A 56991-nucleotide genomic window follows, 5' to 3' on the forward strand; every position below is an offset into this window, starting at 1 on the left:
TTGTCGCAGCCCCGACCCGCGGTCACGAGCGGGGGCTCCTATCTTTTTAGTGCCCTCGGATTGGGTCATAGTGTCTGGCGTATGCCCAACCTGCGGCGCAATGTCAGCAACCAAGCCGAAAACAAAAAAGACCGAAGTCCCGAAGGGCTTCGGCCTTTGTTTTTCTGCAACGTCCAAGCGCAGTTTATCGATTCTCAATACTTCCGATGTTCTTGAGCTCGATAGAGATGAGGCCGTTGGGTTCGTTGACGAACTCGATGTACTCGGAGTTCGAACCCATCTCGGCCGGGAAGCTGATTTCGATACCCGTGTCGGTACGGATCTTATGATTGCGCACCGCCGCGCGTTCGACCTGCTTGCGCTCGACGGGCACACGCTCGGGCACCTTCTCTTCGGTCAGCGCCGCACGCACGCTCTCCTTGATGACCGGCTCGTCCTCAAAGACCTCATCGACGATATCCCAAGGCGGCAGCTCCTCGTCATCCTCGACCTTCTCGGCAACGGCAGCCTTAACCTTAGCGAGCGCTACAGCCGTGTTGGCACCGTGCTCCTCGGCGACTTCCTCGACCACACGTGTCACGGTGTCGATGACCTCCTTGCCCGATACGCCCGTGTCACACTGCAACAAACCATCGGGGATAAGCATGCAGTCCTCGCCGGCGATCTTGCGCTTCTTGTCCACATAGCCGATCTCCATGGTGCTCGCGCGCACGATGGCATAGCTCAGCACCTTTTGCGAGGGGTTCGGCAGAATGGCGTAGTGGCGCGCGATGTCGTTGCGCACCTCCCCCTCCTCGCGGCCCACTTCGTGCATAAAAGCCTGCTTGGAGCCCAGCAGCATCACGGCAAACCAGCGGGCATCCTCATCGTCGTCAAAGTCCGCCACAAGCACGTCGGTGGACTCGGCTTTCTCGGCTTTGGTGAGCTCGGAGGAGATAAACTCCGCAATCTGCTGCGACAGGTCCACGAACTCGCGCTCGCCAAAGAAATAGCCCTTGAGCTCGCCGCCAAACGCAGAGTTCTCGGCAAACGTGGCACGTTTATTGTCGGCCGAGGTGCGTGCGCGGCGCAGATGCGTGGTTACGAAATTGCGCACGGTACGACTCTCGATATCGAGCTCGCGCTGGCTCATGACGTTGACGGCAGAGTCAAAGTCCAGGATATGCAGAATCGCGTGATTGATTTTCATATACGGCATTCCGTTCTAGATCGATTTCGGCACGAACCAGTATAGCGGTCGAGCCCGCCCCAGGCGCATCGAAGATTGGTGCATCGGGGACAGGTTGCTTTGCACCAATGGTTAGCGCAGGAGCTCGGACTGCCAAGCCTCGAGCTGTTCTGCCAAGCTCTTGCCGGCAGCGGGCACGTCGATCTGGGGTCGTTTGGGCAACAGCGCGCATTTAAGGATCGCCACGATAGTCTGCGAGACAAAGCGTCGCGTATCCTTGTCAAAGCCTTGCGCAGCCTGGAGCATCACGGGCAGGCTCTCGCGCAGATTCCCAGCGATATCCGCAAACCGCTCAGCACCCGTAGCCTCAAACACGGAGAACAACGCATCTACAAAACGCTCGCGCTCGCTAGGTGACACTGCAAGCAGCATCTCGCGAATGGAGCCATCAACGTATCGAGCACCGGCGGACAGGCGCTCACAGTATACGAAGTCGCAACCATCAACCACCCAGCTAAAGGGATTGTGCTGCAGCAGGCTGAACTCGGTGCTCTCAACGATGGCATAGTCCTCTTGTGTCTCGAACATCATGCCGAAGATCGACGACCGAGGTAGCGTCTTGTCGATTCGACCGGAAAGATCGGCAAAGGCGTTGCCGCTCAGAAACTCCTCGACGAACCCTGGACCATCATGGGAATACGCCCGTTCGATTCGTTCACGGGCAACATCGGAGCACATCGCCGCACCGTACACCGCAAGGTTTCCACCCTTGGAATGACCTCCGCACAAAAGCGGCCCGTCGATCGCATCCGCCGCCTCGTCCACATAACGCGCCGCGGATTCCTGGGCCGGCACAGGACACCGGAACGCCATGTTAAAGTCCTCTTTCCAGCCCACAATCGTGCTGTCGGTCCCCCGGAAGGAAAGATAGCTAAACCCCGCCGGAAACCGGAACGCCATGGCTGCAAACTGCTCCGTCGCCACCACATCGCTCACGGCACGATAGCCGCAAACGTGCACGCCGCGGTATCTGGGATTTGCTGCCACGGCCTCCAACAAGGCCCTGCTCCCCTCTGGGTCCCACAAGTCGTCAATCATGTCCCGATAGCACTCGGCACGCAGCAGCTCGCGTACGCCTAGGCCCTGCCAGTTCGTCAGCTCCGCCATATCACCCGGCAAACGCAAATAGGACAACCACGCAAAGACCAGGCTGTCCACCGCGCAGAACGGCCGCTCCTCAAACGGATCAAACGCCGTCTGAGCATAGGTCAAAAAATTAGGCGAATCCGACATGGCCCTCCCATCAACTATGGTGTATTGGGGGTGCATTGGGGTCAGGTTACTTTGCACCAAAAGGCGCCCGGGCCGTGTGGACCCGGACGCCTTCATTGTAGCCTTTCGCTCTAGCGAGCTTGATTTAGCAGGAGAAATCGACGCTGTCGATGATGTCCTTGAGGGCCTTGGCGGAGACGGTGAGCTCATGCTGCTCGTCATCGTTCAGCGGCACGGGGACGCGGCAGACAACGCCGTCGCGGCCAACGACGGTCGGCATGGAGATGGCAAGATCGGACAGGCCATACTCGCCCACCATGAGCGAGGAGACAGGCAGAACGGTCTGCTCATCGCGCATAACGGCGGTGCAGATGCGCTTGACGGCCATGGCGACGCCATAGTAGGTGGCGTGCTTCTTCTCGATGATGGTGTAGGCGGAGTTCTTGACGTCCTCAGCGATGCGCTTCTCGGCAGCCTCATGCTCCAGGTGGCCGTGAAGCTCACAGAAGGTGTTCAGCGGAACGCCGGCAACCTGAGCGCTGGACCAAGCGACAAACTCGGAGTCACCGTGCTCGCCCATGACATAGGCCTGGACATCGCGCGGGTCAACCTCGACGTGGGCACCAAGCATCTGCTGCAGGCGGCCGGTGTCGAGCACGGTGCCGGAACCGATGACGTGGCCCTCGGGCAGGCCGGACATCTTGATGGCGGCGTAGGTCAGAACATCGACCGGGTTGGAGACGATTAGCAGAATGCCGTCGAAGCCGGACTTCTTAATCTCGGGAATAATGGACTTGAAGATGCTGACGTTCTTGTTGACCAGGTCCAGGCGGGTCTCACCGGGCTTCTGGGCAGCGCCAGCGGTGACGACGATCATGGCGGCGTCGGCGACATCGGAATAATCGCCGGCGTAGATCTTCATCGGCTCGGCAAACGTCATGCCGTGCGCGATATCCAGGGCCTCACCCTCGGCACGGTTCTTGTCCACGTCGATGAGGACCATCTCGGAGAACAGACCACTCTGCATCAGTGCGAACGCCGAAGACGAACCGACGAAACCGCAGCCGACAATAGCGACCTTCTTCTCGTTAACCATTAGAAACTCCCATCTCTCTCCACAAACAAGCCGCCCGGGAACGACCAGAGCGGCTTGTCGTAATCCCAATACATCCAATCGGGACTTTGATTATGCTCCTATTCGCAGCCAAAAATCGACCGTTTACCGAAATTGTTTGCAGTATTCGTAAAATAACTGCACGAAATCGGTTTCGAGCTATTGACGAGTCGAAATAGCTTTCTAATACAGGCCCGCCTCGCGAATGGCCTCGACAGCCAAAGCGATCTGATCGGGCGGCAGGACCAGTGCCATACGCACGTGTCCCTCGCCCGAAGGGCCAAAGCTCGCGCCCGGCGTCACCACAACGCCGGCCTTCTCCATAAGCTCCTCGCAAAACGCCATGGAATCGGTGCGACCACCGGGAAGCTTGGCCCACACAAACATAGAGCCATGCGCGTTGGGACGCTCCCAGCCCAGGCCCTCAAGACCGTCGCACAGGGCATCGCGGCGCTCCTGGTACTTCAGACGCTGCGCCTCGACCTCATCGCGCGGACCGTTCAGGCAGGCGATGGCAGCCTTCTGAATCGGGAAGAACATACCGAAGTCGATCTGGCCGCGCAGCTTGGCGAAGGCCGAGACCACATCCTCGCGACCGACCAAAAAGCCGATACGCGCACCGGTGACGTTAAACGACTTGGAGAGCGAGAAGAACTCAACGCCCACCTCGAGCGCGCCGGGATACTGCAAGAAGCTGCCGCCCGGCTCGCCGTCGAACACGATGTCGGAGTATGCGTTGTCGTGAACGATGAGCAGGTCGTGCTCGCGGGCGAAAGTGATGATCTCCTCGTAGATCTCGGGCGTGCCCACCGAGCCGACCGGGTTCGCGGGCAGCGACACGATCATATACTTGGCGCGATCGGCCACCTCGGGATCGATGCCCGCCACATAGGGCAGGTAATTGTGCTCGGCAACCAACGGATAGTACTCGAGCTTGGCATCGGCGATCTTGGCACCCGCCTCAAAGACCGGGTAACACGGATCGGGAACCAGAATGGTGTCACCCGGATCGAGCAGGGCCAGGCCCAAATGGCCCACGCCCTCCTGCGTGCCGTTGCACGACTGCACCATAGACGGCGTAATGCCCGAAACGCCAAAGCGGCGCTCATAGTAATCGCACACGGCTTGCTTGAGTTCGGGCAGGTCGCGCAGGGCATACTTCCACATCTCAGGATCTTGGGCTGCCTGCGTGAGCGCCTCGACCACATGGTCGTACGGCTTAAAATCGGGCGTGCCCACGCTCATGTTGTAAATGGTCTTGCCCTGAGCCTTCAGCGCGAGAAGCTTGTTGTTGAGCGAGGCGAAGACCTCCGCGCCAAAGCGGTCGAGACGCTGCGATGCCTGCATGGTGCCACCTTTCGATATGAAAAACGCGGCGCTCCGACAAGAGCGCCGCGCGATACGGGCCATCAGATTGCAAAAGTGTAACGCTTGCAACCCCCGTATTGGTTCAATTTAGCCAACCTTAGTCAACTGGATTGAGCGCGTCGATCTGCGCAAGCCACAGACGCGAGCTAGCGTCACTCGGCATACGCCAATCGCCGCGCGGGCTGAGCGTCACCGAGCCCACCTTGGGACCATCGGGCAGGCAGCTGCGCTTAAACTGCTGGGCAAAGAAGCGACGGTAGAACGTACGTAGCCACGTGTAGACGGTCTTGGCGTCGTAGACGCCCTCGAAGCTCTTGAGCGCCATGCGGTAGATCTTGCCCGGCTCAAAGCCAAAACGCAGCAGGTAGTAGAGGAAGTAGTCGTGCAACTCGTACGGGCCCACCAAATCCTCGGTCTTCTGCGCAATCTCGCCGTCGCCCGTGGGCGGCAGAAGCTCGGGGGACACCGGCGTATCGAGGATATCGAGCAAGACCTCGGCAATGCGCCCGCCAAAGACATCGGCGGCATAGCGTACCAGATGGCGCACAAGCGTCTTGGGCACGCTCGCGTTGACGGCGTACATGCTCATGTGGTCGCCGTTATAGGTAGCCCAGCCGAGCGCCAGCTCCGACAGGTCGCCCGTGCCAATGACAAAACCGCCAGCCTGGTTGGCCAGATCCATCAGAATCTGCGTACGCTCGCGCGCCTGGCTGTTCTCGTAGGTCACGTCCTGCACGGCCGGATCATGCTCAATGTCCTTGAAGTGCTGCTCCACAGCCGCATGGATCGAAACCTCGCGGAAGCTCACGCCTAGGTCGCGAGCGAGCGACTCGGCATTGGACTTGGTGCGGTGCGTCGTGCCAAAGCCGGGCATGGACACGGCCGTGATACCGGTGCGCGGCAGGCCCAAGGCGTCGAACGCACGCACGGTCACGAGGAGCGCCAGCGTGGAATCGAGGCCGCCCGAAAGGCCGATGACGGCCGCCTTGGTGCCCGTATGGGCAAGGCGGGTCTTGAGGCCGGCGGTCTGCAGGTCGAGGATAGTCTCGCAACGCTCAGCCAGATCACCGTGGTCGGCCGGCACAAAGGGAGCGCGGGGGAAGACTCGGTCGATGTCGAGCGCATCGCGCAGGACAGGTTCTTCGGCCAGTACGCCCTCAAACGAAAACTCAACGGTCGCGGATTCCGGCGCATCGTCGGTGCGCGTCCACGTCGTCGAGCGACGGCGCTCGGCAACCAGGCGGTCAAGGTCAACGTCGGCGATGGTCATATCGCAGGTAAGCAGTTTGGTCGCGGCGAGCTTGGAGCCGTTTTCGTAGACGAGGTTCTCACCCGCAAAGACCATGTCGGTCGTGGACTCGCCCTCGCTCGCGTCCGCGTAGGCATAGGCGCAGTACAGGCGCGCGCTCTGATTGGAGATAAGGCTGCGGCGGTAATCTGCCTTACCGATAATCTCGTCCGAGGCCGACGGGTTGAGAATCACCGTCGCACCGGCAAGCGCCATCTCGGTCGAAGGGGGCGCCGGCACCCACAGGTCCTCGCAGACTTCAACGCCCAGCACCATATCCTCGGCACCCTCATCACAGCAGCGGTAGACAAGCCCCGAACCCAGCGGAACCGGACCCTGACCGGCAAATTCAACCCACACGGGATCCGCAGGCGACGGAGCAAACCAGCGACGCTCATAGAACTCGCCATAGTTGGGCAGATACTTCTTGGCCGTGAGGCCCAAAAGCTCGCCCGCGCAGCACACGGCGGCACAGTTGTAGATATTCTCGGCAACCGCAACGGGAAGACCGATGGTAAAGACGATCGGCAGCTCACGGGTTTCATCGAGGATATGCACCAGAGCAGCCTCGCAGGCATGCAGCAGTGTGCGATTATGGAACAGATCGGCCGCGGTATAGCCAGTCAGATTAAGCTCGGGCAACACCAACGCGCGAACGCCACGCCCGGCAGCATCGCGAACAGCCGCCAGCGCAACCTCGGCATTGCCCTCGACATCGGCCACGCGAATCTGCGGCGACGCCGCCGCCACACGCAAAAAGCCATCAGACTGAGAAAGGTGAAGATTCATAAGAATGCTCCCGTGCGTAGACGCCATTCACAACAATTAGCAAGTCCTATTGTAGTTCAACCGCCGGGTGGAACCGCATCCCACCAACTTGGTGAGCAATTGATGAGTTGATGGTATCTGTTAAATGTCACGTACGATTCACATCTGGTGGGTACCCTGATGGCTGCACGAAACGAAGCAGATTTACACCGGGAGGACCCCGTATGACAACCAAGTACACCGACGCGCCGCGCACGCGCGTCATGACGCCGGCATCGCTCAACAACGGCGTACACGAGAACCATTCCATTGGACAGACCATGGCCATCGCGCCCAAAAAGGGCCTGTTCGACGACATTTCCATTCCCCAGATCATCGCCGGCGCCGCAGCTGCCGCCACGAGCGTGGCGCTTGCTTCAAAGATCGGCATTGCCGGCTCGGTGATTGGTGCCGCTGTGAGCTCAGTCATCACTGTTGTGTCCTCGCAGGTCTATCGCCACTTTATCTCCGCCAGCGCCGAAGCAATCAAGGGCACGCATGCCGCTGTCGACTACCCTGCCGGCGCCTACGAGCCCGTTGAGCCCGATGTCGAGGAGCACCTAGGTGGCGCCGCGACCACGCAGGAGATGCGCCAGGTTGCGGGACGCGCGACCACGGCGCGCGTCGCCCCCAACAGCCTGCGCGCCAAGGCGGCGGCAGAGCGCAGCCAGACACAAAAGAAGGTCATCGTCTTCTCGATCGCCATCGCCATCGTCGCGGTCATCGCCTGCGCCGGCGCCATCCTTATCACCACTGCCGGTGAGGGTCTGGGCGAGCGTCCCGAGCCAATCCTGTCGTCGCGCACGACCGAGAGCGATGCAAATGGCAACACTCAGCCGCAGGATCAGCAGGCACAGACGGACGACACGCAAGACAGTCCTACCTCTGCCAATTCGTCCTCGAACACCCAAAACCAATCGCAGGGCACCGATTCCTCTACGGCCAACAGTGGCACGCCGTCCGGCACGACCGACTCAAGCCAAACGACTGACGGTTCACAGCCGAACACGGGAGGCCAGACGAGCGACACCACGTCGGGAACGGGAACGGCAGACAGTAACAACACCAACAGCTCGAGCGGAACCGCTTCCGGCACGGCATCTGACAACTCGAGCCAAGGCACGGCATCGGGCAACTAAGCACGTTTGCCTCTCATAGATAACCGACCTGTACAACGGGCGCGAATCGAAAGCGGTTCGCGCCCGTTTGCCTTGGGCGCCGCCATGGCGAACGCCATGCGATGGTAAGATGCTTTACATGTGTAAAGAGGAGATTTGCCATGAGCAAGACAATAGTTAGGCCCACGCTTTCGCTGGGCAACCACATCTATCTGTATCGCCTGCTGCGCGATGCGATTGGATGTGGCAAGCAAACGTTTATGACGCAGGTCGAGGAGGCGCTCGCCGCTGGCGACATGACCGCTTATGACCTGGGCTTCGAGTCCACGCGCGAGCTGCTCGAGGAGCTCGACGACTGCATTAAGCTGACCGTCTTTAAAGGTGGCCGCCTGTATGCCACGGTCATCGCCAACGAGGCCTGGGATGCTGCGCTTGCCAAGGGCGAGGACAAGCCCAAGACCGCCAAGGGCGCCAAGCAGTCCTACAAAAAGAAAAAGCGCGGTGAGAAGGACCTCAAGGCCGTGCGCCCCAAGCACGTTAAGCGTCCCGAGCCCGAAGCCATGGTTGAAGCCGCGCCGGAACCCGAGCCCGAGACAGAGATCGAAGTTGCTATTGAGGTAACGGCAGAAGCCGAAACCGAAATCGCCGCCACGACCGATTCCGAAGTCATATCCGAGCAGGAAGCCACTGTGGAGCTCAACGAAGCGCCCAAGTCGACAACCGAAGAAGCCGCTGACCAACCCGAGCCGTCTGCGTTCCAAAACAGCGATGTCTTTGGCGACGAGGCCGAGAACGATCAGTCCGACAAGCCCGCAGATCAAGACGCTACCGAGTCGACACCGGAGCCCGAGACGCCGCAGCCCGCCATCTCGCTCACGGTCGTCTATGACCCCGAGAACGCCAACGCCGGCATCACCACCATGGCATCCACGCCCATCGAAGCAAAGTCGAGCGTCGAGAACGAGGACGCGACGCAGGTTGAGGTTGAAACCGCAGCTGCAGACGCGCCCGTCACCGTGGAGCCCGCAGATTCCACGATCAAGCCGGAAGCGACGCCGGAGCCCGCACCCGTCATCGAATCCGTGCCCACCTCTGCTTGCGGCCAAATTCCCGCACCGGCACCGGCTTCGGCACCCGCAGCGGCCCCAACCCCCGCACCCGCAGCACCGACCATCCCCGAGGACTTCCCCATCGATTTCGCAACCGAGGTCTTCTGCCCCGGCCCGCTTCTGCACCAGCTGTCGACCTATCTCCCCTACGGCGCCGATACCCTCGGCATTGTCGGCGAGTACTACTGGATCGCCCGCGAGCGCGGTACCATCGAGGCCGCGCGAAACCGCGCAAGCTTCCCCCTGCGCTACACGCAGGCCGGCGAGCGCCACGAAGTCACCGTGCGCATTCGCCGCAACACCACCGGTGGTCTCGGATCCACCTGGGCCATCGATAAAGTCGAAGAACCCGAGCAGTAACGACAAACGGCTCAAATCCAAATCAGGATTTGAGCCGTTTTTATTTGTTGATGTTGCGTAACCAACAGCGAGCGGGCCGCAAGTGCCCCAGGTTGCCGTGAAAGAGGAGCGACGCGTACTTCGGTACGCGAGCGACGGCTTGAACGGCAAGATGGGGTGCTTGCGACCCGCGCAGCGTCGAGCAGTTACGCGGTTTGGAAAACCGCGTAACGATCTAGTCGCGCGTCAGCTTGCGGTGAATACGATGCGGCTGTGCTGCGTCCTCGCCCAGGCGCTCGATGCGGTTGGCCTGATAGGCCTCGAAGTTGCCCTCGAACCAATACCAGTTGCCCGGGTTCTCGTCGGTGCCCTCCCACGCCAGAATGTGCGTGGCGACACGGTCCAGGAACATACGGTCGTGGCTAATGACCACCGAGCAGCCCGGGAACTCGAGCAGCGCCGCTTCGAGCGAGGACAGCGTCTCGACGTCGAGGTCGTTCGTGGGCTCGTCGAGGAGCAGCAGGTTGCCGCCCTGCTTGAGCGTAAGCGCCAGGTTCAGACGGTTGCGCTCGCCACCGGAGAGTACGCCGGCGCGCTTCTGCTGGTCCTGACCCTTAAAGCCAAAGCTCGCCACATAAGCGCGGCTGGGAACCTCGGTCTCGCCGACCATCATATGGTCCAGGCCATCCGAGACGACCTCCCACAGGTTCTTGTCGGGGTCGATGCCAGAACGGTTCTGATCGACATAGGAGATCTTGACGGTCTCGCCCACCTCGAGCTCGCCCGAAGTCAGCGGCTCCAGACCCACAATCGTCTTGAACAGCGTGGTCTTACCGACACCGTTGGGGCCGATGACGCCCACGATGCCGTTGCGCGGCAGGGTGAACGAAAGGTCATCGATGAGCACGCGGCCATCGAACTCCTTGTGCAGGTGATGGGCCTCGAGCACCTTGTTGCCCAGACGCGGGCCCACAGGGATGCGGATATCGGTCCAGTCGAGCTTCTGGCTTGCGCGGGCCTCGGCCTCCATCTCCTCGTAGCGAGCCAGACGGGCCTTGTTCTTTGCCTGGCGAGCCTTGGGCGAGCTGCGTACCCACTCGAGTTCGGCCTCCATGCGCTTGGCGAGCTTGGCATCGCGGTTACCCTGAGCCTCGATACGGGCGGCCTTGGTCTCCAGATACGTGGAGTAGTTGCCCTTGTAGGGATAGAGGTGACCGCGGTCGACCTCGCAGATCCACTCGGCAACGTTATCCAGGAAGTAGCGATCGTGTGTGACGGCAAGCACCGCGCCCTGGTAGTTGTGCAGGAAGTGCTCGAGCCAAAGGATCGACTCGGCGTCCAGGTGGTTCGTGGGCTCGTCGAGCAGCAGCAGGTCGGGAGCCTCGAGCAGCAGCTTGCACAGGGCCACGCGGCGGCGCTCGCCGCCAGAGAGCACGTTGACCGGCATGTCGGAATCGGGCAGCTGCAGGGCGTCCATGGCCTGGCCGAGCTTGGAATCGATATCCCAGCCGTCGGCGGCGTCAATCTCGTCCTGGAGCTTTCCCATCTCGGCCATGAGGACGTCCATGTCGCAATCCGGGTCGCACATCTCCTCGCCGATCTTATTGAAGCGATCGACCTTGGCGATCATGTCGCCAAATGCCATGCGCACGTTCTCGATGACGGTCTTGTCGTCGTCGAGCGGCGGCTCCTGCTGCAGGATGCCCACGGTGTAGCCGGGGGTGAGCCTGGCATCACCGTTGGAGACCTCCTCGATGCCGGCCATGATCTTGAGCAGGGTCGACTTGCCCATGCCGTTGGGACCCACAACGCCGATCTTGGCACCGGGGTAGAAGCTCAGGGTCACGTCGTCAAGGATTACCTTGTCGCCATGGGCCTTACGAGCCTGATACATCTGGTAGATGAACTCTGCCATTTGCCTGTTTTATCCTTTCTACCTGCTGTTTCTCTATTCTTGATTCGCTTTAGTGGAAACGAAATGAGAAAACCAGCTCTGAAACTTAACGAAAAAAGGGGCATGGTTGCCCATACCCCCTAATACTACCTGGGAAAAGTCCCCCGGAACATACTATGAACTGCGTACGCTAGTTTTCCGCAACCTTAACGAGCGGCTCGCTGCGATTTGCGCCACAGCAGATACGAGTAGACGTAGACGGCTCCGACCAAACCAAACGCCAGAACCGCAATCACCGCGGCGACGACTTCACTCGAAAGCACGCTGCCCGCCACGCCCATCGCAATCAGGCCAACACCCAGCACCATAAAGCAGGCACCGCCAAAGCGCTGCGTACGGCGCCAGTTCTCGGGATCGGCAAGCGCCCAGGGCGTCTTGATACCGAGTGTATAGTTCCGCTTCACACGCGGCAAGTAGTTGCCTACGCCGATGAACAGCAGACCGACAGCACCGGAAATCAGCACGTTGACCGAACCGACCGCCGGCACCACGCCCCAGACCGTAAGCTCTCCCAGCCAGCTTATGGCGCACATGAACAAGGTGAAGGCGATTACGAAGCCCTGGTAGAACTTGCCCGAGGTTCGATATGCCTCACCTTTGGGGTCGATGCGCGGCACCACGCAGAACATTGCGAGAAGCGCCAGAGGCAGCACGCCGAGCGCGGAGGCCATCCAGCTAGGACCCCAACCGTCGACGGCGCCGTTCGCGCCCCAGTGCGTGGGAATCTGCGCAGGCAAGCTCGGCATCACCATGAGGTGCGCTACGACATTGGCGACGCACAGAGCGACCAGCGCAATCCACACGCGCGACGATACCCCCGTGGGGTGAATGCCCTTGTTTTCGTTATTCATCCTTATCACCTTCCGTGTTTGTAAAACCCATAAACCAGCCAATCAAATCCTGCATGACGGTGGTGTTTAAGCTGTATACGATGTTTTGGCCATGGCGCTCGTCGGTCACCAACCCGGCGTTTTTGAGCGTCGCCAAGTGATGGCTCAGCGACGGCTTACTGATATCGAAATGCTCGGCAAGCTCCCCCGCCGTGCAATTGCCCTCGCGCAGCAACTCCAAAATGCGCCGTCGCGTTGGATCGGCAAGCGCCTTAAAACCCTCTCCCGGCATAAGACCTCCTCTCATCATCTCTCATGACGCGCACACTATACTCGATATTTAGATGTTTGTCTAACTATCTAATCTTGTACTCAAAAAAATAGCCGCCTCCGCGTAATGCGAAGACGGCCACTTCTCACGCTACAAACGTGTTTTTGAGTTGGCCAACCCGCTGCAACGGGTGCCATCTGCTTCAATCTTATGCGAACCCCGATCCCATTTCAACAAGCCCAAGGGCTCAAATGGAATCGCGATAACACCTATAATGGCGATAGCTAAAACACGATTCGCTTCCCCATCGGAGGATGTCTATGACCGAAACCGCTGCCGCTCTCGTCGAGACACGCGACACCAAGCTCGAGATCATCATGGGCCGCGAGGCACTCGATAAGCTCGCCGATGCTACGGTGTTGGTGCTCGGCTGCGGAGGCGTGGGCTCCAACTGCTGCGAGGCACTCGCCCGCGGCGGCATTGGTCATTTCGTCATTCTGGACAAGGACATCGTCGCGCCCAGCAATATCAATCGCCAGGCTATCGCCTTTCACAGCACTATCGACAAGCGCAAGGTCGATGTTATGGAAGCCATGATCCACGACATCAATCCCACCGCCACCGTTATCAAACGCACCGAATACCTGCTGAGCGACAACATCGACGAGTTCTTCGCGAGCGTTTTGGAGCAGACGGACGGCAAGCTCGACTACGTCGTCGACGCCATCGACACCATCTCGGCCAAGCTCACCATTGCCAAATATGCTCAGGACCACGACATTCGTTTGGTTAGCTCCATGGGCGGGGCCAACAAGCTCCATCCCGAGTGCCTCCGCTTTGCCGACATTTTCGATACGGTACGTGACCCCATGAGCCGCATCATGCGCAAAGAATGTAAGAAGCGCGGAATCAAGAGTCTGCACGTGCTGTTTAGCTGCGAGGAATCGGTTAAGACCCAACCCCGCGACCCGTCCAACATCCACGAGCGTACCGAGTTGGGTACCGCCAGCTTTATGCCGCCCATCATGGGTCAGATGATTGCCGGCGAGGTTATCCGCCAGATCAGCGGGCGCGGCACCGAGCGCGTACGCGCCGACGGCCAACGCCTGGACTAGCAGAATGTCCTGCGATGGAACCGCAATTCTTTGACACGCATTGTCATCTTGATTTGATGCTCGGCCCCGATGCTGCAGCCAGTGAGTCGGCGGCGTCGGGTCTGGGGCTCTTTGACTGCGGGGTCGACCCACGCGACTTTTCGGCCGCAAACGAGCGCGCCCGTCGCCAACCAAGCATCATCGCCGGCGTTGGGCTTCACCCCTGGTGGCTCGCCGACGGCCGCTGCGGTCCCGCCGAAGTCAACCTGCTTTGCGAGTTTGCTGCCCAAGAGCGCTACATCGGCGAAGTCGGACTTGACTTTTCCGCTCGTTTTGCCTTAAGTGAGCCGCTACAAATACAGGCATTTGACTGGCTCTGCGATACACTCGTGCAGCATCCTCTTACCGGGCGAGTGATATCAATTCACGCCGTTCGTTCAGCAGGAGCCGTACTGGACGTCCTCGAATCGCATGGACTACTCATCCCAAACCCCGACTCCCCCGCTATCATCTTCCACTGGTTTAGCGGTACTTCGGACGAACTCGTCCGCGCGCGTAATGCGGGCTGTTATTTTTCCGTGAACGAGCGGATGCTCGCCACCAAGCGCGGTCGCGAATACGCCCGACAGATCCCACTCGATCGTTTACTGCTCGAGACCGATGCGCCGGCGGAGGCAAACACAGAAACAAGCGCACAGTCGCTCATCAGATCGCTCACAAGGACCTCGATGCGCATTGCCTCACTCAAAAACTGTGACGCTAAGCACATTGAGTCGGCAGTTTTAGCAAATGCGCGCTCTGTATTTGACCTTCGCTAACCCCTGTGGGCAAAAAATGCCAAATATGAGTACTGCTACCGGAATGGATACATTACTTTTAACTTCCCAACCGCCAGAATAATCCTCGATTGTCCGCTAATTAAAGCTTTTACAGTCATTCATCCTGCGTTTTCGCAAATCTTAAACCCCTCCAGACGCTCAAATCACATCTGAAGGGGTTGATTTTGCTGCGACTAAATTAGTCACAGTACTCATATTTGGCATTTTTTGCACACCGAGTCCCGGGGAGGCACCCGCACCTCCCCGGGACCGCTCGGCTATTCGACGATTGGTGCTCCGTGGCCCCAAGAACCTTCCATGCCGCACACGGTCGAGGCAAACCCGGCAGCAAAGTCGAGCGCGCGCTCGATGGCCTCGGCGCCATCCTCACCACGCTTGACGGAATCGAGATAGCACATCAAAAACGAGGTGAGGAACGAGTCGCCCGCCCCCATGGTGTCCTTCATGTCCGTTACCGGTTTAGCCAGCTGGCGGTAATAACGCTCGCCGTCGTAAGCAATGCAGCCCTCGGCGCCCGCCGTAGCCGACACAAAACGCGGACCCAGACCCTTCACCCATGCCAGACGCTCGCGAATCTCGTCCTCGCTCGCGGCATCCGCCGCACTAAAGAAAGCGAAATCGACGTAGGGCGCAATCTGCTCGTAGTACTCGTCGGTGGAGTCGTCCGAAAAGTCAAAAGAGACCGTGACGCCCGCAGCCTTCAACTTGGGCAGCTCGCGCTCGGTAAAGCAGTAGTTGCCCGAATGAACCACATCGAACTGCTTCATGTACGCAAGGTCAAAGCGATCGAGGACATAGCGCGCATCGCCACGGATACCGCCCTCGTTGGAGCCAAGGAAGACACGGTCACCGTCAACGACGGTCACGCGAGCCGCTCCGTTCTCGCCAATCATCTGCTCGCACTTGTCAAGCTCGATACCCTCATCCTCGAGGCTTGCAATGACATGCTCGGCAGCGGCGTCATTGCCAAAAATGCCCATGTATGCAGAGCGTGCGGCACCGCATTTCTTGGCATAAACGGCGAAGTTCACCGCATTGCCGCCGGGATACATGGTGTGGATATGCTCGTAGCGATCGACGACGTTGTCGCCAAATCCGAGCGCGTTAACGTTAAATGCCATGGCCTTTGCCCCTTCTAGTACTCGACGACGCCCATGTAGCGACGGAAATCGGGATCATGGTCAAACACCTTGCCGCGTGCGGCACGCAGCTCGCAGTTCATGGCGTAGAACAGCACCGGGTCCAGATAGGCACGGACGCTCGCCGGCACGGCTTCCATACCGTACTCCTTGGCATCGAGCACCATCAGCGTATCGGTATGCGTCTTAAGGAACGCCAGGGCGCGCTCGTCCATAGCACGGCACTCGCTGGAGCCCATCTGCAGGAAGTAAAAAACGCCATCCTGAGTAGCCTCGAAGGGGCCATGGAAGTACTCGGCAGAGTGGATGTAGCTGCAGTGCTGCCACTGCATCTCCATAAGAGAGCAGATAGCGAAACCGTAGGTCTGGCTAAAGTTGGGACCGCTGCCCAGAATATAGAAGAACTCGTGCTCCTGGCAAAGCTTGGCAAAGCGATCACCCAGCTCGGCATTTACCTTCTCGCGTGCCGGGGGAAGAATCTTATCCATCTCGGCAATACCGGCATACATATCGGCAAGATCGGCGTAGCCCTCCTGCTGATCGAGCAGCTCGGCCGCAAGCGACAGCGAAATGCCAGCGGGGACCTCGGCCTGCGGCACGCCCTCGCCCCACGGGTAGACCCACGTGGTCCACTTGCCGGAGTCAATCTTGGATCCAGCGTTGTCGGTCTGGGCGATCACCGTAGCGCCGGCAGCAAGGGCAATCTCACAGCCCTCGACGACCTCGGGGGTGTTGCCACTGTGGCTGCAAGCAATGACCAGGGATTTCTCACCCAAGCGGCGCGGGCGCATGATATCAAACTCGCGAGCCGTATAGATATACGAAGTGAAGGTGGTTGCCTCGCGCTGCAGAAGCTCATGAGCCGGGATCAAATCGATCATGGAGCCACCGCAAGCAATCCAGTAGACGCTGTCGAACTTGCCCTTCTCGGCAATTGCCTCTTTGATCAGATCGTGTGCGTTCATATCCAGTTCCTTTCTTGTTTGGCCCGCAATCAATGACGTTGGTTGCGTGGCCGATGGTTGTTTTAGTCAATCAGATATTTCTCGAATGCGGCCATGTTCTTGGCATCTGCCGCCGCCGGGTCATCGTAGTAACGACCGTCCGTGATTTCCTGGCCCAGCATGCCGTCGAAACCATGGGCGTTGAGCGTAGCGACGAAGGCGTCCATATCGTGCTTGCCATCGCCCCACACCAGATGGCCATACGGGTCACCGTCGATAAAGTGCATCTCGTGAATTGCCCCATCACCAAAGGCAGCAAACCAGTCCTCGAGCGTCTCGCCTGCAACGCCCATCGCGGTTGTATCAACCATGGGCTGTAAGTACGGACTCGCGACCTCGTCAATCATGCGCTTCGCATCGGAAACCGTCGTCACAAGGTTGCTCTCCTCGGGGCGCAGGCTTTCCATCGTAAGCACCAGACCGTGCTCGCCGGCATACTCCGCCAGAATGGACAAGTGCTCGCGGCTGCGCTTCCAGGCTTCCTCGCGGTCCTCGTCCCAGTCGCCCCAGCCCGAGTTGACGGACATACGGTCGCACCCAAGTACCTCGGCAAGCTCAATGCCGTGCTTAAAGTACGCCAGGCTGCGCTGTTCATGCAGCGGCTTGCGTGCGCAGTACTGCCAAGGATAGACAACATTCTCGGGGCACAGAGTACGATACCTAAGCCCACGGTCTGCAGCCTTTTTCGCCAGGACCTCAGCCTCAAAGTAGCCCGTATGGTCGAGCGTCACATGCGGCTCTGCACACCACAGCTCAATGGACTCAAAGCCCAAACGCTGCTGCACATCAAGGAAGTAATCGAGCGACCACATGATGTAGTGGATATTCATGCCCGCAATCTGCTCGCGGCGCAGCGTCGGTTTGGATTCAGGCATCTTATGCCTCCTTATTTCGATCGAACACGATTTGTCCGTCCGACATCGTCATATCAACCGAAAGATCGCGTGCGTCGCGATAATCGAGGTCGAACACATCCCGATCGAGCACGCAGATATCGGCAAGTTTGCCGACCTCGAGCGTACCCAGCTCGTCTTCGCGCATCAGATCGTACGCGCCCCCGGCAGTCCAAGCGCGCAAGAGCTCGACAAGCGTCAGCGTGTTGACCTCATTCACGGGCAGCCCGTCGTTGAAGTATCCGCCGCACGCGCTGTAGATTGACTCGCCCAGGCTCGGAATCAGCAGCGGCAAATCCGTTCCACAGCACACTGTGCATCCGGAATCTTCCATGCCGCGGCGATTCCAGCTGTGCAAAAGTCGCGTCTCGCCAATTTGTCGACGCATCATCGATAGGCAATCCTCGCGCCGGTCCAGCGTCAGAATCTGCGGATAGACCTCGCAAATTCCACCTAACTTGCCAAACTCGACAAGATCGGTCGGGTCAGAGTTCTCGAGATCGGTAATCGCATGGCGGCGAAGCATCCGTCCATGCTCGTCTCGAGGCAGCGAGGCATAGAGCGCCACGGTGCGGCGAACGGCGCCATCGCCCTGGCAATGCAAGGAATATCGGAAGCCGTCAGCATCAATTGCACGCAGCTCGTTCTCAATCAGATCCCACTCTGGCTCCTCGACGACCGTCTTGCCGGCAGCGCCCGCATCGGCCGTGCCCTCATAGGGGTCTATCATTTCGGCAAGCCCCACCCATACGCCGCGATCGGTCATACGGTTGAAGCCAGAAAAACGAACGAACGGTCCCCGGAAGCGCTCTCGCGCCTCGCGGGCATATGCCAGATTTGCACCGGCACCCACCGGCTGCGACATCATAGAGACGCGAACCGTCAGCTCACCAGATTCCTCACGGCGAGCCATTTCGTCGGCAAAGCCGTAGTAGTCATCAAACGCCATCTCCTTGATGGCGGTAACGCCGCGCTCGTTAAGCATGCTCATGTAGTCCGAATACCCGGCACGCACCTCGGGCAGCGCGAGGAAATCGCTCATCATACGCCAGATCTTCTCGGCATAGCACGCCTGGGGCGTAAAACCGTATCGCGCACTGGCGGCAGCGTTGAGAACGCAGGTCTCCGCTCCCGGTGTAAAGCAGACGACGGGGATGTCTCCAAAACAATCGTCAAGCACAGCTGCCGTATTTGCGTTCTCGGCATCCGATGCCAACGTTTCGGGTAAGTTGTGGCCAAAAGCCGCCGCGCAATTCGGATGATCTTCTTTCCATGCACGCAAGAGCGACACAGCCTCTTTGGCATCGGCGATGCCGGACAGATCAGACCCCAACGTCCGCAGCGCCCAACCTGTATAGAAGGTATGCACATCGATCAGGCCGGGCATGACGGTACGGTCGCCCAGGTCAACTACCTCGTCCGCCTGGGTCAAATACGAAGCTACCTCACACTTGGTGCCAACAGCCTCAATTCGATTGCCACGGACCGCTACGAAACCTTCAAACGGCAGGTCCCCCGTACCGGTAAAGACGCTCTTAGACGTCAGGACCGTCAAACGATCAGACATCACAACCACCTACACCGGAAGCATGCCAGAGATTGCCGTTACGATCAGGCCAAAGACGACCATGAAAATGAAGAACTTCCAAATGGTCTTCCACCATTGGCCAAACGAAATCTTAGCCACGGCAAGGCCGGCGACCGTCATGCCCGCCACGGGACTGATGGTGTTGATGGTCTGATTAGCAAACTGGAGCGCGGTAACGGCAGCCTCGGGATTGAGGCCCATGAGCTCGGTCAGAGGGCCCATAACGGGCATGGTGAGCGCCGCCAGGCCAGAACTCGAGGGAACCAGCAAAGAGAGCAGGCCAAGGACGATATACATAAACGTGGTGTAGACGGCGGCGGGTGCACCGGCAAGCGCAGTAGCGAGCGCCTGGAGGATGGTGTCGATGATCATGCCGCCCTCGGCGATGACCAGAATACCGCGAGCGATACCGATAACGATGGCAGCGTACGCAAAGTCGGCGAGGCCCTTAACGAACTCCTCTGCGATCGTCTGCTGGTCAAGACCGCCCAGGATACCGGCAAGCAAGCCCATGCCAAGGAACACGGCGGAAATCTCATTCATGTACCAGCCCTGGGTAACAAGACCCCAGACGATAATGCCCATACCGCAAGCAAAATCGATAAGCACGAGCTTCTGACGGATAGTGAACTCTTCCTCGATGGAGGCATCGGTCACGGAAAACTCAATACGCTTGAGCTTATCGTCCTCGTACACAATGGACGACTCGGGGTTTTTCTTGACGCGCATGGCGTAGCGCATGGCCCATGCGATACCGACGGCAGTGAAGATGACCCAAGAAACGGCACGCAGCCACAGTTGCGGATTACCCTCGATGCCAATGATGCCTTGGGCGATCAAAACATTAAACGGGTCGATGGTCGAAGCACAATATCCCAAGTTAGGACCAAGGAAGCAGATGATGAATGCCGTCATCGAGTCATACCCGATACCCATCATGATGGGAATGAAGATGGCATAGAACGGCAGGGCTTCCTCAGACATGCCAAACGTAGTGCCGCAAATGGACAGCAACGTCATCGTGATGGGAATGATGAGGATGTCCTTGTTCTTGAGCTTTTTAATCACACGGCTCATGCCGGCGTTCAAAGCGTTGGTCTTGGTGATGATTGCGAACGATCCGCCAATCAATAAGACGAACGCAACGACGTCGGCAGCCTCCTGGATACCCTTGGTGGGCGCTTGCAGGACCGCGAAGATATCCTGACCCAGATTGATGGTCTCGCCGGTCTCGGAATCGGTGTAGTTCTTATCGACCTGTTCATAGGTTCCAGCAACGGCGACTTCACGCTCGCCCGCCGCTGTCGAAATCGTCTTGCGCTGATACTGACCAGAGGGAACGATCCAAGTCAGGACCGCAAAGACAACGATCAGCAAGAACATGATCGTATAGACATGCGGTAATTTGAACTTAAAACGTCTGTTTGTCTTCTTCGCCTTCGTATCTGACATAGATACCTCCAAAGAACTCGAGACTGCATCGCATCTCGCTTCAACGCTTGCACAAGGCAAACGTTCTATGACGTCCCATAGATTACCAGCAGCTTTTCCCGTCATCAAGATAATTTCAAACTGATTGCCGCAACGCGGTTGAACGGTTGCGTTCGCACCGCGAACGGTATGGAAACGCCCGGTGAGATGATCCACCGGGCGCTTCCATTCGCAATGTCCTAGATGTCAAAAACGTAGCGAGAGCCAACGATCCGCTGACGACCGATGATAAACGGCCGCCGTTGCTCATCGAAAAAGAAGGCTTCCATATAAAACAAGGGTTCGCCAACGGGAACCGCCAGCAACCGAGCGACCTCGGGCGATGCGCACGCGATCTCGAGCGTGCACGGGTCGGTAAACGCGGGCATGCGGCCCGTCTGGTTGCGCACGAACTCAAAAATGGATTGGTTAGATAGAGGTGCCGTTGATAGATAGGCGTTGTCCTCGTAAACGTATATGTTGTTCTCGAGCATGACGGGGACGCCATCGGCAGTACGCACACGCTCGACGCAAATCAAGTCAGTTCCAACGGAAACACCAAAGAACTGTGCTTCGGTGGAATCCGCCGGCAGTATCTTTCTCGAAATGACACGCGCCCCCGGTTCCATTCCGTTAACGCAGCATGCGTCTGAAAAACTCTGGACGTCATCCTTCTGGCGAATCTTGCGCTTGAGCTTGGGGGCATTGACAAACGTGCCTTTCCCCTGTCGCTTCGTTAGATAGCCCTGTTGGACGAGCTCCTCAATAGCGCGTCGCACGGTAACGCGGCCAACTTTATAGCTCTCAGCCAATTCGAATTCGTTGGGTATCCGCGCACCTGCCTTGTAGGCACCGGAGTTGATTTCGTTTTTGATGATATCGATAACCTGTTGGTACAGCGGTATCGCTGCTTTACCGTCAGTTAGCCCTTCAGTCGGTGGCATATACCCTCTCCCAGCACAATTAAGTCAAAAGCGGGCTCAAGGGCATTCAACAAGCCCTTGAGCCCGCATTAGCATAAAGTATGCTTGCTGCCGCACCAAGATGTTGGCTATTTACTCATCTGACCCGAAAAACGCGCAACTACCGCGCTCCTAAGAAAGCGTGAGCAGCTCCGGCAGCTGGTCGATAATCTTGTCCGCGGCATCCTGGCTAAAGCCAAAGCGCTCCTCGCGCTTGGCAATGACTGTCAGGCCGGCTCGCTTGCCGGCAGTGATGCCAGGCACCGAATCCTCAACGCAGCAGCAGCGATTCGCGGGCAGCCCCAGCAGGTCCAGCGCATGCAGGTAGATGTCGGGCTCGGGCTTGCTCTCCTTAAACTGCTCGCCGCTCACCACATACTCAAAGGCATCCGACAGCCCGCATGCGTTGAGCACTTCCTCGATGCTATCCATGGGAGACGAGCTGGCAAGCGCCACGCGAACGCCGCGGCGCGGCAGCTCTCGAATCGTATCCACGGCGCCTGGGTTAATCAAAGCCTGATAGTCGCGCGGACGCTCATGCGCCCACTCGTCCCAACGGGCCAACGCTTCCTCGCCAGTGAAATGCCCCTTACCGGCGCGCTCAAACCAATCGACCAACATATGCAGGAAGAACTGATGCGAGGTACCGACCTGCCCATTCAACTCCTCTTGAGTCAGGTTAAGCCCAAGCTCCTTGGCAAACGCGGCAGTCTCGCCCAGGTAGTAATACTCGGTATCGACAATGACGCCGTCCATGTCAAAGATAACGGCGTCGAACGGAAATGCGGACACGGCACCCTCCCTAGCAAAAGGACGCCCGCAAGCAGGCGCCCGAGCCATGCATTAATCGGCGATTCTAACCCAGCAGCTTATCCAGCGCCACCGCAATGCCATCTTCGTTGTTATCGGCGGTCACCATCTGGGCTACAGCCTTAACCTCTTCGACGGCGTTACCCATGGCAACACCGGTGCCGGCCCACTCAATCATGGACTTGTCGTTCTGGCCGTCGCCAAACGATACGACCTCACTGGCATCGATGCCGAGCTTGGGCAGGGCACCCTCGAGTGCGCGGGCCTTGTCGATACCGGGCGCCGTGTACTCAAAGTACCAGTCGGCCGTAAACATGCCCGAAAGCGTCTGCTTAAAGGGCGCATACATCTCCTCGTAATGCGCCTGCAGGTAGGCCGGATCGCCCGCCGTCAGCAGCTTGTCCACGGGATAAGCATCAGCGACCTCATGCAGGCTCTCCACCTCGCGAATCTTAAGATCGCACGCATCGCGCTCGTATTTGACGATGTTTTTCTGCGAGCCGTCAGGCAGCGTGATCATGCAGTGATACGAATCCACGACATGCAAATCGCGACCGAGCGAAATCATAGGGATCACGTCAAAATTACGCAGGTGATCAATCAGACGGTGCAGCTCGTCAGCCGGCATAGCCTGGTCAAAAAGGACCTCATCGGTCTGAGCGTCGACCACATGCGCGCCATTAAAGGCAACCAGCAGACCGTCATGGTTTTGAAGGTCGAGCTCCTGCGCCAAGGCGTGCAGTCCCCATGCGGGACGGCCCGAAGCCAAGATGAGCTTAATGCCCGACTCCTGCGCCGCGAGCAGCTTCTCGCGCGTACGCGGGCTAATCACTTTCTGATCGTTGGTGAGCGTACCGTCGATATCCATCGCGATGGCTTTGATTGCCATATATGCCTCCCTGTCATTGAACAACCTTGTCTGAGCCATCATACAGAACACCCATCGCGACTCCGTTTACAACGGGCAAAAAGTCATATTGTCTCGAACATGAACGGCGTGTGGTCGTGAAGCTTTATCGCTCAGGTCAAATACGTCTGCTAGCGACGCTCATCCGTCGGTGCGCCCTCGACGATCGCGATGCCCGCCGATGCGCCTAACGCGCTGGCGCCGGCCTCGATGAATGCGCAAGCCTCTTCGTAATTATGGATACCGCCCGCCGCCTTGATTGCCACGGCATCGCCGAGCACCTCGTGCATCAGCCGCACGTCCTCGAGCTTAGCACCGCCAAAGCTTCTGCCGGTCGATGTCTTAAGGAATCCCGGCTTGGCCTCCAGCGCGATCTCGCATACACGGCGCTTGGCGGCGTCGTCGCCGTCCAGCTTGCACATCTCGACGATTACCTTGTCAGTGATGCCATGCGCGCGACAAAAATCAGCAATGGTAGTCATCTCGCGCTCGATGGCATCAAAATCGCGGTTCTCGATCGACCCCTGATTCAAAACGTAGTCAATCTCGGTAAAGCCACACGCAGCGTATTCCTCAAACCTCGCAAGCTTCTCCTCAAGCGTCATAGTGCCCTGGGGAAAGTCGATGGCGCCGGCAAGGATGATGTCAGAGCCCTCGAGCATGGCGCGGCCCGTCTCGTACTCCTGAAGGTTCGCGAATACGCAGCGAAAGTTGTACTTTAACGCCTTCTCGACATACTGCTCAAACGTGTCCTCGGGGGCATCGATATAGTCGATGTATTTATTGATGGGTTTGGCAAGTGTCATGCTGGGCCTCCTTGTTCAGGACTGACAACCGATTCGTGGTTTCACGCGAAATACCACGTTCAATGTACGCCCGACATACAAGGACAGCGTCCGCATTCCGACAAGTGGTATGAAATTAGCTGTAAACGTATATTTACAGACAGCGAATGGCACCGCACGCGGATGCCGACAGCAAGACATCCCCCCTCAATACACCCTCATGCCCCTTTACTGTTTGCGGCCAGAAATGATGAGCTGCACAACGTCGTTAGCGGTCGAATTCGACCTCTGACGACGTCACGCGACTCATCGTATCCGACCGACAACAGAAAAGGGGCACGTTCGCATAGCGTGGCGCGTGACGGTTGCAAAACCACCCCATTTGAAACAAACGCAAAAAAGTACTTGCAAAGACGCGTTCCGACATATAAGTTGATAAAAGACCGCCGTTGCGGTTTTAAGTAGATCGAGCATATGAAATTTCAGTTTTTAGCGTGTAAGAGAAGGAAGATCGGCAAAGTACAACCCCAAACGCAATGACAACTTAATGAGGTAACTGCCACATGTGAGGCACCCAGGGCATTGCTGTCTCGATTTTGAGCACGATGCCTTCCGCCTTGCATGGGCCGTTCCATCCCGCCCCTGCAGCAACTGCCTCACGGGCTCATTGAAAACCGCATAGCACCCCAACGTCAGCACATCACCCACGGCAAGCACATCACTCACGACAACCAACACATCAACAAACAGCACGAACATCAACCGATTGGAGAAGCTATGACAAACCACCGCGCTGAAGACGGCGATAAGAAAAGCATTCTGGATGCCCGCATTGAGCGAGCATATGCAAACGAATATGACGCCGCCTTTGCCGCCGCGACCATCAAGAACTACGCGTCGCTACCGCTCGCGACGATCTTGGCCGACCACCCTCAACTGCTGAAGCGCTGCACAAAGATCATGGGCGACCCCGACATTCGCAAGCTGACAGACCCCTATGCCCCAAAACGCGACAACGATTCGTACGTTCTTACCGTAGGCTGCCTAGCCCATATGCTTACGGCGCTCGACACGAAACTCAAGCTCGAATGGGAACCCGACGAGCGTCATGAACTCGAAAGCAAGCGGAACACCCTGCGCACCGCACTGTTCCTTCCGTTGGACGGCCTCAAGCGCTGCAACATCGAGCTCAATACACAGGCGCGGCAAAAGCCCGGGACCACGGGGCAGAAAACTCCAAGACCCCATGCGGCCATCGTCGACCGCAACCGATATAACCGCATGACCGCGCACTTTTCTGCCGAGGGAGTAGCCATAAGGACGCTGATCGACCTGCTGTGCCTCCTGAGCATCAACGAGCTATTTGAGGGCTATCTCGCCCTTGTTCCCGCGACGGCACCCAAGTCGGTAGCAAAGATCATCGAGACCTGCAGACGCCAGTTTGAGCGCCATCGCAATGGCAGCGAGATGAACGCCAGCATCGCGCAGTACTACGCGGCTCATTACAAAAATGACGGATGTGCCCCTGTCGAGCATCAGCTGCGGCTCGCCTACACCACGCCCGCCGCAACGCTCTATCGCTTTGGAGCCCTTGGCGCTTGCGAGCCGCACGAACAGGCAGCCTGCCCCACAACCGAGCTCGATCTCAGGCTCGGACGAACCCTGTAGCCCGCCAGCCCCTCCGCGGGCAACAATCCTATTCCACAACACAACCAACAGAAAGGAGTCCTCATGGACACCAATCATTCCCCCATCATCAGCCCCCTCACCATGCGTGAATCCGCCCGAGGTATCACGCTCACCAGCATTTACGATGAGATGCTCGCCCGTCGCGAGCTCTCCGTCATGGGAAACATCGAAACCCCGATGGCCCACGACCTATGCCAGCAGATCCGCCTGCTCGATGCCACCGACCCCAGCCGCCCCATCACCATATTTGTCGCCAGCGTCGGCGGAAGCGTGCGATCGGGTCTTGCGATCTATGACGCCATGCGCCTCGCATCGTGCCCCATCCGCACCGTCTGCCTGGAATTCGCCGCGTCCATGGGCGCCGTGATCTTTATGGGCGGCGACGATCGCCGCATGGCGCCCCATGCAGAGCTCATGATTCACGACCCGCTGATCCCCCAGGGGGCAGGCGGCTCGGCACTTGCGCTGCAGGAAACCAGCCGGCGTCTCATGCAGACCCGCAAGACCCTCACGCAAATCCTCTCGGACCGCAGCGGCCTCACGCCCAAGCGCATCCAAACACTCACGGCAAAAGACACCTACCTTTCGGCCGAGCGCGCCGTCGAGCTCGGCTTTGCCCACGAAATCCTCTCGACCACCAAGGAGGTCGCCCATGTCTAACCTCGCCAGCCGTCTCGCCGCATCTGAGTCCGCATCGTCCACCATCCTCGCCAAGGATCGAACGCTTTCCTGCGACACCCGCCAAACGGGACTCAACAACAATGCACTTGTGATCGGCCCCTCGGGAGCCGGCAAGACCCGAAACGTCCTCAAGCCCAACCTGCTGCAAATGAACGCAAGCTACATCGTGCTCGACACCAAAGGCACGCTCTGTCGCGAAGTGGGACCCGTGCTGGCAGCCCACGGTTACCGCGTGCAATGTCTCAACTTCGCCGACCTCAACACCGTCCCGGCCCTTGCGCCCGGCATCGAGCGCTGCGGCTACAACCCCCTGAGGCACATTCACCGCAAGGCGGACGGCAGGCCCAACCAGCAGGACATCCTCTCGGTGGCAAAGGCCATCTGCCCCATCGAGGACAACAACCAGCCTTTTTGGGATCATGCGGCGGCAAACCTGCTGTCGTGTCTTATCGCCTACGTCACCGAACAGCTACCCGCCGACGAGCAGACGATCAGCTCGGTCATCAAGCTGATCGAGCACCTGCAGGACGGTGCCACAGGTCGATTGTTTGACGACCTGATCACGACCGACCCCCAAAGCTATGCCCTCTCGCTATGGCGGCGCTACGCCATTACGCAAAATGCCGAGCGCATGCACGCGAGCATCGTCGGCATCCTTGCCGAAAAGGTCATGTGTCTGGGATTCGACGGTGCGGCACAGCTCTATCGTGAGTGCCATCAGGTGGACTTCGCTTCCATGGGACACACCCCCTGCGCCCTGTTTGTAACCGTGAGCGATATTGACCGCAATCTCGATCCGCTGACCGGCCTCTTTATTTCGCAGGCGTTTATGGGCCTCATTCGTGAGGCCGATAGGCAGCCCGACGGCAGCCTGCCCGTGCCCGTGCGCTTTATGCTCGATGACTTCGCAAATCTGCAGATCCCCCAGATCGACAACGTGCTCTCGATTATCCGAAGCCGCAACATCTGGGCAACGCTGCTGCTGCAGTCGACCAACCAGCTCGATGCGCTCTATGGCGAGGCACGCGCACGCTCCATCATGGGCAACTGCGACACGCATCTGGTGCTGGCGTTCCAGGATCCCGAGAGCGCCCGGGTGTTTTCCGACCGCGCCGACGCGCTGCCCAGCACGCTCATGGCGACGCCGATCGATCGCTCGTGGCTCTTTGTGCGCGGCTGCACTCCCGAACAGGTCGAGCGCTTTAGGCTCGAAGACCATCCGCTCTACGGGGAGCTGCCCGAGGCGCAGCGAGGCCATGCGGAGGCCGAGCTCTAGACGCAGGGCCCTCGCAGCACGCGACGCTCCGGCGAAGATCCTTAAAGGCCGTGCGCCCCGGGGCCACGGCAAAGCAAAGGGGCCCGCATCCGATGGGATACGGGCCCCTGACTATAAGGCGCGATGCGTTAACAGCAGCGACTACTTGCGGTGAGCGCGGTAGAACTCGATGAGCGCCTGGGTCGAAGCGTCCTGCTCGGCCTTGGCGGCGTCGTCATGGAAGGCTGGAGTGATCTGCTTGGCAAGCTGCTTGCCCAGCTCGACGCCCCACTGGTCGTAGGAGTCGATGCCCCAGACCGTGCCCTCGACAAACGTGATGTGCTCGTACAGGGCGATGAGCTCGCCGAGTGCGAACGGGGTCAACGTGTCGCCAAAGATCGAGGTCGTCGGACGGTTGCCCTCAAAGCAGCGGGCCGGGACGATCTGCTCGGGCGTGCCCTCGGCGCGCACCTCATCGGCCGTCTTACCAAAGGCGAGCGCCTTGGTCTGGGCCAGGAAGTTGCCCAGGAACAGCTCGTGCACGTCCTGGCCGCTGTCGGTCGCAGGGTTGGCGGTATTGGCGAAGGCAATGAAATCGGCCGGGACCACCACGGTGCCCTGGTGCAGCAGCTGGTAGAAGGCGTGCTGACCGTTGGTGCCGGGCTCGCCCCAGAAGATCTCACCGGTGTCGGAGGTCACGGCGCTGCCGTCCCAGCGGACATGCTTGCCGTTGGACTCCATGGTGAGCTGCTGCAGGTAGGCCGGGAAACGATGCAGGTACTGGCAGTACGGCAGCACGGCGTGGCTCTTGGAACCGAAGAAGTTGACGTACCAGACGTTGAGCAGGCCCATCAGCGCAACGGCATTGTTCTCGAGCGACGTGTTGCAGAAGTACTCGTCGATAGCGTGGAAGCCCTCGAGGAACTGCTGGAAGCGCTCGGGACCGAGCACGACGATCAGCGACAGGCCCACGGCGGAGTCGACGGAGTAGCGGCCGCCGACCCAGTTCCAGAAGCCGAAGGCGTTGGCGGGGTCGATACCGAAGGCCTCAACCTTCTCGAGTGCGGTGGAAACGGCGACGAAGTGCTTTGCCACGGCCTCGGCGTTCTGCTCATCGGAGCCGTCGATGGCGCCCTGGGCCTTGAGCTGCTCGAGCATCCAGGTCTTGACCTCGCGGGCGTTGGTGAGGGTCTCGAGCGTGGTGAAGGTCTTGGAGACGATGATCACGAGCGTGGTCTCGGGATCCAGGCCCTTGAGCTTCTCGGCCTGGTCGTTGGGGTCGATGTTGGAGATATAGCGGCAGTCGATACCGGCGTCGGCATAGGGACGCAGAGCCTCGTAGGCCATGACCGGGCCCAGATCGGAGCCGCCGATGCCGATGGACACCAGGTGCTCGATCTTCTTGCCGGTAACGCCCTTCCACTCACCGGAGCGCACGCGCTCGGCGAAGGCATACATGCGGTCGAGGACCTCGTGCACGTCGGCGACGACATCCTGGCCGTCGACGATGAGCTGGCCCCTCTCGGTTGCGGGGCGGCGAAGCGCGGTGTGCAGGACGGCGCGGTCCTCGGTGGTGTTAATGTGCTCGCCGGAGAACATGGCGTCGCGGCGCTCCTCGAGCTTCACCTCGCGGGCAAGATCGCACAGCAGCTTGACGGTCTCATCGGTCACCAGGTTCTTCGACAGATCGAAGTGCAGGTCACCGGCGTCAAAGCTCAGCTTGTTCACGCGCTCGGCATCGGCGGCGAACCAGGCCTTGAGGTCGATACCATCGGCCTCGAGCTTCTCCTGATGAGCCTCGAGTGCCTTCCAAGCGGCAGTCGACGTAGCATCGATAGGTGCGGCAACAGTTGCCATAGAGTCCTCCTCAGCATACGGGCGCACGCCTCCATGCGCCCGGACATTCAGATGCCACTATTCTAGCGCAGGTCAAGACTACAATCAGCGAGCGTTGCCAATCGGCCCCCAAACGGCAACCGATCAAAAAGGGACAGGCTTATTTTGGCAGGTCAAACGCTTTACCAACCAAAAATAACCCGTCCTTTTATGGCAAATATTAGGCCGCGGCGCAGACGCTACCGAGTAACTCACGCAGAGGAGACCCGATGCCCTCCAGCAGTTCGGGCGCGATAATGGCAAAAACGGGAACCTCGCCGGTGCCCACGACAGCAGGCACCTTGCCCTCCGAGACAATGCATCCATAAGGCACAAAGCCGTCTTCGCCGGCATCGAGCGCCGCCATGCGACGCGCGAGCTCGCGCGCAAAGCCGGCAGTATCGGCATCGCCAATCGCCAGGACAAAGTCCACGCCTTCGTCGGTCGCCAGGGCTACGGCCTCATCGACCAAATCGTCTCCCCCATCGCCCCCGACCAAGCCGCAGCGAAAAAGCACGCGTTCGAGCAGAGCTCGATCAAGCGAGCCGAGCGCCGCCGAGACGAGCTCATCGTGCGTATGTTTGTCACCGCCCAACACGACCAGCGCCTTGGTGCCACCGTAGTGAGCGACCAATCGTCCGCACCAGCGAGCCACGTCTCCATCCGCAACAAGGCGCGTCGGCATACCAAACCCATAATTGACCATCTTTTCCACAACCCTTCCGTGCGTATAGGCGGTATCAATCGTTAGGCTCATGCTACGAAGCGAGGTTTTCCGAGCTGTTTCGCACTCTTTAGAGCTGCGTTAAAACCCGATCCAACCGCACGACCATACCTACCAAAACAAACCAGTCCCTTTTTGACAGGTTTTGACGACGTCCGGACGAGCGGGTATTATCGAACAGGTATTCGATAAGAACATGTGTTTGATGAAGGGACACGGATGGCGCACGAGCAGCACACCTATATCTGCATCGACCTCAAGACGTTTTATGCCAGCGTCGAGTGCGTCGACCGTGGGCTCGATCCGCTCACCACCAACCTGGTCGTTGCCGACGAATCGCGCGGGCGCACGACCATCTGCCTCGCCATCACGCAGGCCATGAAGGACTTAGGGATTCACAATCGCTGCCGCCTATTCGAGATTCCCGATGGCATCGACTACATCACGGCCGTACCGCGCATGCAGCACTATATGGAGGTGTCGGCGCAAATCTACGGCATCTATCTGGAATACGTAAGTCCGCAAGACATTCACGTCTATTCAATCGATGAATGCTTTATCGACGTGACGCCCTATCTGGACCTCTATCACACAGATGCGGAAGGGTTCGCCTGCACGCTGCGCGACGAGGTCCTCGCGCGCACCGGCATCACGGCGACGGTCGGCATCGGCCCCAACCTATTCCAGGCCAAGGTAGCGCTCGACATTACCGCCAAGCACGTACCCAGCCGCATCGGCATACTCGACGACGAGACCTTTCGCAAGGAGATCTGGCCCCATCGTCCCATCACCGATATCTGGGGCATCGGTCCCGGCGTGGCAGCCCGCCTCGAGAAATACGGCGTCTACGATCTGATGGGCGTCGCGGCGCTCGACGAAAACCTGCTTTACGACGAGCTCGGCGTCAATGCCGAATATCTCATCGACCATGCCTTCGGGCGCGAGCCGACAACCATCGCCGATATCCAAGCCTATCGCCCGCAAGCAACTTCGACCACCACAGGACAGGTGCTCTCGAAGGGTTATGCCTACGAACAGGCCTATACCGTCTTGCGCGAGATGGTCGACAACGCCGTTTTAGACTTGGTCGATAAGCACGTGGTCTGCGACAGCATCTCGCTCTTTGTGGGCTACGCGAGCGAACGCGCCGACATACGCCGCCTCGACGCCAGCGGTACAGCGCAGTATGTGGACGGATGCGGGCACCTGCGCTCGAGTACGTCGAGTATCGAACCCACCGCAACCGCCGGCCCCGAGCTCGCGCCCCGTGCGCCCAAGCCCGTCCAGCGCGATGACGAACGGCGTCGCCTGGTGCGCGAAGCGCAGGCAATCGATGGCATCTTTGTGGGAGAGCATGGCGGCAAACCGCGCGGTGGCTATGCCGCACTCTTTGCGCACTCTAACGCCTCGCGAAAGCTGAGCGAGCGTACCAATTCGTTTAAGAAGATCATGGGCTATTTCGATGAGCTCTGGGCGCAGACTGTCGATCCCAAACGACCGGTCAAGCGCATCAACCTGGGATTTGGCAACCTCATGCCCGAGGAATTTGCCACCATCGATCTGTTCAGCGATATCGAGGCCGATGAGCGCGAGCGCGACCTGGCGCGCGCCGTCCTGGCCGTGAAAGGCAAGTACGGCAAGAACGCGCTCGTCAAGGGATTAAGCTTTACCGCCGGCGCCACCGCGCGCGAACGCAACGAACAAGTTGGAGGACACCGTGCCTAAACCCAAACAACAGCCCGTGCGCCCGCCGACCGCCTTCGAGCGCCTGGCGGACCCCGAGGGCAGACGCCGCGCCGCCGACCCCAACCTCACTGCCAACGGTGCCGTGCGCGCCAACCGCGCCGCACAGTTTATGCCCTTTGCCGCCCTCACGGGATACTACGAACTCGTGCGCAAGCAGGAAATCACCGTCGAGCCAAAACGTGAGCTCGCGGAAGAAAAAGCCCTCGTGCTTTCTAAAAAACTCGAGGGTCTCAAACGTGGCGACTTGGTTCGTGTCACCTATTACGATACATACGGCTATCGCAGCCGCACCGGCATCCTCGACGAGGCGCTCCCCGCCTTCAAGCTCCTCAAGCTCCGAGACATCGCCATCGACTTCGACGACATCCAAGACATCGAACTGCGCGGACGAGCCTAGCCAAGGAAGCGCATCCAGAGCGACGCTTACAGCGTCATGACGTAGTAGCCCGCGTCTTTCACGGCCGTCTCGAGGACATCACGATCCACCGGCTGCTTAGAGCGCACGCGTGCCGTGTGGTCCGCATATGTCACCGTTGCCCACACGCCATCCAGTGCATTGAGGGCATTGGCCACGTTCTGAGCGCAGCCGTCACAGCTCATGCCGCCGATGAGCAGCTCATCGCTATAGGGATAGTGTGACGCATCGGTATCCACCACAACAACCTTTTTGGCCTTCTTGCCGCTCGCACCATCGCTGCAACAACTCTTCCCGTGTGTCGAAGCGGCAATGCGACGCAGTCCAAAAAACATGCCGACGGCAATGACGGCCAGCACGATGAAATTCGCAGGGCTGAGCAAGTCACTCATGCGTTCCCCTTTCAAGTAGCCCTATCTAGATACCCCCATGGGGTGTCCCCATCTTAACCCAAAATCATGTCTGTTCGGTCAATTAGTTTCCCTCTTCAAACTTTTTTGTTGACCATGGCTTACTTTCGTGTATAAGTTTTCCTAGGCTAACAGTTTAAATCCGTAAGGAGCGCCGTGACTCGAACCATAGACATTCCAACGTTTCAGGCAGCGGTCGTGCGCAACTGCTCCCCCACGCTCGCGAGCATCAAGCCGGCATCGCTCTTTACCTATCCCGGCGTTTACGCCAACCAAAACGGAAAACCCGGCGCCGCCCATATCGAAGGGCGACGCTCTCGCCTGCTCGCCGTCATAGCCCAATGCAACCGCGAGCTCCAGCCACTCGGAATCCATATGAGCGTTTTGGTCTGGCGCCCCTGCGGAGCGCTCATCTATGTGTATCGCCCTGCGGACCTCATGCGATACCTCTCCGACCCCCGTGCCACGACGGCGCTAGCCGCCGAAGGTTACGATGTCCACAACCTGCTCGCATCCCTGGTGCATCTCGCCGCGCGCATCACGCTGGCAAGCAGCAATGCCGCAGAAAGCGCCTATGACGGCAGCGTCTGCGCACTCGCGCGAAATAGGCACTGCGATACGGGGTGCATATGCGAGTTCCCCCACGAAATTGGCTATTTTTTGGGCTATCCCTACGAAGATGTCCATCAGTTTATCGTCCAGCACGGCGAAAACTATAAGGTCTTTGGCGCATGGAAGGTATACACAAACGTTGAGCAGGCGCTCACGACCTTCGATTCCTATCGCGCATGCACGCAATACCTTACCTACATCTATCAACAGGGCTGCACCCTGGGACAACTTGTCCAGGCAACCCGATAGAGCATACAAGACGCGGCCGCACGCCGCACAACCGAAAGGAAAACATATGAGCAAGATCGCCGTCGTCTACTGGAGCGGCACGGGCAACACCGAGGCCATGGCAAACTTCGTCGCCGAAGGCGCCACGTCCGCGGGTGCCGAGACCGAGGTCATCTCCTGCGCCGACTTCTCCGCAGACAAGGCCGCCAACTATGACGCCATTGCCTTCGGCTGCCCCGCCATGGGTTCCGAGGAGCTTGAGTATGACGAGTTCCAGCCTATGTGGGACGAGGTCAAGGAGACCCTCGGTGACAAGAAGGTCGTCCTCTTTGGCTCTTATTCGTGGGCCGAGGGCGAGTGGATGGACAACTGGAAGGCCGATGCCGACGAGGCGGGCGTCAACGTCGTCGATTCCGTCATTTGCTACGATGCGCCCGATGATGAGGGCGAGACCGCTTGCAAGGCCCTCGGAGCCGAGCTCGCGTAACGAACCCAGGGCCTCCAAAAGAGCCTGCATCAAAGCGCATCCCCATCCCTACAAAAGAGCGGGGGCTGGATTCAAGTCCAGCCCCCGCTCTTTTATAACGGCAGTTACATCAACCGGCTACGAGATATTGCCCAAGAACGCCTTGGTGCGCTCGCTCTTGGGGTGGTCGAAGACCTCGCTCGGCGTACCCTTTTCCACAATGACGCCGCCGTCCATAAAGACGACGCGGTCGGCGACGTCGCGGGCAAAGCCCATCTCGTGCGTCACGACGATCATGGTCATGCCATCGCGTGCCAGGTCGCGCATGACACCCAGAACGTCGCGAACCAGCTCGGGATCGAGCGCCGACGTGGCCTCGTCAAAGAGCATGACGTGAGGGTTCATCGACAGGGCGCGGGCGATGGCAACGCGCTGCTGCTGGCCGCCCGAGAGCTGGCTCGGCATAAAGTCGATACGCTCGGCAAGACCGACCTTGGTCAGCTCCTCGACGGCGATCTTCTCGGCCTCTTCCTTGCTGCGCTTGAGCACCTTCTGCTGCGCAAGCATGACGTTCTTTTTGACCGACAGGTGCGGGAACAGGTTGAACTGCTGAAACACCATGCCCAAGTGCGTACGCACCTTATTGAGGTCGACACCCTTGGCGCACACATCCACGCCCTCGACGACAATCGAACCACTCGTAGGATGCTCCAGACGATTGATGCAGCGAAGCATCGTCGACTTGCCCGAGCCCGAAGGACCCAGAACTACGACGACCTCGCCCTTATGCACATCCAGATCGATATCGCGCAGGACCACGTTATCGCCAAAGGCCTTCTGGAGGTTCTTAATGCTGACGACGACCTCGTTCGAGTTATTGGTTTCGCTCATGATAGGACCTCCTTACAGACCGGCGATGTGATCGGCAGGCGTCGCGACAACCTGTCCGGCGCTCTTGGCGGGACGCTTCTTCTTGGTCTCGGTCGTACCCAAAAGCCTCGCCTCAAGACCGCTCACCAAGCGAGCGAGCGGCAGGGTGATGACCAGATAGAACAGGGCGGCAACCACGTACGGTGTAATGGAGCCCGTCGTGGCCACGATGGTACGGGCGTTCATGACGATTTCGACCACACCCACGGCGGCAAGCAGCGACGTATCCTTGTAAAGCAAGATAAACTCGCTGGTCAGCGTAGGCAAAACATTGCGGAACGTCTGCGGAATCATAACGTAGAGCAGCGTCTGGAAGGCATTCATGCCCAGAGAGCGAGCAGCCTCGTTTTGGCCCTTGGGGATCGATTGAATACCGGCACGGAAGATCTCGCACAGGTACGCAGACGAGTTCATGGCCATGACGATAACGCCCAAAACATAGTCGTCCACCTTGACGCCGGCCAACGGCAGACCGAAGAACGCGATATAGATCTGCAGGAACGCCGGCGTACCGCGAATGATATTCACGTAGATGCCGGCGAGGCAGCGCAGGATGCGCGACTTGGAGATGCGCATAAGCGACAGGGCAAAGCCAAAGGGAATTGCCAGCGGAAACGCCACGAGCACGATCGAAAGCGACATAAGGAAGCCCTTGAAGACGATCGGCAGGCTCTGGACCAAAATGACCGGGTTCAGGAACAGGCGCAGGAACATATTGGAGTTCCACGCCTCGACCCACGGCTGCTCCTTAAGGTCGGCCAGGAAGTTATCGAAGGCCGTCACGCCCTTGATCTCCACCGACGGAATCTTGGAGATCTTCTTGGTCGAACCGTCGGCGAGCGTATAGGTGCCGCTAAAGGCCTCATCGCCGCCCTCGACGGGAAACGTCACACCGTAAACCTCGACGCGGAAATAGCCGCCGGCAGGCGCCGTCTCGCCAAAGTCAATCTTGAGCGTCTGGCCGTCAGCCTTGCACGTGGGCTTCATGGGCGTACGATCCATGAGGTCCTCGCCCGAGAGCATCGTCAATCGCGTGTCATCGGTACCAAACGTCGTGCCGTCGACAAACGTCAGCGAAAGACCGCTCAGCTCCTCGTCGGCATCGGCCTGAACTTCCCAAGTGATGCGCGTCTCGGTGCCGCCGACCACATCGCTACCCGAACCGGTATTGGGTCGGGCGGTAATCTTTGCGGTCTCAAGCGCCTGGGCGGTCGTGGGCACGCAGGCCCCCGCGCATACCAGGGCGAGCGCCACAGCCAGGGCACAGGCCAGCTTTTGGAGCATCGAGGGCAGTGGAAAACACTGCTCCGCGGCCCCTTTGTTCAGTCGAGACAAGGTGGCTCCTATCGTAGAAGTTGCCGGCAAAACGAGACGGAAACGCTCTCCGTCAAGAGAAGCGCAAAGGCCCTTTCCGCCAAAACGGAAAGGGCCCGCGCGCAATCAAGTAGTTATTTTACTTGATATTGTACTTAGCCATGAGGGCGTCGACGGTACCGTCGTCGGTCAGGTCCTTGATGGCCTGGTTGATGTCGTCCTTGAGCTTGGTGTTGCCCTGGTTGATGGCGATGGCGTACTCCTCGCCGGTGCTGATCTGCTTGATGGTCTGGCAGGTGTTGAACTGCTCGGCGGTCAGCTGGCTGGCAACGGAGCGGTTGGTGACTACGGCGTCGCCCTTATCGGACTGCAGGGCGCTGAAGCACTCGGTGGCGTCCTTGTAGGGGACGATCTTGGCCTTGGGGAAGTTCTCCTGGGCAAAGGCCTCGGCGGTCGAGCCAGACTGGACGATGATGGTAGCGTCGGCGTTGTTGAGCTTCTCGCTGTAGTTGTCGGCCGTGATGTCGGTGTTATCGACCTTGGTCACGATAGCCTGATCGTCCATGTAGTAGGAATCAGAGAAAGTGACTTCCTTCTCACGCTCGGGCGTGTCGGTGATAGCCGCGATGGAAACGTCATACTTGGCGCCCGAAGCGACGCCCGGAACCAGCGTGTCAAAGTCATTGTTGACGTACTCGACATCCAGACCCAGCTTGTCACCGATAGCCTTGATGAGCTCAAGGTCAAAGCCCTGGTAGTCGCCGTTGTCATCCTTGTACTCAAACGGCGCGTACTCGGCAGAGGTGCCGACGGTCAGCGTGCCGTCCTTGACGAGCGCGTACTCCTTGGAGCCGTCGACCTTCTCGACCTTAGCGTCATCAGAGCTGCTGGAACCGGCATCAGAACCAGAGGTGGCGTTGGACGAACCGCAGCCCGTCAGAGCAAGGGCGAGTGCCATAGCACCCGTGGCGGCAAATGCGCCAAGCTTCTTCAGCTTCATAATCAGTCTCCTTCCGGTGACCTCGTTTGATTCAGAGGTCTGCAAAAACTGTTGGCTATTATGCACCCGGAATTACGAATCTGCAATGAGAAAACTGATTGAAACAAACCCATAACGTGAATGGAATACTCTACTTTGTGACAGTTATTACTGCTGCAATGACCTTAATAGTCTAATTTCAGCTGCATAACCTGCAAGTTCGTTCGGAGTCTCCAAAATAAACGGCAGCGAACGCAAGTGGCCATTCGATACAATATTCTGCATAACCTGCATACCGCCACCAAATTCCTCGCTGCCAAGGTATCCCTTGCCGATGCACTCGTGACGATCTTTATGGGCGCCACAAGAGTTCTTGGAGTCATTGATATGCACGGCGCGCAGGCGCTCGATACCCACCACGCGGTCGAACTCGTCGAGTACGCCGTCCAGATCATGGATGATGTCGTAGCCGGCATCGCTCACATGGCAGGTATCCAAACAAACGCCCAGCTTGGCCGACAGCTCGGGGCGCTTGCCGGCAACACCCTCAATGATGAGCGCCAGTTCCTCAAAGCTACGACCCACCTCGGTGCCCTTGCCCGCCATGGTCTCGAGCAATACCGTCGTCTGCTGCCCCTCAAACATCACCTGGCACAGCGTGTCGACAATCATCTGAATGCCGGCGTCTGCCCCCTGTCCCACATGCGCGCCAGGATGGAAGTTGTAGTAGTTGCCGGGCAGCGCTTCCAGACGCTGCAAATCTTCCGCCATAGCCTCCAAGGCAAACTCGCGCGCCCGCTCCTTAGCGGAGCAGGGGTTATAGGTATACGGGGCATGCGCCACCAGCGGTCCAAAGTCGTTTTGCGCCATAAGCTCGCGCAGAGCCGCCACGTCATCCATGTCAAGGTCTTTTGCCTTGCCACCGCGCGGGTTGCGCGTAAAAAATGCAAAGGTATTGGCGCCAATGGACAACGCCGTCTCCCCCATTGCCCGATAGCCCTTCGTCGTCGAAAGATGACACCCGATCGTCAGCATCTCCAACTCCCCCTCATCAGTTGCGGTGAAATACGGTCTATTGGTGCCATATTTTGGCGCAAACAGACCGTATTCCACCGCAAGTTATAAAAGAGGCATCAGAGATGTGGGCCGCCAGGCACCACGGGCGCCGGCGTCATGATCCCCTACGCGTCAGCGCCAAGTCCTAGAGGGCTAGACGGATTGCATCGATGATGTGCGCACAGCGCTGTGTGGCGGCTAGGGACATGATGGGGCTTTCGAGTTTCCCCGCCTGAATGAGCCGCGCCGCATGCGACACCTCACCGTAAAAATCATCGACCTCAAATGGTGCATCGATTTCGAGTGCTCGACCGTCGGAGTACTTCACATGGGCGAGCTCGGGGCGATGAAGACGCTCGATTTCCAACGAGCCCCGCTCACAGGCAATCGTTAAGCGGCTTTCATATGCTGCTTTGCCGTCGCACACCATATGAATGGGTATACCGCCGACGCTCATATGGATCTCGTCGGCCCAATCGACACGGCCGCCTGATACGTCACGCCAGCGAACTTCACGGGACGAAACCTCGCACGCGCCCGCGAGCAAATCCTCAAACCAACCGACCGCATAACAGCCCATGTCATATAGACAGCCGCCCTGCAGCGGATCAAGCAGATAGCCCGAAGGAGACTCGCCGTAATCGAGCTTTTGCACGCTTTCAATCGAGACGATACGGCCAAGCTCACCCGACGCAAGCAATTCTTTCACGCGAGTGCGCATCGGGCAAAACCGATTCTTCATCGCCTCCATAAACAGCACGCCGCGCTCGCGAGAGGTGGAGGCAATCGAGAGAGCCTCTTCCTCACTCAAAACGGCCGGCTTTTCGCACAGCACGGCCTTTCCGGCGCACAGCGCGCGACAGGCCCAACGCGTATGCATGCCATGCGGAAGAGCCAAGTAAATTGCGTCGACATCGGGGTCGGCAATCAGCGCGTCATAAGCCGCATCGCCGTTATCGTCGACCGAGGCATGGCCATGCGCAGCATCGATCGAAAACGCTCGGCAAAATTCCTCGACATGTGCAGGAGTGCGGCCGGCCGCAGCCACCAGCCGTGCCCCGTCGACCTTCTTGAGCGACGATGCAAATCGATGAGAAATGTGCCCAGCGCCCAAAATGCCCCAACGAACCTCACGCGAATCATCCCATGAATCCCGATGGCCCACGACAGCCCCCTTCAGTTGCGGTGGAATAGTCCCTGTTTAAGCCCTATTCTGCCGCAAGCAGGAACTATTCCAGCGCAAGTTATAAAAGGGTCACGAGGAGCGCGTTTTGCCGAAGGCCTTAAGCACTGCCGTCACGGGGCCAGGCTGGAAACGTCGGCGCACGTCATCGAGACGCTCGGGGATATCGATATGCTGTGGGCAGTGGCGCGCGCATTTGCCGCACTTGACGCAATTGCTCACCAGCTTGGCCTCGCTTGTGCGCACCGCGCTCGCCGTAAAGTACTGCGATAGACCCGTAAACCAGCTGTGCGCATAGCTTGCGTTGTAGGCGGCAAAACATCCAGGGATATTGATGCCTTTAGGGCACGGCATGCAATAGCCGCATCCCGTGCAGGGCACGCGATTCGATTTTTCAAACTCATCCAGCACGTGCGCGATCGTGTCGAGCTGGTTGGCAGTCATCGAATCCGGCAGGGCCCGATCGGCCAACACCGCGTTCTCATCCACCTGCGCGATATCGGTCATACCCGAAAGCAGCATCGTCACCTGAGGATGATTCCAGACCCACGAAAGACCCCAGGCGGCAGGAGTGCGCAAATGCGGGTCACGGGCACTATCGAGCACAGCGCGGGCCCGTGGCGGCAGCTTGCCCGCTAAACGCCCGCCCAGCAGTGGCTCCATCACAAACACCGCGAGGCCTCGCTCGGCGGCGGCCATGAGCCCCGCTGTTCCCGCCTGATATCGCTCTCCAGCGTAATTGTACTGGATCTGGCAAAAGTCCCACTCATATGCATCGAGCATCGTTAGGAAATCCGCCGCGCTGCCGTGGTACGAAAAACCAATCTGGCGAATGCGCCCCGCCGCCTTTTGACGCGCGATCCAGTCCTCGATGCCCAACGCCACCACACGTTCCCACTGGGCGGGCGAGGTAATGTTGTGCATGAGGTAATAGTCGATATGGTCGGTCCGCAGGCGGCGCAGTTGCTCGTCGAAGAACCGGTCGAAATCCTCCGCGCATTTGCACGAAGCATGCGGCAGCTTGGTTGCGAGCAAAACCTGGTCGCGCAAGCCCAGGCGCTCAAGCGACGCACCCACACAAGCCTCGTTGCCGGGATAGAGATAGGCCGTGTCCAGGTAGTTAATCCCCTGCTCCACCGCACGGGAGATGATGGCGTCGGCAGTCTTCGCATCCGGGCGTCCCGGCGCACCGGGAAACCTCATGCAGCCCAGCCCCAACGCCGAGATACGGTTGCCGCTTTTGGGGTCAACGCGATATTGCACGGCCCCTCCCCTCCCATCGAAGCCCTGACAAGGCGAAACAAACCCGTCACGTCATCGAAACACATCGGAATCGCAATTGAGAACGTATCGTAACGCAGCAGAAATCAGGCCGTCACGGCACCGCTTTAACATCAGCAAAAAGCCCGATGAAAGGAGACGAGCGTGACCACACGCGAGGACGCCTACCCCTACCCCGGCGAACAATACATCCTCTCGGTCGACCGCTATCAGATCGAGGTCATGGACCATCTAGACGAGCTTCCCGCCACGGGCGCCGTCATCTTCTGCACCTTCCCTAAGGTCCGTGATGGTGTCGGATACCCCGCGCGCGTTTTTGCGGTCTGCCCCGCGGCATAAGCGCACTGCGCAATAGTTTCTTTTTCACAACAGCAGCCCCGCGCGCCCACCAAACGCCCCGACGACATACAATCCATCAGGCGCCCCATATGCGGGCGCCTTTTATATGGGGAGATGATTCATATGCAGATCAACAAGGTCGCCTTTATCGGCAAGGGCGGCGTCGGCCTGCTCTACGGCAGCATGATTGCCAAGGCCCTCGGCAACGACGCCGTCGAATACGTCATGGACGACGCTCGCTTTGAGCGCCATGCGAACGACGCGCTCACCGTCAACGGCAAGCCCTGCGATCTCACGTCCGTCCGCGCCAGCGAGGCGACACCCGCCGATCTGGTCATCCTGACGGTCAAGACCACCGGTCTCGACCAAGCACTCAAGACTATGGAGCGTGTCGTGGGACCCAACACGCTCATCGCCTCGCTGTGCAACGGCATTACGAGCGAGCAAAAGATTGCCGAACGCTTTGGCTGGGAGCATACCGTTCTTGGTATCTGCCAGGGCATGGACGCCGTGTTCCTCAACGGCGCGCTCACCTTTACCAATGCGGGCGAGATTCGCTTTGGCGCGGCAGCGGGCACCGACCCCGCGACTGTCGCCGCTATCGACGAGCTCTATACGCGCTGCGGCATCGCCCATACCGTCGAGGACGACATCGCCCACCGCATGTGGGCCAAACTCATGCTCAACGACGGCATCAACCAGACCTGCATGGCCTACGGCGGGACCTACGGAAGCGCCACGGAGCCGGGCTCCGAGCAGCGCCGCTGTTTTGTCTCCGCCATGCGCGAGGCGCTTGCGGTTGCCAACGCCGAGGGCGTTGAGCTGACCGAGGCAGACCTGACGCAAATGGTGCACCTCATCGAGGAAATCGACCCCACCGGTATGCCCTCGATGGCGCAGGACCGCATCGCACAACGAAAAACCGAAGTCGAGGAGTTCGCGGGCACCATTTGCCGCCTGGCCGCCAAACACGATATCCAAGTGCCGCAAAACGATTGGCTCTACCAGAGGATTCGCGAAATAGAAGGCAGCTGGTAGTGCTCGGCATACTGCAGCCAACAGATCCAATGGTAAAGCCGCCGCAAGGGGCACTCCCCTCGCGGCGGCTTCCTTTTTCATCTTTGACCAAAAATCAGCTTCACAACGGTTAGAGCTGCGACTCCGACGCCTGGCCCTCATCGTCGCGACAAAGGGCTACACCCGCACTTCCCAGCAGCGCGGCCGCGATCAACACGCCAACCACGATAGAGGCAGCCCCACAAGACCCCTGCATACCCGCGACGAGCGCGGCCGTAGGACCAAGGCAACCAAGCATCAACGCGACGGCGGCAACGGCAATATCTCGAGCATTCACAAGACCACTTCCTCCAAGAGAAAGACCTTATTTCTCAAGAACCAGTGTGCCCCGCATCCATACGCCCAGCGTACCGCCACGGTAAGGGCTCTGTTAACTCAAACGCATACATAGAACGGACGTCCTTACGTTGCCCTAAAGCTCGGTAAAGACGCCCGTCCGCCAAATATCCGTGATGCAGAAAAATTACCAACCGGTGTAGTAGTCGGTGGTTCCGGCAGCGCAACCGGAGTCATAGACCTTGCAATCACCCTTGGAGCCCGTAAAGGTCGAGCCCTGGGCCATATCGCCCGCGGCAACAACGTAATAGCCGTCGGAATCGCGCCAGAAGCCCTCAGAATCCTGAGTCCATTCGCCCGTGCGATAGTGATAAAGCACATTGCTGCTGTAATAGGTCTCGCGGCGACCGTTGTAGTTATTGACACCCGCAGAGCGCGTCAGGCCCGATCCGTTCGCGTAGGACGCGGCAGACGCGTAGGACGGAGTGTAACCGGCGTTGTAGTACGAAGCCTGGGCGGCCTCGGCAGCCTCCGCCTCGGCGGCAGCAACCTCGAGCGCTTCGCGCTTGGCATCCTCAAGCGCAATGCGCAGCTCATCGAGCTCGGTCGACTTGGCGTCAACCTCCCCCATCGTCAACAGGCTACCCGCGCCGTCGATGCAACCCTGCAGCACAGCGCGCTCGTCATCGGTGGCATAGTCACCGTACATGTTCATGATGATCTGAGCGCGCATCTCCAGGGAATCGCGCTTGGCCTCCATCGAGGCGTTCCACTCCTGCATGGAACCATAACCATCGCCGCGATAGTCAACGGGCTGTACCAGCGTCGTCTCGGACGGAGTAGATCCAACCGTATCGGACAGTGTTGCGGCGTGGGCATCAGTTGCACCGGCGCCCGCCAAAAGTGCCACGGTCAGAGCGGCGGAAAGGGCGGCGGCTTTCGGTTTTCGTGAATCGATCCTCATGTAGCTGGAAACCTCCGTAGTGCGTTTTTGCTGCGTTTGAGCTGCGTGTGATTCGATCGCGCTGCATAGTACCCCGAGCAAATCGCGACCTGCGGTTTTACTCAAAAGGCGCACGTCAATTGCGTAAAACTCACATCCTCTCAACAGGAGTTTTCCACAACTCAAATGCATAAAGCGTGTCAAAAACCCTGTTTTTGCACCCGCTCTATGCAAAAAAAGGCGCCTGTGCAACCATTGTTCGCACAGGCGCCTTGAGCAGGCATTTTATGCAGTTATACCTATCGAGTCGCAAGGGGTCCTTGCACAAGTCGCCTTACTCGTCCAGCGCGGCGAAGGCCTGCTTCAGATCCCAAATGATATCCTCGGCGTTCTCGGTACCGATGGAAAGACGGATCGTGGAGGGCGTGATGTTCTGCTCGGCGAGCTCCTCGGCAGAGAGCTGGGAGTGCGTGGTGGTAGCCGGGTGCACGACGAGCGACTTGACGTCGGCCACGTTGGCGAGCAGCGAGAACACCTGCAGATGATCGATGAACTTCCAGGCGGCCTCCTGGCCACCCTTAATCTCAAAGGTAAAGATCGAGGCACCGCCGTTGGGGAAGTACTTCTGATAGAGCTCGTGATCGGGGTGCTCAGACAGGCTCGGGTGGTTCACCTTGGCGACATGGCTGTCACCAGCCAGGAACTCAACGACCTTCTTGGTGTTCTCGACATGACGGTCAACGCGCAGCGACAGAGTCTCGGTGCCCTGGAGCAGGATCCAGGCGTTGAACGGGCTGATGCAGGCGCCCTCGTCACGCAGCAAGATAGCGCGGACATAGGTTGCGAAGGCGGCGGGACCGGCAGCCTCGGCAAACGAGACGCCATGGTAGGAGGGGTTGGGCTCGGCGATCTGCGCATACTTGCCGCTCGCCTTCCAATCGAAGTTACCGCCGTCGACGATCACACCGCCCAGCGAGGTGCCGTGGCCGCCGATGAACTTGGTTGCGGAGTGAACGACGATGTTGGCACCATGCTCCAGCGGACGGAACAGATACGGGGTGCCGAAGGTGTTGTCGACGACAACCGGCAGACCGTGCTTCTTGGCGATCTCGGAGATGGCGTCGATGTTGGGGATGTCGGAGTTGGGGTTGCCGAGCGTCTCGAGATAGATGACCGTGGTGTTGTCCCTGATGGCACCCTCAACCTCTTCCAGGTTATGGGCATCGACAAACGTGGTCTCGACGCCAAACTGGGAGAGCGTATGCTCCAGCAGGTTGTAGGAACCGCCGTAGATGGTCTTCTGGGCGACCACGTGGTCACCGGCCTGGGCGAGAGCCTGCAGGGTATAGGTGATGGCAGCGGCACCGGAGGCGACGGCAAGACCTGCCACGCCACCCTCGAGTGCGGCGATACGGTCCTCGAAGACGCCCTGGGTGGAGTTGGTCAGACGGCCGTAGATGTTGCCGGCGTCGGCAAGACCAAAGCGGTCGGCGGCGTGCTGGGAATTGCGGAACACATAGCTCGTGGTCTGGTAGATAGGCACGGCGCGGGAGTCGGATGCGGGATCGGCGCTCTCCTGGCCAACGTGAAGCTGCAGGGTATCGAAACCAAAGGTGTGCTCGGGGTTGTTGATGAACAGGCTCATGATGATCTCCTTGATCGAACAAAAGTAAATAAAAAGAGAGAAGTAAGTCGCTGTCTCCTGATCACGCCGACGGGCGCAAACAGGAGCCCGGCATTCGTCTTGGTAAGCAATTCATATGCGGGCCTCCTTTCGCATCCCGGTTCCGTGGTTGGCTTAATTACCTACCGCCTTTGTGTGTTTTGAATAGTACGAGCATTGTTTCCCTCGGTCAATCACTTAAAAGCGCTAACCTGTTATCGGTTTTTTAGATAGCTATCGAAAGGACGGGCGCCGATGACCCTCCAGCAGCTTCGCTTTCTTATCGCCGTGGCAGAATCCGGCTCAATTAACGCCGCAGCTCAGCGCCTCTATACCGCTCAGTCCAACATCTCAAACGCCGTCAAAAGCCTGGAACAGGAACTCAATCTGGAGATCTTTACGCGCTCCAGCCGCGGCGTCACGCTCACCAACGACGGCACCGAGCTTTTGGGTTATGCACGCCAGGTCGTAGAGCAGGCCGACATGCTCGAGGCCCGCTACGAGGACGGCGGTACCCCGCAAGCCCGCCTCGCCATTTCCGCCCAGCACTACGCCTTTTCGGTCGAGGCCTTTGTCAACGTAGTCGAGCGCTGCCGCGACAGCAAGTTCGAGTTCATCATGCGCGAGACCACCACATCGCAGATCATCGATGACGTCCGCGCATTTCGCAGCGACATCGGCATCCTCTATCTGGACGACTTTAACGCCCGCGTTCTGCAGAAGGCTTTTGCCGATGCGCGCGCGAGCTTCCATCCCCTATTCAACGCGACGGTCCACGTCTTCGTTAGCGAGCGCCACCCGCTTGCCCGCCGCCCGCAGCTGTCCCTTGCCGACCTCACACCATATACGCGCTACAGCTTTGAGCAGGGAACCTCAAACTCCTTCTATTACGCCGAGGAACCTTTTAGCTATATCCCTTGCGACCGCAACATACGAATCTCGGACCGCGGAACACTTACTAACTTACTTATCACGTCGAACGGCTACACCCTGTCGACCGGTGTCCTCTCCAATGAAATGCAATGGGGTATGGCATCGATCCCGTTAGCAGACGCCCCAACGATGCACGTAGGCTATATCATGCACGACGAGCGCAAGCCCTCTCCCCTCTTGCAGCAATACCTCGACGAGCTCAACCGCATCATCCATGCCAACTAACTGTCGGAAGACGGGGTAGAAATCGTAGATTGCTAGCCCCCGGCGGGCATGGCGCTACAATGGTCACTCACACGAAACGTACCCAACGAAAGGAAGCCCGTGAAGGTCATCATCTATACCGACGGCTCGGCCCGATCAAATCCGGGACGCGGCGGCTACGGCGCCGTGCTCAAATACACCAACCCCGCCGGCAAGACCTTCACCTCCGAGCTTTCGCGCGGCTACGCCAAGACCACCAACAACCGCATGGAGCTCATGGCGGTCATCGTGGCGCTCGAGGCACTTAACCGCCCCTGCGAGGTCGAGGTCCATTCCGATTCGCAGTACGTCGTCAACGCCTTTAACAAGCACTGGATCGACGGCTGGAAAAAGCGCGGATGGAAAACCGCCAACAAGCAGCCCGTCAAGAACCGCAATCTGTGGGAGCGCCTACTCACCGCCAAAAGCAAGCACAAGGTTGAGTTCATCTGGGTTAAGGGTCACGCCGGCCACGAGCTCAACGAGCGCTGCGATGAGCTCGCCACCACGGCGGCCGACGGCAGCAACCTCGATATCGATACCGGCTTTAACGAGAGCGACCTGTAACGGCGTTTTCGCACGCTATTTCCTGCCCCCTCGCGCTACACTCATCCTGTAAACCGAACGGCACGAGGGGGATACATGCTGCGTATAGCGACCATCGGCACATCCATGATTACCGACGACTTTATCCAGGTCGTCAACGCCAACGACCAAGCCGCGTTTGTGGGCACGCTCTCGCGCGATGCCGAGCGCGGCGCCGCCTTTACCGCCGAACACGGCGGCGAGCGTAACTTCACCGCACTTGACGAGCTTGCGTCCGCCGACGACGTCGACGCCGTCTACATCGGCAGCCCCAATGCGCTCCACTACGAGCAGGCCCTTGCCTGCATCGCCGGTGGCAAGCACGTCATCGTCGAGAAACCCTTCTGCGCCACCGAAGCGCAGGCGCTGGAAGTCTTCCGCGCTGCCGAGGCAGCAGGTGTCGTGGCCCTCGAGGCCATGCGTCCCCTCCACGATCCCGCCTTCCACGCCATCGAGGACGCCCTGGGCGAGATCGCCCCCATCCGCCGCGCCTCATTGCGCTTTGGCAAGTATTCCTCGCGCTACAACGAGATTCTCGCGGGACGCGCCACCAATATCTTCGACTGCAATATGGCATCGGGTTCCCTCATGGACATTGGCGTCTATACCGTCGAGCCCATGGTCGAGATCTTTGGCATGCCCTCCGGCCTTACGAGCATGACCACCCTGCTCGATCCCACCACGCGACAGCTCACGCACGGCCCCATCGATGGCTGCGGTTCCATCCTCGCCAGCTACGGCGGTGGCCGTATCTCCGTCGAGCTCGCGCACTCCAAAATTACGAACGACCTGTTGCCCTCGCAGATCGAAGGCGAGCGTGGCACTATCCAGATCGACCATCTGTCCACGCCCCGCAACGTCCGCATCGACTATCGCGGCGACGTCGTACGCGGCTCGGCGACCGAGGCACCGCGCGAACAGGGAGACAACGGCCGCGTGCTCGACCTGCCCAAATCGAGCAACACTATGGAATACGAACTCACAGACTTTATCACCGCCATCGGCGGCATCGATAACGTTAAGGAAGAGATTTGGGAGACCCCGGCGGGACGCCACGAGCTTGGCCACTACCGCGATGTCACACTCGTCTCACTGCGCATCATGGATGCCGTGCGCCAGCAGGCCGGCATAACCTTCCCAGCCGACGCAGGCAAGCAGGCATAGCTATGGGTCTCTTCGATACGTTCTTCTCCAGCGTCACCGGCGGCAGTCGAGAGCCTCAAAAACCATCAAACGTCGAGCTCGAGCTGCGCCGCAGGCTTACTGTGCTCGCAAGCGACGAGGCCACTCAAGACACTCCCCTGCGCTATTTCCTGCGCTGGGCGGGGCAAGTCCAGGGCGTTGGCTTTCGCTTTACCAACACCAACCTCGCGCAGGCACGCGCGCTCACCGGCTGGGTGCGTAACATGGAAGACGGCTCAGTCGAGATGGAGATACAGGGGGCTCCGGCAAATATCCTATCTCATCTCGAGGCGCTTCATGCCTCCTACGAGCGTATGGGAACGCGTTTTCGCCTCGTAGACGCCCAGGCCCGAGCCCCACTTGCCAATGAAGACGGTTTCACGCCTCGTTATTAGTATTGTGTGCTAAATACGGTATCATTTACCTACGACCGTTGATAGAAAAGAGGCGAGGCGCATGGCGGTGCAAAGAAGGAATACCAGGCAGCGAAAGCTGGTTCTTGACGCCGTGCGCCAAAGCTATAACCATCCCACCGCCGACGAAATCTACAACGTCGTGCGCGCGCAGGATGACAAAATCAGCCGCGGCACGGTCTACCGCAACCTCAATCTCTTGGCCGACGCCGGCGAGATTCTCTCCATCAAGACGCCGGGCGGCAGCCGCTTCGATCGCACGATCGAGCCGCATGCGCATATCATCTGCACCTCGTGCAGCCGCGTCATCGACGTACCGCTCCCCTTCGATGCCCAACTCGACGCCAAGGCATCCGAGCAAATCGGCTGGCACGTCACGTCGCACTACACCATCTTCGAGGGTCTCTGCCCCGACTGCCGGTAGATGTTCGGGACATGCCTTAAAATCCACCTTTCTGCACTCTGCAGCAAAAAGAGATTCCTAGGCATGCCACATATATCTACTCGGCGAGCAGGCGGCGCAGTTCTTCTTCGACCGTGCGCACGTAGCGGACGCGGTCGTTGATGCCACGCATAGAGGGATTGCAGCTCTCCATTAGATAAGGATGGCCCACGACGTTGAGCATGTCGCGGTCGTTTTCGTTATCGCCAAACGCCATCATCTCGTCGGGCGAAATTCCCAGGGCACGACCGTAATCGGCAAGCGCGGAACCCTTACCCGAATCAAAGCCGATAAAGTCCGTCCACTCGGTTCCCGACGTCATCACGTCGACACGGTCGCTAAAGAGGCGCTCAAAATACTCCAGGGCCGCCGGCTGATCCACCTCGGGCGTCTGGAAGGCAATCTTAATGACGTCCTCGTCGATGTCCTCAGGACGGTCGACCACCGCCACATCGCAGTGGACCTCATAGCGCAAATGGTCGACGAACGCATCGTTGCCGCTCATGGTGTAGAGGTGTCCCTCACACGAAAGGGTCACGTCGGCATGGGGATACGCAACCACGGCATTCGCGATATCCATAGCAAGGCTACGCTCCATGGAACGCTTGACAACGGCACGCCCCTCGTTCATCACTAGGGCTCCGTTTTCGCATACATAGGCGAGCTCATCGGCCACCGGGGCAAACAGGTAGCGCAAGCTCGCATATTGACGACCGCTCGCCGGCATAAACACGATGCCGCGACGATGCAGTTCATCGATGAGCTCAAAGGCCTCGGAACGCGGCTCGTGCTCCCCCGGATGCAGCAACGTGCCGTCCAAATCGCATGCAATCAGCTTGATTCCCTCAAGACCCATATGCTTCCCCAAAGCCTCCTATCAACAGCAAGACGGACCTTGATTGGTCGCCCCTCAAAGCCCGCCTTGCGTATACACGCGCTTAGCCGCGCGTCTTTTTTACGATGGTAAAGTCGGGAGCCATGCTCACGACGGCATCCGCCGCACTCGACGCAAAGCGCCGGTCCGCATCGAGTTCACGGGTAACCACCGAGAGCCGAACGCCCTCGACGCCCCGGAGCATGCGGCCCAAAACAGGCTGCACCGGCGTATACATGCGCACGGTATACTCGTCCGAATCGCCTCGGAAAAGCGGCGCGTGCATATTGCCGATCTCCCAGCACGCATGCGCGAGCGCAATCGGGTCCATGCGGTCAACTTCGACCAAATAAACCTCGGCACTGCGCAGGCGCACGACAACCGCCACGGGCACCATGCCCGAACGGTCGATGGCGAGCACGTCGCCGTCGGTAAAACGACCGCCGTCGGCAGCATCCAGCCGAACATCGACCGTGCGCCCCAGCTCCGTCACGCCCACAAGCGCGCATACATCAGCCTGGTCCCAATCGAGCAGCAGCTCGTCAACTTCAAAGACGCCGCCCAACTTCCGGCGAAGCAGGAGTTCATAGGACGGATCGTTGAGATTTCCCAAGCATGTCGTCGAAACCAAGCGCTCAGACATACTCTAACCCTCGACCTCAACAAGCTCGATATCAAAGTTGAGGTCCTTGCCGGCCAGCTCGTGGTTGGCATCGAGCGTAACGGCCTCAGGCGTTACGTCGATGACCACGGCGGGAACGGGCATACCGCTCGGCGTGGACAGGAAGAGCTTCATGCCCTTCTCGATCTGCTCGATGTTGGGAACCTGCTCGGCCGGGAAGGTAATAACCATCTCGGGATTGTGCTCGCCGTAGGCATCGGCAGCAGGAATGTGCACGGTCTTCTTCTCGCCCACCTGCATGTCGACAACAGCGGCGTCGAAGCCCTTGATCATCTGACCGGCGCCGCAGGTGAACTCCAGCGGCTCGCCGCGATCGTAGGAACTATCGAACTGCGTGCCGTCATCGAGCGTGCCGCGATAATGGGTCTTGACCTTCTTGCCCTGGTTGGACATGGTAACCTCCGTGATAAGGGCGGCGCACAACGCGGGCCGCCGTGAACATATGGCGCTAACTATACCCTAGTCATACAATTCAAGGACAGTTTGCAAAGAAACGCTGCAACCGGAGGAACCATGGCATATCCCGTATTTGACCTACACTGCGACACCGCCGACCGTATCGGCTGGGCCACGCTCGATCTCGACCTGCGCTTTACCGCCGGCACCGACGGTTATTTCCCCGGCGACGAAACGCATCCGCAAGATTTCGACCTCGTCGAGGGCAACGCCTGCGCCATCTCGCTCGCAAAGATCGGCAACACGCCATGGGCACAGTGCTTCGCCACGTTTGTCCCCGACGAGATTCCCACCGCCCACGCCGCGCGCTTCCAGGCGCAAATCATGGCGCATATGAGCGGCCAGGCAATGCTCAACCACGACCGCATGGTCAACGTACGCAGCGCCGCAGACATTCGCCCCGCGCTCAAGGACGGCAAGGTCGCTTGCATCCACGCCATCGAAAACGCCACGTTCTTTGCCGAGGACCCCGCACTGATCGAGGTGCTCAAGAGCTTGGGCGTACTCATGTCATCACTCAGCTGGAACGCGCAGGGACCGCTCGCGAGCGGCCACGACACCCACGCCGGCCTCACCGCCGCCGGCATCGAGGCACTTACGCAGATGGAGCACGCCGGCATGGTGCTCGACGTCTCCCACCTCAACGATGAATGCTTTGACGAAGTTGTCGCCCACGCCACGCGTCCCTTCGTCGCCAGCCACTCCAACTCCCGCACCGTCTGCGGCGTCAAGCGCAACCTCACCGACGACCAGTTCCGCACCATTCGCGACATGGGCGGTATCGTCGGCCTCAACTACTGCGGCGAGTTCCTTTCCAACGACGCAACCGACAAGACCGCCGCAGACGTCACCTTCGACCAGCTGGCGGCACATATCGAGCACTGGCTCGACCTGGGCGGCGAGGACGTCATCGCGCTCGGCGGCGACTGGGACGGCGCCACGGTGCCCGCTTTCCTCTCCGATGCCAGCAAGATGCCCGAGTTCCAGAACATGCTTTCCAAGCATTTTGGCAAGACCGTGATGCAAAAGCTCTGCAGCGACAACGCGCTTGCCTTCTTCGAGCGTTATTAATTTCACATCCCTTGAGCGGGCCGGCATGCCGAACGGTCGACATGCCGGCCCGTCCCCAATCTGAAGGACCGCTTTTGACGCAGCAGTTTACGATTTCCGTATCCCGACCGGATGGCACATCCATCCCCGTCGTCGTTACCAAAAAGCGCGTCAAGAACTTCAACCTACGCGTCACATCGAGCGGTGAGGTCCACGCCAGTGCACCGCTCGACGCCAGCCGCGAGCGTATCGAAGCGTTTGTGAAGCGCAACAGCGCCTGGATTATCAGTCGACTTGCCCAGCGCGAGCAACGTCAGGCGACGGCACGAGAGCCGCTCAGCCCCTCGTCCATCATTGCACTTTGGGGCAAGCCCATCACGGTACAAGATGCGCTCGATCGCAACTTTGCATCACCCGCACCGCGGCCCAAGCAGGCCACCTTCGCAAGTTTTATGGGTGCCGACAAATCGAACGAACGCCCACAGGCCAAGCGGCGCGCAACCCTCGACGGCCTGACGTCCGATGAGCTCCAGACCCGCATCGACCAGCTCTATGCATCCGAGGTCACCACGGCGCTGCGCGATATGGCGCGCGCGTACGAAATCGCAATGGGTGTCGCCGTTTCCCGCGTTTCCGTACGTAGCATGAAAACGCGTTGGGGCTCATGCACGCCCAAATCCGGTGCCGTTCGCATCGCACGCGAACTTGCCGCCTATCCCATCGAGTGTCTCGACATGGTTGTCGCCCACGAGCTCGTCCACCTGCTCGAGCCAAGCCACAACCAGCGGTTTCACGCCCTGCTCGACACGTACTGTCCCAACAATAGAGCTCTGTCGCAGCGGCTCAAGCAGCCGCCCCTCAACAAGCTCTAGCGTCGACTAGCGCACGCGCTCGATCTCGACACCGCAGCTTGCCAGGGGAAGACCGACGGGCGCCCAAGGCTTATCGAGCTTAACGTGCACGCCAAGCAGCAGGGGGTAACGACGCAGCAGCATCTGGGCCACACCCTCGGCTGCAGCCTCGATGAGCTTAAACGTATGCTCGCGCAGATAGCCATCGACATCGTGGCATACCGAGCCGTAGTCAATCGAGGCGTCCAGGTTATCGTGCTCCCCCGCTGCACGCAGGTCGGCATAGAGCACCAGGGACACGATGAACTTCTGGCCCAGCGCGTTCTCTTCGGGATATACGCCGTGGTTAGCAAAAACCTCAAGACCTTCAACGGTGATGCGGTCGGCATGGCGCAGATCGTCATAGCTCACGTGGGGTACCGCCGTTGCGGTGGATATTTCGCCCCTTCCACGGCGGGCGAGCTCGGCGCCTTCAGTCTTGGTTGCATTCTCGGGCAGTTTCTTGTTGCTCATCGCGATCGTCTCCTTCGTTTAGAACCCCGACCGCGCAAACTAACTACACGCGAATCGACAGGTTCTTTTTATCATCGCTCCAGTTGCAAGCATTGCGCGCGGGGCATGCAAAGCAGGCGCGCGACGCTTTGTCGGCTGCATAGAGCAGACGCTCAAGCGGTTGGCTGTTCACGCGCAGCTTTCGATGGCCCAGAATGGCCGTCTTAATGGCTGCGGCATCGGCCGGCTCAAACGCCACGTCATCGGGCATGCCGCCGAGAATCGCATCAGCGACGCGTTCGCTTGCAACATCATGGGATATACCCGATTCATACTGTTCATCTTTGCCGATATCGTGAAGAAGTGCCGTGGCGTAGATGACCTCGCGGTCAAATTCGAGCTGCTCCTCGAGATTCTTGATCCACATAATGCGAGAGACATCGAGCAGATGGTCAATACCGTGGCGGCAGAAGATGCGCCCCGATTCCAACTGCGCAATGTTGCCCAGATGCCGCCGGAACAGCCCGTTGGCACAAATGTAATCAATGCGAGGCATGGCACCAAAGGGGGCCAAGCCCGAAGCCATAAAGCCGCGACGCGACGTCCCCTCATCGGTCTTCGATGCAAAGTCGTTGACGACTCTCATAGTTAGCGTCCCAGCATCCTAAAGAAACGCTCCTCGAGCGCGGGATCGGTCTCAAAGACGCCGCGACGAGCGAGCGTCACGGTCTTGGTGCCAGGCTTTTGCACGCCGCGCATGGTCATGCACATATGCTCAGCTTCCATGAGCACAATCGCTCCCTGGGGAGCGAGATACTCCATGAGGGCATCGGCAACTTGTGCGCACAACTGCTCCTGCAGCTGCAGACGACGGGCGTAGACCTCTACCGTGCGGGCAAGCTTAGAAAGCCCTGCGACACGGCCGTTGGGGATATAGCCAATGGCAGCCTTGCCGTAAAACGGCAGCAGATGATGCTCGCACAGCGAGTAAAACGTGATGTCGCGCTCGATAACCAAATCGTTCGAAGCGACGGCAAAGGTTTTGGACAGGTGCTCCTCGGCACTCTGGTCCATACCACCGGCGATCTCACCATACATACGGGCAACGCGCGCCGGGGTCTCCAGCAGGCCCTCACGAGTTGGGTCCTCGCCTATGCCCTCAAGCAACAGCTTAATGGCGGCCTCGACTTTTTCCTGATCGACCATCTGGGCCTCACTTTTCCGATTTTGCGTTCGCGCTATGGTACCACGCCCTTTGGCATCGGCCACAAGCTACATAGTATGGGTCGAATAGACCGGATCGTCCCGCCAAAGCTCCACAGCGTCGCAAAGCGCAACGCCCTCGCGCACAGCACGGGCGCGCGTGGCGTTCATATCAATCACGCGCTGATTGCTCGAGCCCCTAAAACGCAATGAGATATCGTACAGATCCTGAACAAACGGGCCATCCACCAACATATCGAGGCAGGCAAGGATACGGTCCGTCGCCTCGGTATGGTGACGACCACCCGGCATTAGCTCCTCGAGCACGTCGCCGGTAAAGCACCAAATGGTCTTGCCCGACCCCGCGGGATAGGCCGCACGCACGCGTTCGATAAAGTCAACAAGCCCCGCCTGATTCTCGGGCTCCATAGGCTCGCCGCCCAGAATCGTCAGGCCATCGATAAAGGGATGGTCGAGGCTCTCGATAATCTTGTCCTCGACGGCACAATCGAACGGCTCACCCGCAGCAAAGTCCCACGCGACAGAGTTAAAGCAGTTCTTGCACCCACGACGGCACCCGCTCACAAACAGAGAAGTACGAACGCCTTCCCCATCAGCAATGTCGAAATACTTAATGTTCGCGTAATTCATAGGTAACTCTCCCGGGAGGCCGGGACATATCATCCCGTCCTCAAACATTCTCGGCCTGCGGCCTGCGAAACTGCGGGCGGGACGATATGTCCCGGCCTCATGCAAAGGGTAACTCAATGAACGAAGCGAACATCGAGCATAGGGTTCGAGATCTAATAAAAACTGGGTTGCGGCTCAACCGCCATCGCAAGTAAATCGCAGCTGCAACTCGAATCATTTCCGCTAAGAACTTCGAGGAGTGAGCAGACCGCGAACTGCATCTCCGCTACGTCAACTTGGCCGCCCCGTAGCGAGGCCCCGGACCTTTGCTCGATATGAGTTCCGCACGAACAGGAGGCGCCAGTGGCGCCTCCGTCGTGAGCCAGGACTGTCCGAAATAGCGAGTAAAGGTCCGGGGCCTCGCTATGGGGCGGCCTGGGATGGTTATTAGAGATGCAGCACGCGGTCGCGGATCTCCTCGGTTCGGCCCTGGTTCCAGAACTGGGTACCGATGTAACCGCACGTGCGACGGGCGACATTCATCTTCTCCTGGTCACGATTGCCGCAATTGGGGCACTCCCACACCAGCTTGCCGTCATCCTCGACAATCTTGATCTCACCGTCGTAGCCGCACACCTGGCAGTAGTCGCTCTTGGTGTTGAGCTCGGCGTACATGATGTTGTCGTAGATGTACTGCATCACGCGAATGACAGCCTTGAGGTTGTCCTGCATGTTGGGAACCTCGACGTAGGAGATGGCACCGCCCGGCGAAAGCTGCTGGAACATACCCTCGAACTTGAGCTTGTCGAATGCGTCGATCTCCTCGGACACGTGGACGTGGTAGCTGTTGGTGATGTAGCCCTTGTCCGTCACGCCCGGGATGATGCCAAAACGACGCTGCAGGCACTTGGCGAACTTGTAGGTCGTCGACTCAAGCGGGGTACCGTACAGCGAGAAGTCAATATCGCTTTCGGCCTTCCACTCCGCGCACTTGTCGTTCATGCGCTGCATGACGGCCATGGCAAAGGGCGTGCCCTCCTTCTCGGTGTGGCTGTGGCCCGTCATGTACTTAACGCACTCATACAGGCCAGCATAACCCAGACTAATGGTGGAGTAACCGCCCACGAGCAACTTGTCGATCGTCTCGCCCTTCTTCAGGCGGGCGAGGGCACCGTACTGCCAAAGAATCGGTGCGGCATCCGAAAGCGTACCCATCAGACGCTCATGACGGCACAGCAGGGCGCGGTGGCACAGCTCAAGGCGCTCGTCGAAGATCTTCCAGAACTTATCCATGTCCTGATGCGAGCTCAGCGCAACATCGGGCAGGTTGATGGTCACAACGCCCTGGTTAAAGCGACCGTAGTACTTGGGCTTGTTCGGGTCATAGTTCAGCGCGTTGGCCACGTTGTTAAATCCGTTACCGGAGCGGTCGGGCGTCAGGAAGCTGCGGCAACCCATGCAGGTATAGCAGTCGCCGTTGCCCGCGGTCTCGCCCTTCGACAGCTTGAGCTCGCGCATCTTCTTCTCGGAGATGTAGTCGGGCACCATGCGCTTGGCGGTGCACTTCGCAGCCAGCTGAGTCAGGTAGAAGTACGGGGAATCCTCGTGAACGTTATCGTCCTCGAGCACGTAGATGAGCTTGGGGAACGCCGGGGTGATCCACACGCCGGCTTCGTTCTTAACG

At 59.1% G+C, this 56991-nt stretch carries 57 protein-coding genes (1 of these 57 only partly in view); 20 read left to right on the forward strand and 37 right to left on the reverse strand.

Going from position 1 to position 56991, the window contains the following annotated elements:
- Positions 1-184: 184 nt before the first annotated feature.
- The 5 genes from ABHU32_RS06005 to ABHU32_RS06025 form a co-directional block, all read right to left on the reverse strand.
- Complete coding sequence (locus ABHU32_RS06005; RefSeq protein WP_346979378.1) at positions 185-1189, reverse strand: nucleoid-associated protein; 1005 nt, start codon at positions 1187-1189, stop codon at positions 185-187.
- A 111-nt stretch (positions 1190-1300) separates the two neighbouring features.
- Entirely contained in the window at positions 1301-2461 is a 1161-nt protein-coding gene (locus tag ABHU32_RS06010) for an Mbeg1-like protein (protein ID WP_346979379.1), read from the reverse strand.
- Positions 2462-2585: 124 nt separating this feature from the next.
- Positions 2586-3536, reverse strand: a complete 951-nt coding sequence (locus ABHU32_RS06015; protein WP_022094138.1) for an L-lactate dehydrogenase — start codon at positions 3534-3536, stop codon at positions 2586-2588.
- Between the two features lie 201 nt (positions 3537-3737).
- Positions 3738-4901: a pyridoxal phosphate-dependent aminotransferase gene (locus ABHU32_RS06020; RefSeq protein WP_215673820.1), complete on the reverse strand. Its 1164-nt coding sequence runs from the start codon at positions 4899-4901 to the stop codon at positions 3738-3740.
- Positions 4902-5019: 118 nt separating this feature from the next.
- Positions 5020-6999 carry an NAD(+) synthase gene (locus tag ABHU32_RS06025; RefSeq protein WP_346979380.1) on the reverse strand — a complete coding sequence of 660 codons (1980 nt, stop codon included), beginning with the start codon at positions 6997-6999 and terminating at the stop codon, positions 5020-5022.
- Positions 7000-7202: 203 nt separating this feature from the next.
- Between ABHU32_RS06025 and ABHU32_RS06030 the strand changes: the two genes are divergently transcribed.
- Positions 7203-8156: a hypothetical protein gene (locus ABHU32_RS06030; RefSeq protein WP_260699863.1), complete on the forward strand. Its 954-nt coding sequence runs from the start codon at positions 7203-7205 to the stop codon at positions 8154-8156.
- 140 nt (positions 8157-8296) lie between these two features.
- Positions 8297-9604, forward strand: a complete 1308-nt coding sequence (locus ABHU32_RS06035; RefSeq protein ID WP_346979381.1) for a hypothetical protein — start codon at positions 8297-8299, stop codon at positions 9602-9604.
- A gap of 214 nt (positions 9605-9818) precedes the next feature.
- Here ABHU32_RS06035 and ettA read toward each other — a convergent pair whose 3' ends face one another.
- The 3 genes from ettA to ABHU32_RS06050 form a co-directional block, all read right to left on the reverse strand.
- Positions 9819-11498, reverse strand: a complete 1680-nt coding sequence (gene ettA, locus ABHU32_RS06040; RefSeq protein ID WP_117820704.1) for an energy-dependent translational throttle protein EttA — start codon at positions 11496-11498, stop codon at positions 9819-9821.
- 185 nt (positions 11499-11683) lie between these two features.
- The gene (locus ABHU32_RS06045) at positions 11684-12388 is read right to left on the reverse strand and encodes an SdpI family protein (protein WP_346979382.1); all 705 of its coding nucleotides are present in this window, start codon (positions 12386-12388) and stop codon (positions 11684-11686) included.
- On the reverse strand, positions 12381-12659 hold the full coding sequence (locus ABHU32_RS06050; protein ID WP_022094448.1) for an autorepressor SdpR family transcription factor: 279 nt from the start codon (positions 12657-12659) through the stop codon (positions 12381-12383). Before ABHU32_RS06050 ends, ABHU32_RS06045 begins: the two co-directional genes overlap by 8 nt.
- Before the next feature lie 299 nt (positions 12660-12958).
- Here ABHU32_RS06050 and ABHU32_RS06055 point away from each other — a divergent pair, with 299 nt between their 5' ends.
- Both ABHU32_RS06055 and ABHU32_RS06060 read left to right on the forward strand, forming a co-directional pair.
- On the forward strand, positions 12959-13753 hold the full coding sequence (locus ABHU32_RS06055; RefSeq protein ID WP_346979383.1) for a tRNA threonylcarbamoyladenosine dehydratase: 795 nt from the start codon (positions 12959-12961) through the stop codon (positions 13751-13753).
- A 14-nt stretch (positions 13754-13767) separates the two neighbouring features.
- The gene (locus tag ABHU32_RS06060) at positions 13768-14550 is read left to right on the forward strand and encodes a TatD family hydrolase (RefSeq protein WP_346979384.1); all 783 of its coding nucleotides are present in this window, start codon (positions 13768-13770) and stop codon (positions 14548-14550) included.
- A 278-nt stretch (positions 14551-14828) separates the two neighbouring features.
- On the opposite strand, the gene ABHU32_RS06065 is transcribed toward ABHU32_RS06060, so the two are convergent.
- The 9 genes from ABHU32_RS06065 to deoC form a co-directional block, all read right to left on the reverse strand.
- Positions 14829-15692 (reverse strand): PfkB family carbohydrate kinase, encoded by an 864-nt coding sequence (locus ABHU32_RS06065; protein ID WP_161194581.1) that lies wholly within the window; start codon positions 15690-15692, stop codon positions 14829-14831.
- Between the two features lie 14 nt (positions 15693-15706).
- Positions 15707-16675 (reverse strand): SIS domain-containing protein, encoded by a 969-nt coding sequence (locus ABHU32_RS06070; RefSeq protein WP_022094440.1) that lies wholly within the window; start codon positions 16673-16675, stop codon positions 15707-15709.
- 62 nt (positions 16676-16737) lie between these two features.
- A complete protein-coding gene (locus ABHU32_RS06075; protein WP_117840177.1) occupies positions 16738-17589 on the reverse strand; it encodes a sugar phosphate isomerase/epimerase family protein in 852 nt (283 codons plus the stop codon).
- A 1-nt stretch (position 17590) separates the two neighbouring features.
- Positions 17591-19174, reverse strand: coding sequence for an amidohydrolase (locus ABHU32_RS06080; protein WP_346979385.1), 1584 nt, complete (start codon positions 19172-19174; stop codon positions 17591-17593).
- Between the two features lie 9 nt (positions 19175-19183).
- Positions 19184-20647: a YfcC family protein gene (locus tag ABHU32_RS06085; protein ID WP_148332757.1), complete on the reverse strand. Its 1464-nt coding sequence runs from the start codon at positions 20645-20647 to the stop codon at positions 19184-19186.
- A gap of 218 nt (positions 20648-20865) precedes the next feature.
- The gene (locus ABHU32_RS06090) at positions 20866-21609 is read right to left on the reverse strand and encodes a GntR family transcriptional regulator (protein WP_346979386.1); all 744 of its coding nucleotides are present in this window, start codon (positions 21607-21609) and stop codon (positions 20866-20868) included.
- Between the two features lie 150 nt (positions 21610-21759).
- On the reverse strand, positions 21760-22419 hold the full coding sequence (locus ABHU32_RS06095; RefSeq protein WP_346979387.1) for an HAD family hydrolase: 660 nt from the start codon (positions 22417-22419) through the stop codon (positions 21760-21762).
- Between the two features lie 64 nt (positions 22420-22483).
- On the reverse strand, positions 22484-23326 hold the full coding sequence (locus tag ABHU32_RS06100) for a Cof-type HAD-IIB family hydrolase (protein WP_161115768.1): 843 nt from the start codon (positions 23324-23326) through the stop codon (positions 22484-22486).
- A 149-nt stretch (positions 23327-23475) separates the two neighbouring features.
- A complete protein-coding gene (gene deoC / locus ABHU32_RS06105) occupies positions 23476-24150 on the reverse strand; it encodes a deoxyribose-phosphate aldolase (RefSeq protein WP_022094433.1) in 675 nt (224 codons plus the stop codon).
- A gap of 756 nt (positions 24151-24906) precedes the next feature.
- On the opposite strand from deoC, the gene ABHU32_RS06110 reads away from it, so the two are divergent.
- The 3 genes from ABHU32_RS06110 to ABHU32_RS06120 all read left to right on the forward strand — a co-directional run bounded on the left by ABHU32_RS06110 (position 24907) and on the right by ABHU32_RS06120 (position 27775).
- Entirely contained in the window at positions 24907-25797 is an 891-nt protein-coding gene (locus ABHU32_RS06110; RefSeq protein ID WP_346979388.1) for a hypothetical protein, read from the forward strand.
- Positions 25798-25860: 63 nt separating this feature from the next.
- Positions 25861-26478, forward strand: coding sequence for an ATP-dependent Clp protease proteolytic subunit (locus ABHU32_RS06115; protein ID WP_346979389.1), 618 nt, complete (start codon positions 25861-25863; stop codon positions 26476-26478).
- Positions 26471-27775 (forward strand): VirD4-like conjugal transfer protein, CD1115 family, encoded by a 1305-nt coding sequence (locus ABHU32_RS06120; protein WP_346979390.1) that lies wholly within the window; start codon positions 26471-26473, stop codon positions 27773-27775. The genes ABHU32_RS06115 and ABHU32_RS06120 overlap by 8 nt, the downstream gene beginning before the upstream one ends.
- 141 nt (positions 27776-27916) lie before the next feature.
- On the opposite strand, the gene pgi is transcribed toward ABHU32_RS06120, so the two are convergent.
- Together pgi and ABHU32_RS06130 are read right to left on the reverse strand one after the other, a co-directional pair.
- Entirely contained in the window at positions 27917-29611 is a 1695-nt protein-coding gene (gene pgi / locus ABHU32_RS06125) for a glucose-6-phosphate isomerase (RefSeq protein WP_346979391.1), read from the reverse strand.
- Positions 29612-29810: 199 nt separating this feature from the next.
- Entirely contained in the window at positions 29811-30335 is a 525-nt protein-coding gene (locus tag ABHU32_RS06130; RefSeq protein ID WP_158558624.1) for an iron-containing alcohol dehydrogenase, read from the reverse strand.
- Positions 30336-30572: 237 nt separating this feature from the next.
- Here ABHU32_RS06130 and ABHU32_RS06135 point away from each other — a divergent pair, with 237 nt between their 5' ends.
- Together ABHU32_RS06135 and ABHU32_RS06140 are read left to right on the forward strand one after the other, a co-directional pair.
- On the forward strand, positions 30573-32078 hold the full coding sequence (locus ABHU32_RS06135; protein WP_346979392.1) for a Y-family DNA polymerase: 1506 nt from the start codon (positions 30573-30575) through the stop codon (positions 32076-32078).
- A complete protein-coding gene (locus ABHU32_RS06140; RefSeq protein WP_346979393.1) occupies positions 32071-32496 on the forward strand; it encodes a hypothetical protein in 426 nt (141 codons plus the stop codon). Before ABHU32_RS06135 ends, ABHU32_RS06140 begins: the two co-directional genes overlap by 8 nt.
- Before the next feature lie 26 nt (positions 32497-32522).
- Here ABHU32_RS06140 and ABHU32_RS06145 read toward each other — a convergent pair whose 3' ends face one another.
- On the reverse strand, positions 32523-32906 hold the full coding sequence (locus tag ABHU32_RS06145; protein WP_346979394.1) for a heavy-metal-associated domain-containing protein: 384 nt from the start codon (positions 32904-32906) through the stop codon (positions 32523-32525).
- A gap of 174 nt (positions 32907-33080) precedes the next feature.
- Here ABHU32_RS06145 and ABHU32_RS06150 point away from each other — a divergent pair, with 174 nt between their 5' ends.
- Positions 33081-33785 (forward strand): DUF3793 family protein, encoded by a 705-nt coding sequence (locus ABHU32_RS06150; RefSeq protein WP_346979395.1) that lies wholly within the window; start codon positions 33081-33083, stop codon positions 33783-33785.
- Between the two features lie 46 nt (positions 33786-33831).
- Entirely contained in the window at positions 33832-34251 is a 420-nt protein-coding gene (locus tag ABHU32_RS06155) for a flavodoxin (RefSeq protein WP_346979396.1), read from the forward strand.
- 117 nt (positions 34252-34368) lie between these two features.
- Here ABHU32_RS06155 and ABHU32_RS06160 read toward each other — a convergent pair whose 3' ends face one another.
- The 6 genes from ABHU32_RS06160 to ABHU32_RS06185 all read right to left on the reverse strand — a co-directional run bounded on the left by ABHU32_RS06160 (position 34369) and on the right by ABHU32_RS06185 (position 40955).
- Positions 34369-35121 (reverse strand): amino acid ABC transporter ATP-binding protein, encoded by a 753-nt coding sequence (locus ABHU32_RS06160; RefSeq protein ID WP_346979397.1) that lies wholly within the window; start codon positions 35119-35121, stop codon positions 34369-34371.
- A 12-nt stretch (positions 35122-35133) separates the two neighbouring features.
- Positions 35134-36495: an ABC transporter permease subunit gene (locus ABHU32_RS06165; protein WP_346979398.1), complete on the reverse strand. Its 1362-nt coding sequence runs from the start codon at positions 36493-36495 to the stop codon at positions 35134-35136.
- A 118-nt stretch (positions 36496-36613) separates the two neighbouring features.
- Positions 36614-37474 carry an ABC transporter substrate-binding protein gene (locus ABHU32_RS06170; RefSeq protein WP_099431468.1) on the reverse strand — a complete coding sequence of 287 codons (861 nt, stop codon included), beginning with the start codon at positions 37472-37474 and terminating at the stop codon, positions 36614-36616.
- A gap of 147 nt (positions 37475-37621) precedes the next feature.
- Positions 37622-38488: a deoxyribonuclease IV gene (locus ABHU32_RS06175; RefSeq protein ID WP_346979399.1), complete on the reverse strand. Its 867-nt coding sequence runs from the start codon at positions 38486-38488 to the stop codon at positions 37622-37624.
- Positions 38489-38654: 166 nt separating this feature from the next.
- Positions 38655-39674, reverse strand: a complete 1020-nt coding sequence (locus ABHU32_RS06180; protein WP_346979400.1) for a Gfo/Idh/MocA family protein — start codon at positions 39672-39674, stop codon at positions 38655-38657.
- A 90-nt stretch (positions 39675-39764) separates the two neighbouring features.
- Positions 39765-40955: an aldo/keto reductase gene (locus ABHU32_RS06185; RefSeq protein ID WP_346979401.1), complete on the reverse strand. Its 1191-nt coding sequence runs from the start codon at positions 40953-40955 to the stop codon at positions 39765-39767.
- A gap of 162 nt (positions 40956-41117) precedes the next feature.
- Here ABHU32_RS06185 and ABHU32_RS06190 point away from each other — a divergent pair, with 162 nt between their 5' ends.
- On the forward strand, positions 41118-41312 hold the full coding sequence (locus tag ABHU32_RS06190; RefSeq protein WP_138374657.1) for a cyclase family protein: 195 nt from the start codon (positions 41118-41120) through the stop codon (positions 41310-41312).
- Between the two features lie 123 nt (positions 41313-41435).
- Positions 41436-42350, forward strand: coding sequence for a ketopantoate reductase family protein (locus ABHU32_RS06195; RefSeq protein ID WP_346979402.1), 915 nt, complete (start codon positions 41436-41438; stop codon positions 42348-42350).
- Positions 42351-42459: 109 nt separating this feature from the next.
- Here ABHU32_RS06195 and ABHU32_RS06200 read toward each other — a convergent pair whose 3' ends face one another.
- From ABHU32_RS06200 to ABHU32_RS06210, 3 genes are all read right to left on the reverse strand, one after another.
- The gene (locus tag ABHU32_RS06200) at positions 42460-42666 is read right to left on the reverse strand and encodes a hypothetical protein (protein WP_346979403.1); all 207 of its coding nucleotides are present in this window, start codon (positions 42664-42666) and stop codon (positions 42460-42462) included.
- Between the two features lie 186 nt (positions 42667-42852).
- Positions 42853-43629 (reverse strand): hypothetical protein, encoded by a 777-nt coding sequence (locus ABHU32_RS06205; RefSeq protein WP_346979404.1) that lies wholly within the window; start codon positions 43627-43629, stop codon positions 42853-42855.
- Positions 43630-43942: 313 nt separating this feature from the next.
- Positions 43943-45253, reverse strand: a complete 1311-nt coding sequence (locus ABHU32_RS06210; protein ID WP_346979405.1) for an O-acetylhomoserine aminocarboxypropyltransferase/cysteine synthase family protein — start codon at positions 45251-45253, stop codon at positions 43943-43945.
- A 273-nt stretch (positions 45254-45526) separates the two neighbouring features.
- Here ABHU32_RS06210 and ABHU32_RS06215 point away from each other — a divergent pair, with 273 nt between their 5' ends.
- From ABHU32_RS06215 to ABHU32_RS06235, 5 genes are all read left to right on the forward strand, one after another.
- Positions 45527-46429: a LysR family transcriptional regulator gene (locus ABHU32_RS06215; protein ID WP_117770163.1), complete on the forward strand. Its 903-nt coding sequence runs from the start codon at positions 45527-45529 to the stop codon at positions 46427-46429.
- A 48-nt stretch (positions 46430-46477) separates the two neighbouring features.
- Positions 46478-47014, forward strand: a complete 537-nt coding sequence (rnhA, locus tag ABHU32_RS06220) for a ribonuclease HI (RefSeq protein ID WP_346979406.1) — start codon at positions 46478-46480, stop codon at positions 47012-47014.
- A gap of 75 nt (positions 47015-47089) precedes the next feature.
- Entirely contained in the window at positions 47090-48196 is a 1107-nt protein-coding gene (locus ABHU32_RS06225; protein WP_117770164.1) for a Gfo/Idh/MocA family protein, read from the forward strand.
- Between the two features lie 2 nt (positions 48197-48198).
- The gene (locus ABHU32_RS06230; RefSeq protein ID WP_117583885.1) at positions 48199-48609 is read left to right on the forward strand and encodes an acylphosphatase; all 411 of its coding nucleotides are present in this window, start codon (positions 48199-48201) and stop codon (positions 48607-48609) included.
- Between the two features lie 61 nt (positions 48610-48670).
- Positions 48671-49051 carry a Fur family transcriptional regulator gene (locus ABHU32_RS06235; protein WP_172677978.1) on the forward strand — a complete coding sequence of 127 codons (381 nt, stop codon included), beginning with the start codon at positions 48671-48673 and terminating at the stop codon, positions 49049-49051.
- Between the two features lie 76 nt (positions 49052-49127).
- Here the strand turns inward: ABHU32_RS06235 and ABHU32_RS06240 are convergent, their stop codons facing one another.
- The 3 genes from ABHU32_RS06240 to ABHU32_RS06250 all read right to left on the reverse strand — a co-directional run bounded on the left by ABHU32_RS06240 (position 49128) and on the right by ABHU32_RS06250 (position 51018).
- Complete coding sequence (locus tag ABHU32_RS06240) at positions 49128-49925, reverse strand: HAD-IIB family hydrolase (protein ID WP_346979407.1); 798 nt, start codon at positions 49923-49925, stop codon at positions 49128-49130.
- Between the two features lie 82 nt (positions 49926-50007).
- Positions 50008-50586 carry an urease accessory protein UreE gene (locus tag ABHU32_RS06245; RefSeq protein WP_346979408.1) on the reverse strand — a complete coding sequence of 193 codons (579 nt, stop codon included), beginning with the start codon at positions 50584-50586 and terminating at the stop codon, positions 50008-50010.
- A 3-nt stretch (positions 50587-50589) separates the two neighbouring features.
- Positions 50590-51018: an FKBP-type peptidyl-prolyl cis-trans isomerase gene (locus ABHU32_RS06250; RefSeq protein WP_055286916.1), complete on the reverse strand. Its 429-nt coding sequence runs from the start codon at positions 51016-51018 to the stop codon at positions 50590-50592.
- 120 nt (positions 51019-51138) lie between these two features.
- Here ABHU32_RS06250 and ABHU32_RS06255 point away from each other — a divergent pair, with 120 nt between their 5' ends.
- Positions 51139-52152: a dipeptidase gene (locus tag ABHU32_RS06255; protein ID WP_346979409.1), complete on the forward strand. Its 1014-nt coding sequence runs from the start codon at positions 51139-51141 to the stop codon at positions 52150-52152.
- Between the two features lie 74 nt (positions 52153-52226).
- Positions 52227-53003 (forward strand): M48 family metallopeptidase, encoded by a 777-nt coding sequence (locus ABHU32_RS06260; RefSeq protein ID WP_346979410.1) that lies wholly within the window; start codon positions 52227-52229, stop codon positions 53001-53003.
- 6 nt (positions 53004-53009) lie between these two features.
- On the opposite strand, the gene folB is transcribed toward ABHU32_RS06260, so the two are convergent.
- The 5 genes from folB to nrdD all read right to left on the reverse strand — a co-directional run.
- Positions 53010-53495 carry a dihydroneopterin aldolase gene (gene folB, locus ABHU32_RS06265; RefSeq protein WP_195624795.1) on the reverse strand — a complete coding sequence of 162 codons (486 nt, stop codon included), beginning with the start codon at positions 53493-53495 and terminating at the stop codon, positions 53010-53012.
- A 43-nt stretch (positions 53496-53538) separates the two neighbouring features.
- Complete coding sequence (locus tag ABHU32_RS06270) at positions 53539-54120, reverse strand: HD domain-containing protein (RefSeq protein ID WP_022094400.1); 582 nt, start codon at positions 54118-54120, stop codon at positions 53539-53541.
- 2 nt (positions 54121-54122) lie between these two features.
- Positions 54123-54680 (reverse strand): GTP cyclohydrolase I FolE, encoded by a 558-nt coding sequence (folE, locus tag ABHU32_RS06275; protein ID WP_152067921.1) that lies wholly within the window; start codon positions 54678-54680, stop codon positions 54123-54125.
- Positions 54681-54746: 66 nt separating this feature from the next.
- The gene (gene nrdG, locus ABHU32_RS06280) at positions 54747-55328 is read right to left on the reverse strand and encodes an anaerobic ribonucleoside-triphosphate reductase activating protein (RefSeq protein WP_152067922.1); all 582 of its coding nucleotides are present in this window, start codon (positions 55326-55328) and stop codon (positions 54747-54749) included.
- 426 nt (positions 55329-55754) lie between these two features.
- A protein-coding gene (nrdD, locus tag ABHU32_RS06285; RefSeq protein WP_055309732.1) for an anaerobic ribonucleoside-triphosphate reductase crosses the window boundary here: on the reverse strand, positions 55755-56991 show its 3' portion. Its footprint extends 986 nt past the window's final position; the window shows 1237 of its 2223 coding nt (coding positions 987-2223); its start codon lies beyond the right edge, outside the window — the gene reads right to left on this strand; its stop codon occupies positions 55755-55757.

Source organism: Collinsella aerofaciens (assembly GCF_039758965.1).
Taxonomy (GTDB): Bacteria; Actinomycetota; Coriobacteriia; order Coriobacteriales; family Coriobacteriaceae; genus Collinsella; species Collinsella aerofaciens_BR.

Coding starts and splice junctions, on each gene's coding strand:
- ABHU32_RS06005 (WP_346979378.1), bottom strand. CDS start 1,189: ATGAAAATCAATCACGCGATTCTGCATATCCTGGACTTTGACTCTGCC.
- ABHU32_RS06010 (WP_346979379.1), bottom strand. CDS start 2,461: ATGTCGGATTCGCCTAATTTTTTGACCTATGCTCAGACGGCGTTTGAT.
- ABHU32_RS06015 (WP_022094138.1), bottom strand. CDS start 3,536: ATGGTTAACGAGAAGAAGGTCGCTATTGTCGGCTGCGGTTTCGTCGGT.
- ABHU32_RS06020 (WP_215673820.1), bottom strand. CDS start 4,901: ATGCAGGCATCGCAGCGTCTCGACCGCTTTGGCGCGGAGGTCTTCGCC.
- ABHU32_RS06025 (WP_346979380.1), bottom strand. CDS start 6,999: ATGAATCTTCACCTTTCTCAGTCTGATGGCTTTTTGCGTGTGGCGGCG.
- ABHU32_RS06030 (WP_260699863.1), top strand. CDS start 7,203: ATGACAACCAAGTACACCGACGCGCCGCGCACGCGCGTCATGACGCCG.
- ABHU32_RS06035 (WP_346979381.1), top strand. CDS start 8,297: ATGAGCAAGACAATAGTTAGGCCCACGCTTTCGCTGGGCAACCACATC.
- ettA (WP_117820704.1), bottom strand. CDS start 11,498: ATGGCAGAGTTCATCTACCAGATGTATCAGGCTCGTAAGGCCCATGGC.
- ABHU32_RS06045 (WP_346979382.1), bottom strand. CDS start 12,388: ATGAATAACGAAAACAAGGGCATTCACCCCACGGGGGTATCGTCGCGC.
- ABHU32_RS06050 (WP_022094448.1), bottom strand. CDS start 12,659: ATGCCGGGAGAGGGTTTTAAGGCGCTTGCCGATCCAACGCGACGGCGC.
- ABHU32_RS06055 (WP_346979383.1), top strand. CDS start 12,959: ATGACCGAAACCGCTGCCGCTCTCGTCGAGACACGCGACACCAAGCTC.
- ABHU32_RS06060 (WP_346979384.1), top strand. CDS start 13,768: ATGGAACCGCAATTCTTTGACACGCATTGTCATCTTGATTTGATGCTC.
- ABHU32_RS06065 (WP_161194581.1), bottom strand. CDS start 15,692: ATGGCATTTAACGTTAACGCGCTCGGATTTGGCGACAACGTCGTCGAT.
- ABHU32_RS06070 (WP_022094440.1), bottom strand. CDS start 16,675: ATGAACGCACACGATCTGATCAAAGAGGCAATTGCCGAGAAGGGCAAG.
- ABHU32_RS06075 (WP_117840177.1), bottom strand. CDS start 17,589: ATGCCTGAATCCAAACCGACGCTGCGCCGCGAGCAGATTGCGGGCATG.
- ABHU32_RS06080 (WP_346979385.1), bottom strand. CDS start 19,174: ATGTCTGATCGTTTGACGGTCCTGACGTCTAAGAGCGTCTTTACCGGT.
- ABHU32_RS06085 (WP_148332757.1), bottom strand. CDS start 20,647: ATGTCAGATACGAAGGCGAAGAAGACAAACAGACGTTTTAAGTTCAAA.
- ABHU32_RS06090 (WP_346979386.1), bottom strand. CDS start 21,609: ATGCCACCGACTGAAGGGCTAACTGACGGTAAAGCAGCGATACCGCTG.
- ABHU32_RS06100 (WP_161115768.1), bottom strand. CDS start 23,326: ATGGCAATCAAAGCCATCGCGATGGATATCGACGGTACGCTCACCAAC.
- deoC (WP_022094433.1), bottom strand. CDS start 24,150: ATGACACTTGCCAAACCCATCAATAAATACATCGACTATATCGATGCC.
- ABHU32_RS06110 (WP_346979388.1), top strand. CDS start 24,907: ATGACAAACCACCGCGCTGAAGACGGCGATAAGAAAAGCATTCTGGAT.
- ABHU32_RS06115 (WP_346979389.1), top strand. CDS start 25,861: ATGGACACCAATCATTCCCCCATCATCAGCCCCCTCACCATGCGTGAA.
- ABHU32_RS06120 (WP_346979390.1), top strand. CDS start 26,471: ATGTCTAACCTCGCCAGCCGTCTCGCCGCATCTGAGTCCGCATCGTCC.
- pgi (WP_346979391.1), bottom strand. CDS start 29,611: ATGGCAACTGTTGCCGCACCTATCGATGCTACGTCGACTGCCGCTTGG.
- ABHU32_RS06130 (WP_158558624.1), bottom strand. CDS start 30,335: ATGGTCAATTATGGGTTTGGTATGCCGACGCGCCTTGTTGCGGATGGA.
- ABHU32_RS06135 (WP_346979392.1), top strand. CDS start 30,573: ATGGCGCACGAGCAGCACACCTATATCTGCATCGACCTCAAGACGTTT.
- ABHU32_RS06145 (WP_346979394.1), bottom strand. CDS start 32,906: ATGAGTGACTTGCTCAGCCCTGCGAATTTCATCGTGCTGGCCGTCATT.
- ABHU32_RS06155 (WP_346979396.1), top strand. CDS start 33,832: ATGAGCAAGATCGCCGTCGTCTACTGGAGCGGCACGGGCAACACCGAG.
- ABHU32_RS06160 (WP_346979397.1), bottom strand. CDS start 35,121: ATGAGCGAAACCAATAACTCGAACGAGGTCGTCGTCAGCATTAAGAAC.
- ABHU32_RS06170 (WP_099431468.1), bottom strand. CDS start 37,474: ATGAAGCTGAAGAAGCTTGGCGCATTTGCCGCCACGGGTGCTATGGCA.
- ABHU32_RS06175 (WP_346979399.1), bottom strand. CDS start 38,488: ATGCTGACGATCGGGTGTCATCTTTCGACGACGAAGGGCTATCGGGCA.
- ABHU32_RS06195 (WP_346979402.1), top strand. CDS start 41,436: ATGCAGATCAACAAGGTCGCCTTTATCGGCAAGGGCGGCGTCGGCCTG.
- ABHU32_RS06205 (WP_346979404.1), bottom strand. CDS start 43,629: ATGAGGATCGATTCACGAAAACCGAAAGCCGCCGCCCTTTCCGCCGCT.
- ABHU32_RS06210 (WP_346979405.1), bottom strand. CDS start 45,253: ATGAGCCTGTTCATCAACAACCCCGAGCACACCTTTGGTTTCGATACC.
- ABHU32_RS06215 (WP_117770163.1), top strand. CDS start 45,527: ATGACCCTCCAGCAGCTTCGCTTTCTTATCGCCGTGGCAGAATCCGGC.
- rnhA (WP_346979406.1), top strand. CDS start 46,478: ATGGCGCTACAATGGTCACTCACACGAAACGTACCCAACGAAAGGAAG.
- ABHU32_RS06225 (WP_117770164.1), top strand. CDS start 47,090: ATGCTGCGTATAGCGACCATCGGCACATCCATGATTACCGACGACTTT.
- ABHU32_RS06230 (WP_117583885.1), top strand. CDS start 48,199: ATGGGTCTCTTCGATACGTTCTTCTCCAGCGTCACCGGCGGCAGTCGA.
- ABHU32_RS06235 (WP_172677978.1), top strand. CDS start 48,671: ATGGCGGTGCAAAGAAGGAATACCAGGCAGCGAAAGCTGGTTCTTGAC.
- ABHU32_RS06240 (WP_346979407.1), bottom strand. CDS start 49,925: ATGGGTCTTGAGGGAATCAAGCTGATTGCATGCGATTTGGACGGCACG.
- ABHU32_RS06245 (WP_346979408.1), bottom strand. CDS start 50,586: ATGTCTGAGCGCTTGGTTTCGACGACATGCTTGGGAAATCTCAACGAT.
- ABHU32_RS06250 (WP_055286916.1), bottom strand. CDS start 51,018: ATGTCCAACCAGGGCAAGAAGGTCAAGACCCATTATCGCGGCACGCTC.
- ABHU32_RS06255 (WP_346979409.1), top strand. CDS start 51,139: ATGGCATATCCCGTATTTGACCTACACTGCGACACCGCCGACCGTATC.
- folB (WP_195624795.1), bottom strand. CDS start 53,495: ATGAGCAACAAGAAACTGCCCGAGAATGCAACCAAGACTGAAGGCGCC.
- ABHU32_RS06270 (WP_022094400.1), bottom strand. CDS start 54,120: ATGAGAGTCGTCAACGACTTTGCATCGAAGACCGATGAGGGGACGTCG.
- folE (WP_152067921.1), bottom strand. CDS start 54,680: ATGGTCGATCAGGAAAAAGTCGAGGCCGCCATTAAGCTGTTGCTTGAG.
- nrdG (WP_152067922.1), bottom strand. CDS start 55,328: ATGAATTACGCGAACATTAAGTATTTCGACATTGCTGATGGGGAAGGC.